Source organism: Phytohabitans flavus (assembly GCF_011764545.1).
GTDB classification, from domain to species: domain Bacteria; phylum Actinomycetota; class Actinomycetes; order Mycobacteriales; family Micromonosporaceae; genus Phytohabitans; species Phytohabitans flavus.
The window spans coordinates 571769-627218 of record NZ_AP022870.1; the positions used below are offsets into that span (position 1 = coordinate 571769).

General features: G+C 72.6%; 58 protein-coding genes, 3 pseudogenes and 2 riboswitches (2 of these 63 cut by a window edge). Of the genes and pseudogenes, 38 read left to right on the forward strand and 23 right to left on the reverse strand.

Annotation, left to right across the window (positions count from 1 at the left end; genetic code table 11):
- From iolC to Pflav_RS02545, 10 genes and pseudogenes are all read left to right on the forward strand, one after another.
- On the forward strand, positions 1-189 hold the final stretch of the coding sequence (gene iolC / locus Pflav_RS02510; protein ID WP_197937846.1) for a 5-dehydro-2-deoxygluconokinase. 738 nt of this gene lie to the left of the window's left edge; only the last 189 of its 927 coding nucleotides appear in the window; the start codon falls outside the window, past its left edge; it ends in the stop codon at positions 187-189.
- Positions 179-1042, forward strand: a complete 864-nt coding sequence (locus Pflav_RS02515) for a Cgl0159 family (beta/alpha)8-fold protein (protein ID WP_173033428.1) — start codon at positions 179-181, stop codon at positions 1040-1042. The genes iolC and Pflav_RS02515 overlap by 11 nt, the downstream gene beginning before the upstream one ends.
- Entirely contained in the window at positions 1039-1827 is a 789-nt protein-coding gene (gene iolB / locus Pflav_RS02520; RefSeq protein WP_173033430.1) for a 5-deoxy-glucuronate isomerase, read from the forward strand. Before Pflav_RS02515 ends, iolB begins: the two co-directional genes overlap by 4 nt.
- A complete protein-coding gene (iolD, locus tag Pflav_RS02525) occupies positions 1824-3698 on the forward strand; it encodes a 3D-(3,5/4)-trihydroxycyclohexane-1,2-dione acylhydrolase (decyclizing) (RefSeq protein ID WP_173033432.1) in 1875 nt (624 codons plus the stop codon). Before iolB ends, iolD begins: the two co-directional genes overlap by 4 nt.
- On the forward strand, positions 3695-4702 hold the full coding sequence (locus Pflav_RS02530) for a Gfo/Idh/MocA family oxidoreductase (RefSeq protein WP_173033434.1): 1008 nt from the start codon (positions 3695-3697) through the stop codon (positions 4700-4702). Before iolD ends, Pflav_RS02530 begins: the two co-directional genes overlap by 4 nt.
- 5 nt (positions 4703-4707) lie before the next feature.
- Positions 4708-5442, forward strand: coding sequence for a GntR family transcriptional regulator (locus Pflav_RS02535; RefSeq protein ID WP_173033437.1), 735 nt, complete (start codon positions 4708-4710; stop codon positions 5440-5442).
- A gap of 35 nt (positions 5443-5477) precedes the next feature.
- A pseudogene (locus Pflav_RS47800) lies at positions 5478-5770 on the forward strand (Gfo/Idh/MocA family protein); the annotation flags it as partial.
- Positions 5771-5851: 81 nt separating this feature from the next.
- Positions 5852-6439, forward strand: coding sequence for a Gfo/Idh/MocA family protein (locus Pflav_RS02540; RefSeq protein WP_332107851.1), 588 nt, complete (start codon positions 5852-5854; stop codon positions 6437-6439).
- A complete protein-coding gene (locus tag Pflav_RS44675) occupies positions 6421-6582 on the forward strand; it encodes a hypothetical protein (protein ID WP_232070943.1) in 162 nt (53 codons plus the stop codon). Before Pflav_RS02540 ends, Pflav_RS44675 begins: the two co-directional genes overlap by 19 nt.
- A gap of 615 nt (positions 6583-7197) precedes the next feature.
- Positions 7198-8454: an HNH endonuclease signature motif containing protein gene (locus tag Pflav_RS02545; RefSeq protein ID WP_173033439.1), complete on the forward strand. Its 1257-nt coding sequence runs from the start codon at positions 7198-7200 to the stop codon at positions 8452-8454.
- A gap of 80 nt (positions 8455-8534) precedes the next feature.
- Here the strand turns inward: Pflav_RS02545 and Pflav_RS02550 are convergent, their stop codons facing one another.
- Positions 8535-11975, reverse strand: a complete 3441-nt coding sequence (locus Pflav_RS02550) for an ATP-binding protein (protein ID WP_173033441.1) — start codon at positions 11973-11975, stop codon at positions 8535-8537.
- Positions 11976-12125: 150 nt separating this feature from the next.
- On the opposite strand from Pflav_RS02550, the gene Pflav_RS02555 reads away from it, so the two are divergent.
- From Pflav_RS02555 to Pflav_RS43080, 6 genes are all read left to right on the forward strand, one after another.
- The gene (locus Pflav_RS02555; protein ID WP_173033443.1) at positions 12126-12278 is read left to right on the forward strand and encodes a hypothetical protein; all 153 of its coding nucleotides are present in this window, start codon (positions 12126-12128) and stop codon (positions 12276-12278) included.
- A 184-nt stretch (positions 12279-12462) separates the two neighbouring features.
- A complete protein-coding gene (locus Pflav_RS02560; protein WP_173033444.1) occupies positions 12463-14007 on the forward strand; it encodes an LPXTG cell wall anchor domain-containing protein in 1545 nt (514 codons plus the stop codon).
- 78 nt (positions 14008-14085) lie between these two features.
- Positions 14086-14967, forward strand: a complete 882-nt coding sequence (locus tag Pflav_RS02565) for an AAA family ATPase (protein WP_232070944.1) — start codon at positions 14086-14088, stop codon at positions 14965-14967.
- Positions 14968-15220: 253 nt separating this feature from the next.
- Positions 15221-16054, forward strand: coding sequence for a vWA domain-containing protein (locus tag Pflav_RS02570; RefSeq protein ID WP_197937848.1), 834 nt, complete (start codon positions 15221-15223; stop codon positions 16052-16054).
- A 53-nt stretch (positions 16055-16107) separates the two neighbouring features.
- A complete protein-coding gene (locus Pflav_RS43075) occupies positions 16108-16443 on the forward strand; it encodes an SRPBCC domain-containing protein (RefSeq protein ID WP_197937850.1) in 336 nt (111 codons plus the stop codon).
- Positions 16428-16742, forward strand: a complete 315-nt coding sequence (locus tag Pflav_RS43080) for an SRPBCC family protein (protein ID WP_197937852.1) — start codon at positions 16428-16430, stop codon at positions 16740-16742. Before Pflav_RS43075 ends, Pflav_RS43080 begins: the two co-directional genes overlap by 16 nt.
- Here Pflav_RS43080 and Pflav_RS02580 read toward each other — a convergent pair.
- Genes Pflav_RS02580 through Pflav_RS02590 form a run of 3 tightly spaced genes read right to left on the reverse strand, consistent with a single transcriptional unit; the run spans position 16739 to position 17933 of the window.
- Positions 16739-17140, reverse strand: a complete 402-nt coding sequence (locus tag Pflav_RS02580; protein WP_173033446.1) for a DUF3224 domain-containing protein — start codon at positions 17138-17140, stop codon at positions 16739-16741. The genes Pflav_RS43080 and Pflav_RS02580 overlap by 4 nt on opposite strands.
- Positions 17141-17176: 36 nt before the next feature.
- Positions 17177-17521, reverse strand: coding sequence for an MmcQ/YjbR family DNA-binding protein (locus Pflav_RS02585; RefSeq protein ID WP_173033448.1), 345 nt, complete (start codon positions 17519-17521; stop codon positions 17177-17179).
- Between the two features lie 4 nt (positions 17522-17525).
- Positions 17526-17933 carry a hypothetical protein gene (locus tag Pflav_RS02590; RefSeq protein ID WP_173033450.1) on the reverse strand — a complete coding sequence of 136 codons (408 nt, stop codon included), beginning with the start codon at positions 17931-17933 and terminating at the stop codon, positions 17526-17528.
- Positions 17934-18011: 78 nt separating this feature from the next.
- On the opposite strand from Pflav_RS02590, the gene Pflav_RS02595 reads away from it, so the two are divergent.
- Positions 18012-18359, forward strand: a complete 348-nt coding sequence (locus Pflav_RS02595) for an MmcQ/YjbR family DNA-binding protein (RefSeq protein ID WP_173033452.1) — start codon at positions 18012-18014, stop codon at positions 18357-18359.
- A gap of 31 nt (positions 18360-18390) precedes the next feature.
- Here Pflav_RS02595 and Pflav_RS02600 read toward each other — a convergent pair whose 3' ends face one another.
- Complete coding sequence (locus Pflav_RS02600; protein ID WP_173033454.1) at positions 18391-19122, reverse strand: CbtA family protein; 732 nt, start codon at positions 19120-19122, stop codon at positions 18391-18393.
- Between the two features lie 4 nt (positions 19123-19126).
- Complete coding sequence (locus tag Pflav_RS02605) at positions 19127-19315, reverse strand: CbtB domain-containing protein (protein ID WP_173033456.1); 189 nt, start codon at positions 19313-19315, stop codon at positions 19127-19129.
- A 34-nt stretch (positions 19316-19349) separates the two neighbouring features.
- A riboswitch (cobalamin riboswitch) is annotated at positions 19350-19522 on the reverse strand.
- A gap of 51 nt (positions 19523-19573) precedes the next feature.
- Here Pflav_RS02605 and Pflav_RS02610 point away from each other — a divergent pair.
- The 4 genes from Pflav_RS02610 to Pflav_RS02625 all read left to right on the forward strand — a co-directional run bounded on the left by Pflav_RS02610 (position 19574) and on the right by Pflav_RS02625 (position 23692).
- Positions 19574-21442: a VWA domain-containing protein gene (locus Pflav_RS02610; RefSeq protein WP_173033458.1), complete on the forward strand. Its 1869-nt coding sequence runs from the start codon at positions 19574-19576 to the stop codon at positions 21440-21442.
- Positions 21442-22044 carry a cob(I)yrinic acid a,c-diamide adenosyltransferase gene (gene cobO, locus Pflav_RS02615; protein ID WP_173033460.1) on the forward strand — a complete coding sequence of 201 codons (603 nt, stop codon included), beginning with the start codon at positions 21442-21444 and terminating at the stop codon, positions 22042-22044. Before Pflav_RS02610 ends, cobO begins: the two co-directional genes overlap by 1 nt.
- 10 nt (positions 22045-22054) lie before the next feature.
- Positions 22055-23413, forward strand: a complete 1359-nt coding sequence (locus Pflav_RS02620; RefSeq protein ID WP_173033462.1) for a cobyrinate a,c-diamide synthase — start codon at positions 22055-22057, stop codon at positions 23411-23413.
- Between the two features lie 99 nt (positions 23414-23512).
- Positions 23513-23692 (forward strand): hypothetical protein, encoded by a 180-nt coding sequence (locus Pflav_RS02625; RefSeq protein WP_173033464.1) that lies wholly within the window; start codon positions 23513-23515, stop codon positions 23690-23692.
- Here Pflav_RS02625 and Pflav_RS02630 read toward each other — a convergent pair.
- Positions 23689-27207: a cobaltochelatase subunit CobN gene (locus Pflav_RS02630; RefSeq protein ID WP_173033466.1), complete on the reverse strand. Its 3519-nt coding sequence runs from the start codon at positions 27205-27207 to the stop codon at positions 23689-23691. The two genes, Pflav_RS02625 and Pflav_RS02630, sit on opposite strands and share 4 nt — an antisense overlap.
- 44 nt (positions 27208-27251) lie before the next feature.
- Positions 27252-27376: riboswitch (cobalamin riboswitch) on the reverse strand.
- A 9-nt stretch (positions 27377-27385) separates the two neighbouring features.
- On the opposite strand from Pflav_RS02630, the gene cobG reads away from it, so the two are divergent.
- From cobG to Pflav_RS02645, 3 genes and pseudogenes are all read left to right on the forward strand, one after another.
- Positions 27386-28495, forward strand: coding sequence for a precorrin-3B synthase (gene cobG / locus Pflav_RS02635; RefSeq protein WP_232070945.1), 1110 nt, complete (start codon positions 27386-27388; stop codon positions 28493-28495).
- Positions 28492-29121, forward strand: coding sequence for a precorrin-8X methylmutase (locus Pflav_RS02640; RefSeq protein ID WP_173033470.1), 630 nt, complete (start codon positions 28492-28494; stop codon positions 29119-29121). The genes cobG and Pflav_RS02640 overlap by 4 nt, the downstream gene beginning before the upstream one ends.
- A pseudogene (locus tag Pflav_RS02645) lies at positions 29121-30451 on the forward strand (precorrin-2 C(20)-methyltransferase); the annotation flags it as partial. The gene Pflav_RS02640 and the pseudogene Pflav_RS02645, both read left to right, overlap by 1 nt.
- Here the strand turns inward: Pflav_RS02645 and Pflav_RS43085 are convergent.
- The 10 genes and pseudogenes from Pflav_RS43085 to Pflav_RS02695 form a co-directional block, all read right to left on the reverse strand.
- Complete coding sequence (locus tag Pflav_RS43085) at positions 30361-31323, reverse strand: cobalt-precorrin-6A reductase (protein ID WP_232070946.1); 963 nt, start codon at positions 31321-31323, stop codon at positions 30361-30363. The pseudogene Pflav_RS02645 and the gene Pflav_RS43085 overlap by 91 nt on opposite strands.
- Before the next feature lie 66 nt (positions 31324-31389).
- Entirely contained in the window at positions 31390-31755 is a 366-nt protein-coding gene (locus Pflav_RS02655) for a VOC family protein (protein WP_173033474.1), read from the reverse strand.
- Positions 31756-31809: 54 nt separating this feature from the next.
- Positions 31810-32430 carry a G5 domain-containing protein gene (locus tag Pflav_RS42775; RefSeq protein ID WP_232070947.1) on the reverse strand — a complete coding sequence of 207 codons (621 nt, stop codon included), beginning with the start codon at positions 32428-32430 and terminating at the stop codon, positions 31810-31812.
- A 215-nt stretch (positions 32431-32645) separates the two neighbouring features.
- Positions 32646-33386 carry a precorrin-4 C(11)-methyltransferase gene (gene cobM, locus Pflav_RS02665; protein ID WP_173033476.1) on the reverse strand — a complete coding sequence of 247 codons (741 nt, stop codon included), beginning with the start codon at positions 33384-33386 and terminating at the stop codon, positions 32646-32648.
- The gene (gene cbiE / locus Pflav_RS02670) at positions 33383-34588 is read right to left on the reverse strand and encodes a precorrin-6y C5,15-methyltransferase (decarboxylating) subunit CbiE (protein WP_173033478.1); all 1206 of its coding nucleotides are present in this window, start codon (positions 34586-34588) and stop codon (positions 33383-33385) included. Before cbiE ends, cobM begins: the two co-directional genes overlap by 4 nt.
- Positions 34581-34963, reverse strand: a pseudogene (locus Pflav_RS02675) (PPOX class F420-dependent oxidoreductase). Before Pflav_RS02675 ends, cbiE begins: the two are co-directional and overlap by 8 nt.
- 2 nt (positions 34964-34965) lie before the next feature.
- Positions 34966-35469 (reverse strand): hypothetical protein, encoded by a 504-nt coding sequence (locus Pflav_RS02680; RefSeq protein ID WP_173033480.1) that lies wholly within the window; start codon positions 35467-35469, stop codon positions 34966-34968.
- 67 nt (positions 35470-35536) lie between these two features.
- The gene (locus tag Pflav_RS02685; protein ID WP_173033482.1) at positions 35537-37171 is read right to left on the reverse strand and encodes a RecQ family ATP-dependent DNA helicase; all 1635 of its coding nucleotides are present in this window, start codon (positions 37169-37171) and stop codon (positions 35537-35539) included.
- Between the two features lie 48 nt (positions 37172-37219).
- The gene (locus Pflav_RS02690) at positions 37220-37834 is read right to left on the reverse strand and encodes a MarR family winged helix-turn-helix transcriptional regulator (RefSeq protein WP_173033484.1); all 615 of its coding nucleotides are present in this window, start codon (positions 37832-37834) and stop codon (positions 37220-37222) included.
- Positions 37835-37873: 39 nt separating this feature from the next.
- A complete protein-coding gene (locus Pflav_RS02695) occupies positions 37874-38023 on the reverse strand; it encodes a hypothetical protein (RefSeq protein ID WP_173033486.1) in 150 nt (49 codons plus the stop codon).
- A gap of 195 nt (positions 38024-38218) precedes the next feature.
- Between Pflav_RS02695 and Pflav_RS02700 the strand changes: the two genes are divergently transcribed.
- From Pflav_RS02700 to Pflav_RS02735, 8 genes are all read left to right on the forward strand, one after another.
- Complete coding sequence (locus Pflav_RS02700; RefSeq protein WP_173033488.1) at positions 38219-39712, forward strand: glycoside hydrolase family 3 protein; 1494 nt, start codon at positions 38219-38221, stop codon at positions 39710-39712.
- Positions 39713-39752: 40 nt separating this feature from the next.
- Positions 39753-40517 (forward strand): DUF6042 family protein, encoded by a 765-nt coding sequence (locus Pflav_RS02705; RefSeq protein WP_173033490.1) that lies wholly within the window; start codon positions 39753-39755, stop codon positions 40515-40517.
- Positions 40518-40561: 44 nt separating this feature from the next.
- Positions 40562-40897: a hypothetical protein gene (locus Pflav_RS02710; RefSeq protein WP_173042191.1), complete on the forward strand. Its 336-nt coding sequence runs from the start codon at positions 40562-40564 to the stop codon at positions 40895-40897.
- A gap of 67 nt (positions 40898-40964) precedes the next feature.
- On the forward strand, positions 40965-42176 hold the full coding sequence (locus Pflav_RS02715) for a mechanosensitive ion channel family protein (protein WP_173033491.1): 1212 nt from the start codon (positions 40965-40967) through the stop codon (positions 42174-42176).
- Between the two features lie 64 nt (positions 42177-42240).
- Positions 42241-42690, forward strand: a complete 450-nt coding sequence (locus Pflav_RS02720) for a phage holin family protein (RefSeq protein ID WP_173033493.1) — start codon at positions 42241-42243, stop codon at positions 42688-42690.
- On the forward strand, positions 42690-42962 hold the full coding sequence (locus Pflav_RS02725) for a DUF3618 domain-containing protein (protein ID WP_173042192.1): 273 nt from the start codon (positions 42690-42692) through the stop codon (positions 42960-42962). Before Pflav_RS02720 ends, Pflav_RS02725 begins: the two co-directional genes overlap by 1 nt.
- Before the next feature lie 47 nt (positions 42963-43009).
- Positions 43010-43270: a DUF4235 domain-containing protein gene (locus tag Pflav_RS02730; protein ID WP_377310869.1), complete on the forward strand. Its 261-nt coding sequence runs from the start codon at positions 43010-43012 to the stop codon at positions 43268-43270.
- A 219-nt stretch (positions 43271-43489) separates the two neighbouring features.
- On the forward strand, positions 43490-43693 hold the full coding sequence (locus Pflav_RS02735; RefSeq protein ID WP_173033499.1) for a cold-shock protein: 204 nt from the start codon (positions 43490-43492) through the stop codon (positions 43691-43693).
- 56 nt (positions 43694-43749) lie between these two features.
- Here the strand turns inward: Pflav_RS02735 and Pflav_RS02740 are convergent, their stop codons facing one another.
- On the reverse strand, positions 43750-43947 hold the full coding sequence (locus Pflav_RS02740; RefSeq protein ID WP_232072600.1) for a hypothetical protein: 198 nt from the start codon (positions 43945-43947) through the stop codon (positions 43750-43752).
- Positions 43948-43990: 43 nt separating this feature from the next.
- Positions 43991-44932 carry an aldo/keto reductase gene (locus Pflav_RS02745; RefSeq protein ID WP_232072602.1) on the reverse strand — a complete coding sequence of 314 codons (942 nt, stop codon included), beginning with the start codon at positions 44930-44932 and terminating at the stop codon, positions 43991-43993.
- Positions 44933-45097: 165 nt separating this feature from the next.
- Here Pflav_RS02745 and Pflav_RS02750 point away from each other — a divergent pair, with 165 nt between their 5' ends.
- Together Pflav_RS02750 and Pflav_RS02755 are read left to right on the forward strand one after the other, a co-directional pair.
- The gene (locus Pflav_RS02750) at positions 45098-45865 is read left to right on the forward strand and encodes a trans-aconitate 2-methyltransferase (protein ID WP_173033503.1); all 768 of its coding nucleotides are present in this window, start codon (positions 45098-45100) and stop codon (positions 45863-45865) included.
- Complete coding sequence (locus Pflav_RS02755) at positions 45865-46890, forward strand: adenosine deaminase (RefSeq protein ID WP_173033505.1); 1026 nt, start codon at positions 45865-45867, stop codon at positions 46888-46890. Before Pflav_RS02750 ends, Pflav_RS02755 begins: the two co-directional genes overlap by 1 nt.
- On the opposite strand, the gene Pflav_RS02760 is transcribed toward Pflav_RS02755, so the two are convergent.
- The 3 genes from Pflav_RS02760 to Pflav_RS02770 all read right to left on the reverse strand — a co-directional run bounded on the left by Pflav_RS02760 (position 46878) and on the right by Pflav_RS02770 (position 49386).
- Positions 46878-47060 (reverse strand): hypothetical protein, encoded by a 183-nt coding sequence (locus tag Pflav_RS02760; protein ID WP_173032605.1) that lies wholly within the window; start codon positions 47058-47060, stop codon positions 46878-46880. The two genes, Pflav_RS02755 and Pflav_RS02760, sit on opposite strands and share 13 nt — an antisense overlap.
- A gap of 227 nt (positions 47061-47287) precedes the next feature.
- Positions 47288-48640: a HAMP domain-containing sensor histidine kinase gene (locus tag Pflav_RS02765; RefSeq protein WP_173033507.1), complete on the reverse strand. Its 1353-nt coding sequence runs from the start codon at positions 48638-48640 to the stop codon at positions 47288-47290.
- A 56-nt stretch (positions 48641-48696) separates the two neighbouring features.
- Positions 48697-49386, reverse strand: coding sequence for a response regulator transcription factor (locus tag Pflav_RS02770; RefSeq protein ID WP_173033509.1), 690 nt, complete (start codon positions 49384-49386; stop codon positions 48697-48699).
- A 127-nt stretch (positions 49387-49513) separates the two neighbouring features.
- On the opposite strand from Pflav_RS02770, the gene Pflav_RS02775 reads away from it, so the two are divergent.
- Positions 49514-50869, forward strand: coding sequence for an MGH1-like glycoside hydrolase domain-containing protein (locus Pflav_RS02775; RefSeq protein ID WP_232070949.1), 1356 nt, complete (start codon positions 49514-49516; stop codon positions 50867-50869).
- A 45-nt stretch (positions 50870-50914) separates the two neighbouring features.
- On the opposite strand, the gene Pflav_RS02780 is transcribed toward Pflav_RS02775, so the two are convergent.
- Positions 50915-52072 (reverse strand): class I SAM-dependent methyltransferase, encoded by a 1158-nt coding sequence (locus tag Pflav_RS02780; protein WP_173033511.1) that lies wholly within the window; start codon positions 52070-52072, stop codon positions 50915-50917.
- Between the two features lie 88 nt (positions 52073-52160).
- On the opposite strand from Pflav_RS02780, the gene thrS reads away from it, so the two are divergent.
- The 3 genes in view from thrS to Pflav_RS02795 are tightly spaced (at most 34 nt apart) and all read left to right on the forward strand, a layout consistent with a single transcriptional unit that may run on beyond the window.
- Positions 52161-54164 (forward strand): threonine--tRNA ligase, encoded by a 2004-nt coding sequence (gene thrS, locus Pflav_RS02785; protein ID WP_173042195.1) that lies wholly within the window; start codon positions 52161-52163, stop codon positions 54162-54164.
- A gap of 31 nt (positions 54165-54195) precedes the next feature.
- A complete protein-coding gene (locus tag Pflav_RS02790; protein WP_232070950.1) occupies positions 54196-54687 on the forward strand; it encodes an HIT family protein in 492 nt (163 codons plus the stop codon).
- A 34-nt stretch (positions 54688-54721) separates the two neighbouring features.
- Positions 54722-55450: the 5' portion of an aldo/keto reductase gene (locus tag Pflav_RS02795; RefSeq protein ID WP_173033513.1), read on the forward strand. The gene runs 252 nt beyond the window's last position; only the first 729 of its 981 coding nucleotides appear in the window; it begins with the start codon at positions 54722-54724; its stop codon lies beyond the right edge, outside the window.

Genomic DNA, 55450 nt, shown 5'->3' on the forward strand with positions numbered 1-55450 from the left:
GTCGAGGTGGTTAACGGGCTGGGCGCGGGCGACGCATTCGGCGGTGCGCTGTGCCACGGGCTGCTCGCTGGCTGGGAGACCGCCCGGGTCATGCGCTTCGCCAACGCGGCCGGTGCGATCGTCGCCGGCCGCCTGGCCTGTTCGGACGCGATGCCCACAGTGGACGAGGTCGAGGCATATGTTCGCTGAGCGGCTCGCGGCCGTCGTGGATGCCCGGACGCGGCACCCGCAGTCCATTTCGGAGACTGCGGCCAGGCGACCCCGCGGGTCCATCGGTGCGCGCCTCATGCTCCTGGCCGCCGACCACCCGGCACGCGGCTCGCTCGGCGCGGGGAGCCGGACGATGGCCATGGCCGACCGCGGCGACCTGCTCGAGCGGCTCTGCGTCGCGCTCGCCCGCCCCGGCGTCGACGGCGTCCTCGGTACCGCCGACGTGCTGGAGGACCTGCTCCTGCTCGGCGCGCTCGACGGCAAGGTCGTGGTGGGCTCGATGAACCGGGGCGGCCTCGCCGGCACCGCCTTCGAGATCGACGACCGGTTCACTGGGTACGGCGCGGAGGCGGTCGCCGCGATGCGCTTCGACGGCGGCAAGATGCTGCTCCGCATAGACCCCGACGACCCCGCCACGGTGTCCACGATGGAGGCGTGCGCGCGGGCCGTCGACGCGCTCGCCGCACGGCGGCTGATGGCGATGGTGGAGCCGTTCGTCAGCCACCGCGTCGACGGGCGGGTGACCAACGAGCTGACGCCGGACGCGATGGTGCGGGCCATCTCGGTCGCGTCGGGGCTGGGCGGGACCTCCGCGTACACCTGGCTGAAGGTGCCGGTCGTGCCCGAGATGGAGCGGGTGATGGCCGCCTCGACACTGCCCGCGCTGCTGCTCGGCGGCGAGGTGCCGGCCGACCCCGACGCCGCGTTTGAGGGCTGGCAGAAGGCGCTGCGGCTGCCCACCGTCAAGGGAATCGTCGCCGGCCGTTCGCTGCTCTACCCAGCCGACGACGACGTGGCCGGCGCGGTCGACACGGCGGTGAGCCTGCTGTGAAGACGGTGACGCCGGAAGCCGCCGGCTGGACCTACTCGGGTCTGCGGGTGCTGGACCTGGTCGGAACGCACGAGTTTCAGACGGGCGACGACGAGGTGCTTGTGCTGCCGCTCGCCGGTTCGTGCACTGTGGAGTGCGACGGTGAGACGTTCACATTGGACGGTCGGGCGGACGTCTTCGCCGGGGTGACCGACTTCGCGTACGCGCCGCGCGACGCCACCGTCACGGTCACCGGCGAAGGGCGGTTCGCGATACCCACCGCGCGGGCTTCCCGGCGCCTGGCGCCCCGGTACGGACCCGCCGAGAAGGTGCCCGTCGAGCTGCGCGGGGCGGGCAGTTGCTCGCGGCAGGTCAACAACTTCTGCACCCCGGACGTCTTCGCCGCCGACCGGCTGATCGCCTGCGAGGTGCTGACGCCGGGCGGCAACTGGTCGTCGTACCCGCCGCACAAGCACGACGAGGACCGGCCCGGCGAGTCGGTGCTGGAGGAGATCTACTACTTCGAGGTGCGGGGCGCGGACGGCATGGCGTACCAGCGTGTCTACGGCCCCGACACCGACATGCTCGCGGAGGTCCGCAGCGGCGACGTGGTGCTGATCCCGCGCGGCTGGCACGGTCCGTCGATGGCCGCGCCCGGCTACGACCTCTACTACCTCAACGTGATGGCCGGCCCACGGCGGGCCTGGGAGATCTGCGACGACCCGGCGCACGCCTGGATCCGCGACACCTGGGCCGCGCAGGAGGTCGACCCTCGGCTGCCGTTCGGACGAGGAGTGACCACATGAGACTGACCGTCGCGCAGGCGCTCGTCCGCTTCCTCGCCGCCCAGCGCAGCGAGCGGGACGGCGTGGAGCACAAGCTCTTCGCCGGCTGCTTCGGCATCTTCGGCCACGGCAACGTCGCCGGGATCGGGCAGGCGCTCTACGAGGCGGAGCTGCGCGAGCCGGGCGCGCTCCCGTACCACCAGGCCCGCAACGAGCAGGCGATGGTGCACGCGGCCGCCGCGTACGCGCGGATGCGCAACCGGCTCAGCACGCTCGCCTGTACCTCGTCGATCGGGCCGGGCGCGACGAACATGGTGACCGGTGCCGCGCTCGCCACCATCAACCGGCTGCCGGTCCTGCTGCTGCCCGGCGACGTCTTCGCCACCCGGGTCGCCGACCCGGTGCTACAGCAGCTGGAGGACCCGCGCGCCGCCGATGTCTCGGTCAACGACGCGTTCCGGTCGGTGTCCCGCTTTTTCGACCGGGTGTGGCGGCCCGAGCAGCTGCCGTCCGCGCTGCTCGGCGCGATGCGGGTGCTGACCGACCCGGCGGAGACCGGCGCGGTCACGCTCGCGCTCCCGCAGGACGTGCAGGCCGAGGCGTTCGACTGGCCGGAGGAGCTGTTCGCGCCGCGGGTGTGGCACGTGCCGAGGCCGGTGCCCGAGCCGGCGGCGCTCGCCCGCGCGGTCGCGGCGATCCGCGGCGCCCGCCACCCGCTGCTGGTCGCCGGTGGCGGGGTCGGCTACTCCGACGCGACCGAGGCGCTGCGCCGCTTCGCCGAGGCCACCGGCATCCCGGTCGCGGAGACCCAGGCCGGCAAGGGCTCGCTGCCGTACGACCATCCGCTCGCCCTCGGCGCGGCCGGGGCGACCGGCACCACCGCGGCCGTCCACATGGCCCGCGAGGCCGACGTGGTGATCGGCGTCGGCACCCGGTACAGCGACTTCACCACCGCCTCGCGGACCGCTTTTGGCGACGCGGTGTTCGTCAACGTCAACGTGGCCGCCTTCGACGCCGCCAAGCACGCCGGCGTCCAGGTGGTGGCCGACGCGCGGGAAGGGCTGCGGGCGCTCGCCGACGCGCTGACCGGCTGGTCAGTCAGCGACGGGTACCGGGAGGAGGCCCGCCGCCTCGCCGCGCAGTGGGACGAGACGGTGGAGCGGGCGTACCACCTCGGCCACAGCCCGCTGCCCGCCCAGTCCGAGGTGATCGGCGCGGTCAACGACGTCTCCGAGCCCCGCGACGTGGTGTTGTGCGCGGCCGGCTCGATGCCGGGGGAGCTGCATAAGCTGTGGCGCACCCGGGACCCGAAGGGCTACCACGTCGAGTACGGGTACTCCTGCATGGGCTACGAGATCGCCGGCGGCCTGGGCGCGAAGATGGCCGCCCCGGATCGCGACGTATTCGTGCTCGTCGGCGACGGCTCGTACCTGATGATGTCGTCCGAGCTGGTGACCGCCGTGCAGGAGGGCGTCAAGCTTATCGTGGTCCTCGTGCAGAACCACGGCTTCGCCTCCATCGGTGCGCTGTCGGAGGCGGTCGGCGCGCCCCGCTTCGGGACCCGCTACCGGTACCGCCACCCGGACAGCGGCCGCCTCGACGGCGACGTGCTCCCCGTCGACCTCGCGGCGAACGCGGCGAGCCTCGGCGTGCGCGTGCTCCGCGCCACGACCGTCGAGGAGCTCCGCGCCCACCTGCGCGACGCGAAGGCGCACGACGGCACCACGCTCGTACACGTCGAGACCGACCCGCTCGTGCCCGCGCCGGACGGTGGAGCGTGGTGGGACGTGCCGGTCGCCGAGGTGTCCACACTGGACGCGACGCGCCAGGCCCGGAAGTCGTACGAGGCCGCGAAGGTCAACCAGCGCCCATACCTGGGGGGTACCGGATGAACGTTGGCGTTATCGGCACCGGCGCGATCGGCACCGACCACATCCGCCGCCTCACCGGGCGGGTGGCGGGTGCGCGGGTGACCGCCGTGTTCGATGTGGACACCGCCCGAGCCGCCACGGTCGCTGCCATGGCCGGTGCGGCGAGCCACCGTGAGGCGGACGACGTCATCGACGACCCAGCCGTGGAGGCGGTGCTGGTCGCATCGCCCGGTGACACGCACGCGGACCTCGTGCTCGCCTGCATCGCGGCCGGCAAGCCGGTGCTGTGTGAGAAGCCGCTGGCCAGCACGAGCGACGCCGCGCTGAAGGTGGTCGAGGCCGAGGTGACGTACGGGCGGCGGCTGGTCCAGGTGGGTTTCATGCGCCGGTACGACGGCGGCTACCTGGGCGTGAAGACCGCGCTCGCGGCCGGGCGGATCGGCGAGCCGCTGCTCGTCCACTGTGTACATCGCAACGTGAGCGTGCCACCCAGCTTCACCGGCGACATGTCGCTCACCGACTCGCTGGTGCACGAGGTCGACGCCTGCCGCTGGCTGCTCGACCAGGAGATCGTCGCCGCCACCGTCGTCGACGTGCCGCACAGCCCGCTTGCCCTCCCGCAGCTACGCGACCCGCGGCTGGTCCTGCTGGAGACCGAGCGCGGGATCGTCATCGACGCGGAGGTCTTCGTCAACGCCCGCTACGGGTACGACGTGCGCTGTGAGGTCGTCGGCACCACCGGCACCGTCGCGCTCGACGCGCCCAGCACCGGCGTGGTCGCGCTGGAGGGCGGGCGGGTGCAGGCGCTGCCGATGGACTGGGAGGCCCGCTTCGGCCAGGCGTACGTGGACGAGCTTCAGGCCTGGGTCGACGCCGCGAGCCAGGGGACCGCGGATGGGCCGAGCGCCTGGGACGGGTACGCGGCCACCGCCGTCGCCGAGGCCGCCGTCGCCTCCCGAGGCGCCCGGACGAAAGTGGACCTGGCCGAGCGCCCGGGCCTCTACAGTGGAGAATCCTTACCGTGACACCGGTGTCCGAGCTGATCCGGATCGACAGGTCCAGCCCCGTGCCGCTGTACTTCCAGGTCGCGCGAGGGCTGGAAGAGCTGATCGCCACCGGCCGGCTGACCCCCGGGACGAGGCTGGAAAACGAGGTCGCGCTCGCCGACCAGCTCGGCCTGTCCCGCCCGACGATGCGGCAGGCGATCCAGTACCTCGTCGACAAGGGCCTGCTGGTGCGCAAGCGCGGGGTGGGTACCCAGGTCGTGCACGCCCGGGTCCGGCGCACGGTCGAGCTGACCAGCCTGTACGAGGACCTGGATCGCACACACCAGCAGCCGCGCACCGACGTGCTCTCGTTCGGTCCGGCCACCGCGCCCGACGAGGTGGCGGTCGCGCTCGCCCTGCCCAGCGGCACGCTCGTGCTGGCGATCGAGCGGCTGCGGTACGCGCAGGGCGAGCCGCTCGCGCTGATGCGCAACTACCTGCCCGCCGGCCTGTTGCGGGTCACCGCCGACGACCTGCGCGAGCGTGGGCTGTACCAGCTGATGCGCGCCGCCGGTGTCAACCTCCGCCTCGCCGACCAGACCATCGGCGCCCGCCGCGCCACCGCGGCCGAGGCCAAGGTGCTGGGCGAGACGCGTGGGGCGCCGCTGCTGACGATGGCGCGCATCGCGTACGACGACGCCGGCCGCGCTGTCGAGTTTGGACAGCACGCGTACCGCGCCTCGCTGTACTCCTTCGAGCTGACCCTGGTGGCACGGTGAGCACGATCGGCGTGGGCGTCATCGGCCTGGGCTGGATGGGCCGGGTGCACTCGCAGGCGTACCTCCGTGTGCCCCACCATTTCCCGGACCTGAAACCGGCGCCGCGGCTGGTGACCGCCGCGGACCCGGTCGCCGAGCTACGCGACGACGCCACGCGCCGGTACGGCTTCGCCCGCACCGCCGCGAGCTGGGCCGAGGTGCTCGCCGACCCGGAAGTCGCGGCGGTCAGCGTCACGACCCCACGGACCTGCATGCCGAGGTGGGCGTCGCCGCGGCGAAGGCCGGCAAGCACATCTGGATCGAGAAGCCGGTCGGCCGCGATGCGGGTGAGGCCGCCGCCGTCGCGGACGCCGCCACGGCAGCGGGTGTGCAGAGCACCGTCGGCTTCAACTACCGCAACGCCCCCGCGGTGGCCCGCGCCCGCGAGCTGATCGCCGCCGGCCACATCGGCGCGGTCACGCACGCCCGCTTCAGGTTCCTGGGCGACTACGCCGCTCACCCGATGGGCGCACTGTCGTGGCGCTTCACCCGCGCCCGCAGCGGCTCGGGCGTGCTCGGCGACCTCATGTCGCACGCCGCCGACCTGGCCCGCCATCTTGTCGGCCCGCTGACGGCGGTGGTCGCCGACCAGGCCACCTTCATCGCCGAACGCCCCACGCCCGCCGGCGCCACCAGCCACTACGCGACGGCCACCGGAGCGCTGGCCCCGGTGGAAAACGAGGACTGGGCCGCGTGCCTGGTCCGCTTCGCCTCCGGCGCGCGGGGCTCGCTGGAGGCCAGCCGCGTCAGCGTCGCCGACCAGAACAACTACGGCTTCGAGATCCACGGCACGAAGGGCGCGGTCGCCTGGGACTTTCGCCGGATGGGCGAGCTGCGCGTGTCCACAGGGGACGGTTACCAGAACGTCGCGCTGGCCACCGAGTACGTCGGCCCCGGGTGGGGGAGTACGCCGCATTTCAGCCCGGCGCCGGCATCGCGATGGGCTACGACGACCTGAAAGTCATCGAGGCGGCGAACTTTCTCCGCTCCATCTCGGACGGCGCACCGCACGGCCCCACACTGGACGACGCCGTCCACGCCGCCCGCGCCACCGCCGCCATGTCCGAGTCCTTCCACACCGGCACCTGGGTCACCCTCTAGCGACGCGGAGCCGGGTTCATCGGGTCCGTCCACAATGGCCGCATTTCAGGACCGAAACTTGAGCTACCGCGATGTCCGCGGTGGTCCGGACCGCTGCTCCCGCGGCCTCGCCCTCCGCGGCTCACAACCCAAACCCCCGGCTGGTCCGGCGTGCGGCAGGGCCGCGGCCCTAGCGCCCGCGATGCTAAGAGCTGGCGAACCTGGACCGTTTGTCCCCTCGATCGCTGCGTGCTCCAACCTCCTCGCACCGATCAGGGCGATGGTCATGGATGCCCGGCACTGTCGAAAAGGGGGTGGCCTTGATCGGTGGGCGCTCTGGTCGTCCGTGGCGATTCATTTCCCCTCCAGCGGCAACTTTTCACCACGGACGCAGGCGGCCCGGCGGTGCTTGCGCCGATCAAGGAAAGTCCGCGGCTATGGCCTCGTCGCTGGCTGTGCCGGCCGGATGGGTTGTGAATCGCGGAGGGTGAGGCCGCGGGAGCAGCGGTCTGGACCACCGCGGACGTCGCGGTAGCTCACGTCTTTTGTTTTTGGAACAGAGGTCCTGGACAGTCACCAAGGAGCGTCTACTGTGGACGCTGCGGGCTTGGGGTGGGTTGGATCAGAATCGGACACGTGTTCGAGGGTGGGGTGGTCGTTGCTGAGCTGGCCCAGGTGCCGCCGGGTGCCGGGTTGGCCGCGATGCTCGCGCGCCTCGATCGGTCGGTGTTGAGCGGGTTTGAGCTGGTGGAGGTGGCCAAGGCCATCGCTCGCCAGGTCGCGCACTATCAGGCGGAGTTGTTGGCGACCGTGTTGGAGTCGGCCTACTGCCCGCCTGACGACGAAGGCAGCCCGCCGGAGCGCACCGACCGTCCGGAGGAGTATGCGGCGGAGGAGATCCGGTTCGCGTTGACGCTGACGCGGCGAGCCGCGGACGCGTTGATGGGCACGGCTTATGCGCTGGTCGAGCGCCTGCCGGACGTGCACGAGGCGTTGCTGTCGGGCCGGATCGATCTGGCCAAGGCTCGCGTGTTGGACGAGGAGTCCGCCGCCCTGCCGATCCCGGTGGCGCGGCGGGTGACCGGTCTTGTGCTGCCGGTCGCTGGTGGTTTGACCACTGGGCAGTTGCGCGCGCGGTTGCGGAAGGTGGTCATCGCCGCCGATCCCGACGCGGCGGCTTCTCGGCAGCGGGAGGCGCTGACCCGGCGCCGGGTCGAGCACGGCCTGGACACCGACGGCACCGCCACGCTCGCGGGCCACCACCTTCCGCCGGATCGGGCCGCGACCGCCGCGGCGCGGATCGACGCGCTGGCTCGGGCGGCGAAGCGGGCCGGGGACGCCCGGAGCTTGGATGAGCTGCGCGCGGATGTGTATCTGGACATTCTCAACGGTGACCGCACCCTGACCGGGCTTCTCGCGACGGCTGGTGGGGTGGAGCTGGTTGTTCCGTTGGGCGCGCTGACCGGCTCGTCCCGGGAGCCTGGCGAGATCAAGGGCTGGGGACCGGTCCTCGCCGAGATCGCCGCCAAGGTCGCCGACCAGCAGCGTGGCCGGCCGTGGCGCTACACGGTGGTCGACGGCAGCGGCGCGGTCACGGCTCACGGTCCGCTGCGTCGGCGTCCCGCGGCTGCTGTCGCCGCGTTTGTCAGGGCCCGGGACCGCACCTGCCGTGCACCCGGCTGCCGGGCGCCCGCGCACCGGGCTGACCTGGACCACACCCGCGCCTGGGAGACGGGCGGAGCCACCACATCGTCCAACCTTGGCGTGCTGTGCCGGCACTGCCACGGCTACAAACACAGTCGGGGAGTCCGCCTGACCCAGCCGGCGCCTGGCACGTTCGTCTGGCGCACCCGCCTCGGCCACACCTACACCACGGGGCCCGCACCACCCTGACTTTGCGATCACGCGACACTTTCGTGACGGCCTCATCGCGAGGTCAGCCATGCCGCCAGGACGGTGGCGATCGCGGCGGCTCAACGGGTGAGGGTGATGAGGGCGTTGGCTTGGTTGCGGGTGGCGAAGGTGTGGACGCGGTCCAGATGTGCATCGACATCACGAATCCCGTCGGCCGAGCCGCGGGCGGCCCAGGCGGCGGCTAGCGCGGCGTCGCTGGCGCAGCCGATCTCGTCGTAGAGCGTCACCGCCGCCGCCGGGTCGCCCGCCACCAGGGCCTCGGCCGCGACCACCCAGCGTGTGCGGCGCAGGCTCGTGCGGACCACCTCGGCCATCGCGGGAACCGCCGCCGGGGTCAGGACCGTCGCGTGGGCTGCGGCCGACAGCCACTCCAGCGTCAGCGCGGTCGGGACCTCGCGCCACAGCGCGGCCAGGTCCGCCAGCAGCGTTGCCGCACCGTCCACATTGCCGGAAAGGGCGTGGGCCAGCGCGCCGTGGGCGTAGGCGTTGTAGCGCAGGCGGACGAAGCCGGAGCGGTGGGCGACGTCCAGGCTGCGCGCGATGTCCTCGCCGTCGGGGCGGCCGCAGAGGGCGCCGATCCAGGCGCGGCGGCCGCGGAGCTGGAGGTCCCAGTCGGTGGTGCCGGCGCCCTCGTCCTCGTGGTCGAGGTATTCGTCGGCGGCGCGCAGCAGAGCCACCCAGTCGCCGTTGAAGTAGGCCAGCTCGGCCTCCTCCGAGTGGCTGAGCACCAGGCTCAACTGTCCACCGTGGACGCCGCGGCTCTCCCGTTCCAGCTCGGTGGCGCCGGACAGGTCGCCCTCCTCCTGGCGGAAGGTGGCCAGGTTGTGCAGCGCCCGGCGCAGCGTTGGCAGGCCCTGCGCGCGGCAGGTCTCGATCACGTCCGCCAGGTCGTCGAGGGCGGCGAGGTCGCCGGCCACGTACTGGGTGGCGTGCTCCGTGACCAGCGCGTGCACCTCGGCGTCGGCCAGGCCCAGGCGGTGGGCGAGGTCGCGGGCGGCGCGGGCCGCGGGCAGGGCCGGGCCGGTCTGGAACTCCAGCAGGTGCAGGCGGGCCAGCTCCGCGTACGCCTCGGCCTTGGCGGCGTCGTCGGGCAGGTCGTGGAAGAGGGCGATGGCGTGGTCGAGGTGCTCGCGGGCCTTGTCGCGTTCGGCGCGCATGAACTCGGCCTGCCCCAGCAACGTCTCCGCCCGCGCCTCGCCGGCCCGGTCGCCGGCCTCCCGCATGCGGTCGGCGAGGCGGGCGACCTCCTTGACCCCGTCGCGGTAGAAGCGGTCGGCGTCGTCCAGGAACTGGAGCCGGTGGTGCAACAGCTCGGCGCCCCGCCGCGCATCCGGCTCGTGCTCGGCCGGCCAGGCGTTGAGCGCGCCCTCCGTGTAGCCGAGCGCGGACTCCACCGCGTACACGGTGAAGGCGGCCTCGGCCGCGGCGAGCAGTGCGGTGCGCGCGGCCTCGGTGTCCGCGGCCGTGTCCTCGCCGAGGCTCAGGGTGAGGTCGAGGGCCTGGATGCGGTGGCGCGCGACGGCGGTCGCGAGGTCGTTGCGGCCGTCGATGGAAACCCGCTCCAGCCAGGTCGCCGAGCGCCGGTGCAGCGCCGCGCGGGTCGCTCTGGGGAGGCGGCGGTACGCCACGTCGCGCACAAGCTGGTGCTGGAACGCAAGCTCCGCCTCACCAGCCACAGTGGACACCGGGCCGGCGACGAGGAGGTCGCGGCGCTGGAGGCGGTGCAGCACGCCGGCCACGCCTACCGTGTCGAGCGCGAGCATGTCGGCGATCGCGCCCGGCCAGAGGCGGTCGCCGAGGACGGCGGCGGCGTTGAGGACGGTGCGCTCCGCGTTGTCGAGCAGGTCGATGCGGTTGGCGATGACGCCGTGCACGCTGTCCGGGACGTCCAGGTCACCTTCGGCGTCCAGGGCACTGCCGCGCTCGCCGACCATCCGCACGTATTCGACCGCGTACATCGGGTTGCCGGCGGTGAGCCGGGTCAGGCGGTCGGCGTGGTCGGTGGGCAGGCCCTGCTGGGTGAGCAATGTGGACAGTAGTGCGCGCACCTCCGCGTTGCGCAGCCGGGCCAGCGAGACGGTGAGCATCCCGGGCAGCGCGGACGGCCAGGTGGGCTGCTCGTCGAGCAGTTCGGGGCGGTAGGTGCAGAGCACGAGCAGGGGCACGTCGCCGCCGGCCTCGACAAGGTCGGCGAGGAAGCGGAGCATGGCCGGGTCCGCGAAGTGCAGGTCTTCGATCACCAGCACGGTGGGGATGTGCCGGGCCAGGGCGAGCAACGCGTCCCGCCAGGCGGCCTCGATCTCGCCCGGGCGCACCGCGCGACCGGGCAGGCCGGCGAGCGGGCCCAGCAGCCCGACCAGGCGGTCCACCTCGGGCGACGGCAGCACCTCGGCGAGCGTGGCGGTGAGCCGCTCGCGGGTGGTGGCCGGGTCGTCGGTGTCGAGTACATCGGCCTCGGCCTTGACGATCTCGGCGAGCGCGTCGTAGGTGCCGCCCGCCCCGTACGGCAGGCAGCGGCCGACCCGCCACCGCACCAGCAGGTCGCCGTCGTCGTGGATGCGGCGGTACAGCTCGCGTACCAGCCGGCTCTTGCCCATCCCGTGCACGCCGACCACCGACACCAGGTGGGCGCGGCGCTCGGACACGCACCGCCGCACCGCCGCCGTGAGCAGGTCGAGCTCGGCGGCCCGCCCGACCAGCGGGGTGCCTTCGTCGTCGATGACCGGCGGGCGCCGTACCGACGCCTGGGCCAGCCAGGCCTCGACGGAGCGCGACTTGCCGGCGAGCGCCAGGTGCAGAGGCTCGTCCGCGTAGCGGATCGAGCCGGCGGTGGCGCGGTGGGTCGCGGCCGAGACAAGCACGCCGCCTTCCGGCGCATGGGTTTGTAGCCGCGCAGCGGTGGCCACCACGTCACCGGAGAGCAGCGCCTCGCCGCCGTTGCGGGCGGCGGCCAGGTCGACCAGCGCCTCACCGGTGGCGATGCCCACCCGGGCCCGCATCGGGTAGCGCCCGGCGAGCGGCTTGCCGTCCAGCGCCCGCTGCATGTCCAGGCCGGCGAGCACCGCCCGGTACCCGTCGTGCTCGGTCTCCACCGGCACGCCGAAGACGGCCATGACCGCGTCGCCGATGTACTTCTCCACGACCCCGCCGTACCGCCGGATCACCTCGCGCGCGGTGTTGAAGTAGTCCATCTGTAGGCGGCGCAGGTCTTCGGGGTCGAGCCGCTCCGCCATCGAGGTGAAGCCCTTGAGGTCGGCGAAGAGCACGTTGACCGTGCGCCGCTCCTCGCGGGACGGGCTGCCGCTGTGCAGCTCGCGGGTGAGCGGGCTGCCGCAGCTGGTGCAGAACGTGAACTCGGGCGCGACGATCGAGAGGCAGGAGCCGCACCGGCTGTGCAGCGGAGCGCCGCACCGGCCGCAGAAGTGGTGGGTGGGGTCGGCGACCGCGTCACACTTCAGACACACGCGCTGTGTGCCGTGTGGCGCCGGTTCGTCGACCATCCCGCGACCATCCTCGCAGCTCGTGCCCGCTGGGCCAAGGGTGAGTCAGTCACACGGTAACGTTGCCTGTCCAAAGAATGACAGCTCGACAGCTACTTTGGACACTAAGGTCCGAAGAGCTGCTTTCCCGTCCACAAAGGGGGATCCACCATGACCGACTCGACCGAGGCCGGCACGCAGGGCAAGGGTGTCAGCTCCGACCCCAACGGCAAGGGTGTCAGCTCGACCACGCAGGGCAAGGGCGTGAGCGTGCCGGAGAAGGGCAAGGGCGTCAGCGCGCCCCCGGCCGACGAGCACGAGTAGCGCGTACCGGGCGGGGATCCATGCCGATCGGTATGGGTCCCCGTCCATGCGTACGAATGTTTCCGACAACTGAGACTAATAGCAGGTCGTGCGCGGTGTGGGGTCGCGTACACCCGCTGGGCTGCCCTATCCTCCGCTGGTTTTGTCCAGTCCAGCTTTCCGCACGGGGAAGGGTTACCCCCACATGCACGCCAGGAGCGCTCTGCGTCTGTTCGCGGGGCTCGGGGTCGCGGCCACGCTCGTCGCGACCACCGCCATACCGGCCGCCGCACGGGCGGCCGCGGAGATCAGTGTCTTCTACGGCGACCTAACGGTCGCGGCGGACGGCCCAGGCAAGATCCAGGCCGCCTCGATCTACGCCTCCGAGTCGGTGGTGCTCGACAAGCCGACCATGCGCTTCGACGCGACCGACCTCGCCGGGGTGGTGACGCTCTCCGAGGAAGTGAGCAGCGACTGCGCGGAGGAGTCCGCGGGGATCTTCGTCTGCCAGTCCCCGTTCGATATCGAGTTGGACGAGTTCGGCATCGGCGGGCTCTTCGACGTCGTCATCACCGCCGCCCAGGGCGCGACCGAGGGCGCCGAGGGCACCCTCAAGCTCACACTCAGCGCGCCCGGAATCGAGCCCGTCAGCACGCAGGCGCGGGTCCGGGTCGGCGAGGGCGTCGACCTCGCGACCGACGAAGAGCCGGCGGAGGTCTCCAGCGCGCCGGGCGCGAACTTCGACGCGCCGCTGCGGCTGCGCAACGCGGGTGAGACGGCGGCCGAGGGCGTGGCAGCCGTGTTCTTCGGCGGCTACGGCATCGAGTCCCGCACCCGCCACAGCAACTGCACGTACGAGGGCGACTACCTCAGGACCTGCACGTTTGAGCAGGACCTTGCGCCCGGTTCCACGCACACCGCGTCGGTGGCCGCCCGGCTGCGCCCCGACACGTACGCGCCGGGCCACCAGGCGCTTGAGAACATCTGGATGACGCCGGCCGAGTTCGAGGACTTCGCCAAGTTCATCGAGGCCAATGGGTTCGACATCGGCAAGCCCGGCGACGGGCCGGCGCTGGCGCTTACCGAGGAAAGCGGGATCCAGGCGCGCAAGGCGCAGGCGGACAAGGACCCGCTGAACAACGGGACCTACGTTGACGTCACCGTCACCGGCGAAAACGGGGCGGACCTGGAGGCGATCGGCACGGCGTTCGACGGCGCCGCCGGGAGCATCCACGAGACCAAGCTCGGCGTGGTCAACCACGGGCCGGCGGCGCTCGACAGCAGCCGTAGCGGCGAGACGATCACCCGCGTGATCGTGGACGTCCCGGCCGGTACGACGGCCGTCAAGGTGTCCGCCGACTGCCTCCCGTTCGCCGGTGAAAACCCGGACTGGGAGCAGCCGGGCAAGCCGGGCGCCCGCAAGTACCTGTGCAACCCCGGCTTCTTCCTGGCTCCGGGTGACGGGCTTGTGTTCCCGTTCTCCTTCCGGATCGACGAAGTGATCGCGGACGCCGCGGGCACGCTCACGGTGAACGCGCCGTGCGAGTGCTCGGGGGTCTTCACCCGGGACACCAACAAGTCCAACGACGTCGCGAAGATCCTGGTCAACGGCACCGGTGGGGGCGGTGGCGGGCTCCCCGTCACCGGCACCTCCACCGGTATCGTCGCCGGGGCCGGCGCGCTCCTGCTGGTCGCGGGCGCTGTCGGGTTCGTGATCGCCCGGCGTCGCCGGATGCGCTTCGTAGCCTGATCAAACTCAGCGGCGGCTGCTGCTCGATCGCGTCGGGTAGCAGCCGCTGCGGGGTGCCGCGGTGGCATAGTGGATCGGGTGATCCCCGCCACTCCCGCCGCGCTGGCCGAGGCGCTCGCCGGCGTGGGTTACCTGGCCGACGACGGCCTCGCCATCGCCGGTCACCTGGCGCTCAAGCTGGGCCGCCCGCTCTTCCTGGAGGGCGACGCGGGGGTGGGCAAGACCGCGTTCGCGCAGGCCCTGGCATCGGCGACCGGGGCGCATTTCGTGCGGTTGCAGTGCTACGAGGGACTCGACGCGGCGCAGGCGCTCTACGACTGGGACTTTCCGCGGCAGATCCTGCACCTGCGTACCGTCGAGGCGGCGGCCGCCGCGGCCGGGGACAAACCTGACACGGCCGCGCTGGAGGCGAGCCTCTACGACCGGCGATTCCTCGTCGCCCGCCCGCTGCTCCAGGCGCTCGAGCTGAGCCCGTGCGTGCTGCTCGTCGACGAGATCGACCGGGCCGACGACGAGTTCGAGGCGTTCCTGCTGGAGATCCTCGCGGACGCCGCGATCACAATCCCCGAGCTTGGCCGGATCGCCGCCAAGACGCCGCCGCTGACCGTGCTGACCAGCAACCGCACCCGCGAGGTGCACGACGCCCTCAAGCGCCGCTGCCTGTACCACTGGGTCGAGCATCCCAGCTTCGCCCAGGAGGTGGCGATCATCCGCTCGCGGCTTCCCGAGGTGACCGAGCGCCTGGCCGCGGACGTGGCAGGCGCGGTGCAGCGGATGCGCCGGCTCGACCTGATCAAGGCGCCCGGTGTCGCCGAGGCCCTCGACTGGACCAGCGCGCTCGCCGCGCTCGGCGCCCGTGAGCTCGACCCCGACCTGGCCGCGGCGACGCTCGGCGCGGTGCTCAAGTACCGCGAGGACGGCGAGCGCGTGAAAGCGGCCCAGCCGTGGCTGGCGACCTGACCTCGATCCTCGTCGGCTTCGCCCGCACCCTGCGCAACGCGGGCGTACAGGCGACCGGGGAGCGGGTCGAGGCGATGGTCGCCGCCGTCGACGCGCTGGACGTCACCCGGCCCGAGGACGCGTACTGGGCGGGCCGTCTCACGCTCTGCGGCGAGCCCGACGACCTGCCGGTCTACGACGCGGCGTTCGCCGCCTACTTCGGCGGACGCGCGCCCGCGAAGCCGCCGGCGCCGGTCCCGACCAGGCGGCGGGGGTGGCGCTCTTCGCCCAGCACCACCCGGACGGGGGTACCGCCGGCTCCCGGGACGACGACCTGGCGGTCGCGGCCAGCCCCGCCGAGGTCCTGCGCCGCCGCGACCTCGCCCTTCTCTCCACCGCCGAGCGCGAGGAGGTACGCCGCCTCGTGGCCCTGCTCGCCCCGGCCACCGCCGCCCGCCCGAGCCGCCGCCATCGCCCGGCCGCCGGTGGTGCGGTCGATCCGCCTCGCACGGTCCGGCGGATGCTCCGCCACCTGGGCGAACCGGCCCGGCTGGCCCGGCGGGAGCGGCGGGACAAGCCGCGCCGGCTGGTACTGCTGCTCGACGTCTCCGGTTCGATGGCGCCGTACGCGGACTCGCTTCTGCGCTTCGCGCACGCCGCGGTCCGCAGGCGGCCGACGCTGACCGAGGCGTTCACGCTCGGCACGCGGCTGACCCGGGTGAGCCGGGCGTTGCGCCACCGCGACCCGGACGGTGCCCTGCGCGCGGCCGGCGAGGCGATCCCGGACTGGCACGGCGGTACCCGGCTGGCCGACTCACTGAAAGCCTTCCTGGACCGGTGGGGCCAGCGCGGCACGGCGCGCGGCGCGGTGGTGGTGCTCTTCAGCGACGGCTGGGAGCGGGGTGACCCGGCGCTGCTCGCCGCCCAGATGGCTCGCCTTTCCCGGCTGGCCCACCGGCTGGTGTGGGTCAACCCGCACCGTGGCAAGCCGGGGTACGAGCCGCTCGTCGCGGGCATGGCGGCCGCCCTGCCCTACCTGGACGACTTCGTCGCCGGGCACAGCCTCGCCGCGCTCGAGGACCTCGTCCGCGTCATCAGTCGATCATGATGTTTCCGGCGCGTGACTGAGGGTAGGTTCCCGCCCGAGACGGGAGGTATCGCATGAAGCTCGACCACTCCTTCAGCGTGCCGGTGCCGATGAAGGAGGCGTGGAGTGTGCTGCTGGACGTGCCACGGGTCGCGCCGTGCATGCCGGGCGCCACGCTAAGCGACTTCGACGGCCAGGAGTTCACCGGCACGGTCAGGGTGAAGGCCGGGCCGATGGTGCTCATATACGCCGGGAAGGGCCGCTTCGTCGAGCGTGACGAGGCGGCCCGCCGCATGGTGATGGAGGTTTCCGGCCAGGACACCCGCGGGTCCGGCACCGCCGCCGCGACGGTCACCGCCACGCTCGCCCCGACGGTGACTCGACGAGGGTCGAGGTGTCGACGGACCTGACGGTGACCGGCAAGCCGGCGCAGCTTGACCGAGGGGTGATCGCGGACGTGGGCGGGCGCCTGACCAGCCAGTTTGCCGACCGCTTGGCGGCGGAGCTGGTGGCGCCCGCGCCGACGGTCGCGCTACTGGTGCAGGACGAGCCGGCGGCTCCGGAGACCCAGCCGGAGACCGAGGTCGAGCCGATCGACATGCTCAAGCTGTCGGTCGGTACGGCCGCGGCCCGATACGCCGGGCTGATCGCGATCAGCGCCGGCGCCGTGGTCCTCACCTGGCTCGTGATCCGGGCCCTGCGTCGCTAATCGAAGCTGTACTCCAGTGTGTACGCGTGGCCGCCAGCCCCGTCCACGATGATCTGGCCGGCGCCGCGGATCGTGCGCAGGTCGCCGGTGCCGGAGTCGGGCACGATCGCCCAGTAGAGCGCCTGCCCGTCTGCGGCGTCGGCGGTGGCGTTGTGGTGCAGCACGAACGTGCCGGCCCGCCCGCCGACAGTGCCGCTGAACCGCTCGAACCCCACGTATGCGGAGGAGGTCTCCACCTGCGTCAGGCACATCAGGATGCGGGTGCTGCTCGTGCCGGTCAGGTCACCGGTGAACGTCTTCGTCACCTTCGCCTGCGACAGCGCCGCTCCCTCCGCCTCGTCGAAGGTCTCCTGGTCCCAGCCTTCTATGGTGAACGCGCCCTTGGCGTACTCGGTCATGGCCGACAGCATGCCGCACCTACCTGACAACCTGTGTCAGGTAGGCCGCTCCCGCTTCGGGAGCTTGCTGACCACCGCCTCATAGGAGCCGTCGATCGCCTCGCGGAGCTCCTCGTCGGGGATCTTGCCGCCGGTGCGGAGCGAGTTCCACCCCGAGCGCCCGATGTACGGCATGACTGACGCGTCTTCCGGGTAGCGGGCCAGCCACTCGTCGGCCATCTCGCGGTTGGGCCCGCACTTGACGCCGACACCCGGCCCGCCGGACCCCAGGAAGGCGAAGATCTTGCTGCCGACCTTCACCACGACGTCGCCCTCCCAGGGCTCGTCCTGCCACGCGCCGGGCTTGGCCAGGCAGTACGCCAGCAGCTCATCCCACGTCATCGCATCAGGCTACGAGAAGGCCGACGCCGAGCGTGAGCGTGCCGGCGGCGAGGGCGGCGGCGCCCAGCCAGAGGATCCAGATGAAACGGTTGGGCTGGGTGAGGCCGCGTCCCGCGGACGAGGCGAAGAAACCGCCGGACATGAGGATCGCGGCCGCCGGCACGCCGAGCCGCGCGACCGAGTCGGCGACCCCGGTGAGGGTGGCCGAGTCGGCCAGGACCTGGCAGATCAGGCCGAGCGTGACGAGCACCCCGGCGTGGGCGTGGCCGGCCCGGGCGAACGCCTTCTGGAAGTCGGTCATGGGCACCTGGCCGCGCACGATCCTGGTCATGAACCAGCCGCCGAACTCGATCGTCACGATGGTCAGCAGCATCACGCCGGCGACGTACCGGCTCTCGTCGCTCAGCAGCATTGTGTTGCCTTCCTTCAATCTAGGCAGTGTCTAGTTACGGGCCGACCATAACACGAGGGGCAGCGGTACGGTAGGTCGATGGTGACCGCCGATGACATCCGGCGGGTGGCGCTGTCCCTCCCGCGGGCCTACGAGGCGCTCGTGCGCGACCGGGTGAAGTTCCGGGTCGGCCAGATCGTGTTCGCGGCGCTCTCCCGGGACGAGACCGAGATGGGCTTCGGCTACCCGAAAGAGGAGCGCGTCGCGCTGATCGCGGCCGAGCCGGACAAGTTCTTCATGCCGATCAAGTCGGACGAGCGCTACAACTGGGTGCGGGTGTGGCTCGCGAAGATCGACGAGGACGAGATGCGCGAGCTCGTCGTCGACGCGTGGCGGATGTGCGTGCCCAAGAAGGTCATCGCCGAGTACGAGGCGTCACTGCGCTGACCCAGCTCCTGAGCGCTGGAGCTGGTGGCGCTCAGGCCGCCACGGCCACCGGGACCCGGCGAGGCGTCAGCAGCAGGCCGAAGCTCAGCCCGAACACCGTCCACAGTGCCGCCAGCTCGGCCAGCGAGGCCAGCCGGAAGTCCCACAGCAGGGCGGCCGGGATGTCCGCCGGCACGCTGTCGGGGGTGGCCGGCCAGGTCATGAGCAGCGCGGTGTACCCGACGGCCGCGACCGCGACGCCGATCGCCGCGCGGTAGGCCGGCGGCCACGGGCGTGCGGCCAGCCGGTCGTGCACGAGGAACGCGAGCCAGGTGATCGCGACCGCCGCCGCGATGAGCGTCAGGTACTGCACCGTACGCGCGGTGACCGTCTCCGGGTCGCCGACGCCGGGCGGGTTGGCGGGGTACTTGAGCCCGGGCAGCAACGCGAGCGTCGTGAAGCCGAGGAACGCCAGCAGCGCCGCGCGGCCGAAGTCGGTGGCGGCCGGCAGCCGGTGCCGCACACGGGCGAAAACCACGCCGACGACGAGCGCGAGGCAGACCGCGACGGCGATGGCCGCGATCATGCCGCCGACGACCTGCGTGGAACGGCCGAACACCGGGTCTTCGTGCGTACTGCCAGCGGATCGGGCCTCTTCGATGACGAGCGCGTTGTCGATCTGCGGCTCGACGACGGCCAGGGCGACGATCGAGGCGGCCACGCCGGCGAATAGCCCAGCGAGAGCCGCCCGGCGCAGCACGGCGCCGAGGGTGAGGGAAGTCATGGCGCTAGTGGCAGGGAACGCCGAGCGCGTGCCGCCCGTCGTGCGTGAACTCGTGGATCTGCTCGGCGAACGCCGTGCTGTTGAGCTGTAGCAACACGAATACCGCGAGCAGGGCGAAGGCGACGATCAGCCAGGCGGCGACGGGCACGTGAATCCGCGTGGCGGTGGACGCCTCGGCGGTGGGTGCGGCCATATCGGGTGTTCCTCTCGTCCATGCCTCGTGGCGATGCGGTACAGCTGCCACGGCCGGTCTCCTGGCTCCCGGATCGACACGCTCCCTCGACCTTCCCAGACCGTCGCCGGTCCAGTGGCGTTGCGGGGGAGCACTCCCCGGTCACAGTGGCGAGGACCACGCCGGAATTTCACCGGCTTCCCGAGCACCGTGGCTTCGGCAGCGTAACTCCGAACGCGTGTTTGACGCCAGACCCGCGGCTGGGTCAGCATGGCCGGCATGCCCGCCGCCTACCCGTTCTCCGCCGTCGTCGGCCTGGCCGACCTGCGGCTCGCGCTCCTGCTCACCGCCGTCAACCCGGCGATCGGCGGGGTGCTCGTGCGAGGTGAGAAGGGCACCGCCAAATCGACGGTCGTGCGCGCGCTCGCCACCCTCCTGCCCGAGCTGGACGTGGTCCGCGGGTGCCGCTTCGGCTGTGACCCGGCCGCGCCCGACCCGGAGTGTCCGGACGGCCCGCACGTCGGCGCCGCGCCGGTGGTGCGCCGCCGAGCGTCCCTTGTGGAGCTTCCGGTCGGCGCGACCGAGGACCGCGTGGTCGGTACGCTCGACATCCAGCGGGCGCTCGCCGAGGGCGTAAAGGCTTACGAGCCAGGGCTTCTGGCCACCGCCCATCGTGGACTGCTCTATGTGGACGAGGTAAACCTGCTCCCGGACCACCTCGTCGACCTGTTGCTCGACGCGGCGGCGATGGGCCGGGCGCACGTCGAGCGGGACGGGGTGTCGGTCAAGCACGCCGCCCGCTTCCTGCTCGTCGGCACGATGAACCCGGAGGAGGGCGAGCCGAGGCCGCAGCTCGTCGACCGCTTCGGGCTCGTCGTGTCGGTGACGTCGCCGGACGAGCCCGGCCCTCGCGCCGAGGTGGTGCGGCGGCGCCTGGCGTACGACGCCGACCCGGACGGGTTCGCCGCGCGCTGGGCCGCCGAGGACGCGGCCCTGGCCGAGCGGATCGCGGCGGCGCGGGAGCGGTTGGCGTCGGTGGAGCTGCCGGACGGGGAGCTCGACCGGATCGCGCGTATCTGCCTGGCGTACGGGGTGGACGGGTTGCGCGCCGACATCGTGGTGGCGCGGGCAGCGCTGACCCTCGCCGCGTGGCAGGGGCGCGGCGCGGTGACGGTGGAGGACGTACGGGACGCGGCTCGGCTCGCGCTGCCGCACCGGCGCCGGCGCGATCCGCTCGACCCGCCTGGAACGGACGAGGAGCGGCTCGAGGAAACACTGTCCAATGAGGACCCAAGCCCGGAGCCCGATCCCGATCCTGAACCACCGAACGGTGGGCCCTCCGGGGAAGGGGCGCCGTCCGATGAGGACGGTGGGTCGGCCGAGCAGCCGGCGGCCGCACCTGGTCAGCCGTACCGGCCGCGGGTGCTGACGCTGCCGAAGACCGGGGAGCGGGCGCACGCCGGCCGCCGCTCGCTGGCCTACGCGCGGCGCGGTCGGGTGGTCGGTGCCCGCCTGCCGCAGGGTGCCGGCGCACCGCACCTGCCGGCCACGCTCCGGGCCGCGGCCGCCCGGGGGAGCCGTACCGTCGCCCCGGCCGACCTGCGCGAGGCGGTACACGTCGGGCGGGAGGCCAACCTCGTGCTCTTCGTCGTGGACGCGTCCGGCTCGATGGCCGCCCGCCAGCGGATGTCCACGGTGAAGGCGGCGGTGCTGTCGCTGCTGCGCGACGCGTACCAGCGGCGGGACCGGGTGGGCATGATCACATTCCGGGGTACGGCGGCGGACGAGGTGCTCCCGCCGACCTCCAGCCACGAGGTCGGCGTCCAGCGGCTGGCCCGGCTCCGCACCGGTGGCCGTACGCCGCTCGCGGCCGGGCTGGAGGCCGCCGTCCGTACGCTGCGCACCGAGCGCCGCCGCGACCCGCGCCGCCGCCCGCTGCTCGTGCTCGTCACCGACGGCCGCAACACGGCGGGCGCCGACCCGCTGACCGTGGTGCCGTCGCTGTCGGGTACCGCCGCGGTGGTCGTCGACTGCGAGGGCGGCCCGGTGCGGCTGGGACTCGCCCGGCGGCTGGCGGTCGCGCTGGACGCGCCGTGCGTGCCGCTCGCCCAGCTCTCCGCCACCAACGCTCTGGGAAGGGTCGCCTGATGCCGCAGGGCAAGCCGGAGACGGTACCGGACGACGGGCTCACCACCCGCGAGCGGCGGCGCCAGCCCGTGCTCGCCGTCCACACCGGACAGGGGAAGGGCAAGTCCACCGCGGCGTTCGGGATGGCGCTGCGCGCGTGGAGCGCCGGATGGTCCATCGTGGTCTACCAGTTCGTGAAGAGTCCGAAGTGGAAGGTGGGCGAGGAGGCGGCCCTGCGCGCGCTCGGTGAGACCGGCAAGGGCGGCGCGGTCACCTGGCACAAGATGGGTGAGGGCTGGTCGTGGATCCAGCGCCCCGGCACCGAGCGCGACCACGCCGCGGAGGCCGCCGAGGGCTGGGCGCAGGTCAAGCGCGACCTGGCCGCGGAAGCCTACCGGTTCTACGTGCTCGATGAGTTCACGTACCCGATGAAATGGGGTTGGGTCGACGTCGCGGACGTCGTCGCGACGCTGCGCGACCGGCCCGGCTCGCAGCACGTGGTCATCACCGGGCGCGAGGCGCACGACGACCTGGTCGGCGCGGCCGACCTGGTCACGGACATGACGAAGGTCAAGCACCCGATGGACGCGGGACGCAAGGGGCAGCAGGGCATCGAATGGTGACAGGCTCGGCGTGGTAGGCATCCCGCGCCTGGTGATCGCGGCGCCGGCGTCGGGGCACGGCAAGACGACGGTCGCGACCGGGCTGCTGGCCGCGTTCGCCGCGCGGGGCACACGGGTCGCCGGCTTCAAGGTGGGGCCGGACTACATCGACCCGGGCTACCACGCGCTCGCCGCGGGGCGCCCAGGCCGCAACCTCGACCCCGTCCTGGTGGGCGAGGAGCGGATCGGCCCGCTCTTCGCGTACGGGAGCGCCGGCGCCGACCTCGCCGTGGTCGAGGGCGTGATGGGCCTGTACGACGGCCGGGTGGGCGCCGGCGACTTCGGCTCCACCGCGCACGTGGCCGCACTGCTCGCCGCGCCGGTCGTGCTCGTGGTCGACGCGTCCGCGCAGGGGCGTTCGGTGGCGGCGCTGGTGCACGGGTTCCGGTCGTTCGGCAGCGTGCGGCTGGCCGGCGTCATCCTCAACCGGATCGGCTCGGACCGGCACGAGGCGCTGCTGCGCGACGCGTGTGAGGAGGTCGGCACGCCGGTACTCGGCGCGCTGCGCCGCCAACCGGCGGTGGCCACGCCCTCGCGCCACCTGGGCCTGGTGCCGGTGGTCGAGCGTTCGGCGGAAGCGGCGCAGTCCGTGGCCGCGCTCGCCGCGCTGGTGGCCGGCGGCGTCGACCTGGACGCGGTGCTCGCGCTGGCCCGGACCGCCCCGCCGCTGGCGGCCGAGGCGTGGACACCGTCCGTTGTGGACGCACCGCATCCGCCGTACGCGCGCCGTCCGGTCGTCGCGGTCGCGGGTGGGCCGGCGTTCAGCTTCGGGTACCCCGAGACGGTCGAGCTGCTACGCGCGGCCGGCGCCGACGTGTCCACTGTGGATCCGTTGCGCGACGAGGCACTGCCGGCCGGCACGCGGGCCCTCGTGGTGGGCGGCGGCTTCCCGGAGGTGTACGCGGACCGCCTGGCAGCCAACGCCCCGCTCCGCGCCGCCGTGGCCGCCCTCGCCGCGCGCGGCGCCCCGATCGTGGCCGAGTGCGCGGGACTGCTGTGGCTCTGCCGCACCCTGGACGGCGCCGAGATGTGCGGCGTGCTCGACGCCGACGCCAGGATGACCGACCGCCTGACGCTCGGCTACCGCGACGCGGTCGCGCTGACCGACAGCCCGGTCGCGCCGGTCGGCGCCCGGGTCACCGGCCACGAGTTCCACCGCACCGACGTCACCCCGCGGTCGGGCGCGGCACCGGCGTGGGCCTGGCACGGCGCCGCGCCGGAGGGCTTCGTCGCGGGCGGGGTACACGCGTCGTACCTCCATCTGCACTGGGCTGGCCGCCCGGAGATCGCGAGCCGCCTCGTCGCGGCGGCATCCAGGGTCGCCGACTGACGCTAGCGATCGTTGGGGTCCTTGTACCAACCTGTGCCGCGCGGGAGACTTCTCGCGTTGGTCATATTGCGACAAGGGCCTATCGAGGAGGACAACTTCGTGAACGATCTTCCGGACCCGCTACCCGACGTCGCCATCTCGGTGGGTGCGGTCGCGGTGGCGCGGCGCGCCCACGAGCTTGGCCTTACACTGACGCCGGTCCAGTGTGACGAGCTAGCCCGCGCGGCGCTGGAGGCGGGCACACAGTACTTGGACGTTGAGACCGAGAGCGAGGGCTAGCGCCCCTCGAGGTCGCCCTCCGTGCTCAGGTACGCCTCGCGGAGGCCTTCCAGCACCGCCGGATCGGGGTACTCCCACATCTTGCGGTCGGCGGCCTCCAGCAGGCGCTCGGCGATCGCGTGCAGGGCCCACGGGTTCGACTGTTCGAGGAAGGCGCGGTTTTCCGGGTCCAGGACGTAGGTCTCGCCGAGCTTGTCGTACATCCAGTCGGCGACGACCCCGGCCGTCGCGTCGTACCCGAACAGATAGTCCACTGTGGCCGCCAGCTCGAAGGCGCCCTTGTACCCGTGCCGGCGCATCGCCTCCAGCCACCGCGGGTTGACCACGCGGGCGCGGAACACGCGCGCGGTCTCCTCGTGCAGGCTGCGGGTCCGCACGGCCTCGGGCTGGGTGCTGTCGCCGATGTACGCGGCGGGCGCGGTGCCGGTGAGCGCGCGCACGGTGGCGATCATCCCGCCGTGGTACTGGAAGTAGTCGTCGGAGTCGGCGATGTCGTGCTCGCGGGTGTCCACGTTCTTCGCGGCGACGGCGATCCGGCGGTACGCGGTCTCCATGTCGGTGCGGGCCGGCACGCCGTCGAGGTCGCGTCCGTACGCGAAGCCGCCCCAGGCCGCGTACACCTCGGCGAGGTCGGCGTCGTCCCGCCAGTTTCGGCTGTCGATGAGCGGGAGGAGGCCCGCGCCGTACGCACCGGGCTTGGAGCCGAACACCCGCGCGGTGGCCCGCCGCTTGTCGCCGTGCGCCGCCAGGTCCTCCTGGACGTGGGCGCGCACGAAGTTCTGCTCAGCGGGCTCGTCCAGCGCGGCGACCAACCGCACGGCGTCGTCGAGCATCACGACGACATGGGGGAACGCGTCGCGGAAGAACCCGCTGATCCGTACCGTCACGTCGATCCGGGGCCGGCCGAGCTCGGCGAGCGGGATCGGCGCCAGGCCGTTCACCCGGCGGGACGCCTCGTCCCACTGTGGACGGACGCCGAGCAGCGCGAGCACCTCGGCCACGTCGTCGCCGGCCGTACGCATCGCGCTCGTACCCCATACCGACAGTCCCACCGAGCGGGGCCAGTCGCCGGTATCCGCGCGGTACCGGGTCAGCAGCGAGTCGGCCATCGCCTGCCCGGTCTCCCAGGCCAGCCGGCTCGGCACCGCCTTCGGGTCGACGGAGTAGAAGTTGCGGCCGGTCGGCAGCACGTTGACGAGGCCGCGCAGGGGCGAGCCGCTCGGCCCGGCCGGGATGTACCGGCCGTCCAGCGCGCGGAGCACGTTGGTCAGCTCGTCGGTGGTCCGCGCCAGGCGGGGCACGATCTCGGTGGCGGCGAAGCGCAGCACCTCGGCGGCGGGGCCGTCCGGGACGGCGGCCGGATCCCAGCCCGCGGCCTCCATCTCGCTGACGAGCGCGCGGGCCGCCTCCTCCACCCTGTCGACCTCGGCGAGCGGGGCGTCCGGGGTCAGGCCCAGCGCTTCGCGCAGGCCGGGCAGCGCCGCCACCCGGCCGCCCCACATCTGCCGCGCGCGCAGCATGGCGAGCACCAGGTTGACCCGGGCCTCACCCGTCGGGGGTACGCCGAGCACGTGCAGGCCGTCGCGGATCTGCGCGTCCTTGACCTCGCACAGCCACCCGTCGACGTGCAGCAGGAAGTCGTCGAACTCGGCGTCGTGCGGCCGGTCGTCCACCCCCAGGTCGTGGTCGAGCCGGGCGGCCTGGACGAGCGTCCAGATCTGCGCCCGGATCGCCGGCAGCTTGGCCGGGTCGAGCGCGGCGATGGTGGCGTGCTCGTCCAGCAGCTGCTCCAGGCGGGCGATGTCGCCGTACGTCTCGGCGCGCGCCATCGGCGGTACCAGGTGGTCGATCAGCGTGGCGTGCGCCCGCCGCTTGGCCTGCGTGCCCTCGCCGGGGTCGTTGACCAGGAACGGGTACACCAGCGGCAGGTCGCCGAGCGCCGCGTCCGGCCCGCACGCCGCCGACATGCCCACCGTCTTGCCGGGCAGCCACTCCAGGTTGCCGTGCTTTCCGATGTGGACGATCGCGTGCGCGCCGAACGTGCCCGCCACCCACCGGTACGCGGCCAGGTAGTGGTGGCTGGGCGGGAGGTCCGGGTCGTGGTAGATGGCAATGGGGTTGGCGCCGAAACCGCGCGGCGGCTGGACCATCACGACCACGTTGGCGGCGCGCAGGGCGGCGAGCACGATGGCGCCGTCCGAGTCGACGTAGAGCTCGCCCGGCGGCGGACCCCAGTGCCGCTCGATCTCCTCGCGCAGCTGCGCCGGGAGCGTGCCGTAGTACGCGAGGTAGTCGGCCGCCGGGATGCGTACCGGATTGCCCTCGATCTGCTCCTCGGTGAGCCAGTCGGGATCCTGCCCGCCGGCCGCGATGAGCGCGTGCATGAGCGCGTCGCCGTCGTCCGGTAGGTCCCCCACCTCGTACCCGCGCTCGCGCAGCGCGTCCAGCAGGCGCACGGTGCTCGCCGGGGTGTCGAGGCCGACCGCGTTGCCGATGCGGGAGTGCTTTGTGGGGTACGCGGACAGCATCAGCGCCACCCGCTTCTCCGCCGCCGGCACGTGGCGGAGGCGGGCGTGCGCGACCGCGATACCGGCGACCCGGGCGGCGCGCTCGGGGTCGGCCACGTACACGGTGAGGCCGTCCGGGTCGATCTCCTTGAAGGAGAACGGGACCGTGATGATGCGCCCGTCGAACTCCGGGATCGCGACCTGCGTCGCGGCGTCCAATGGGGACAGTCCGTCGTCGCCGGTGGCCCACGCCTCGCGGCTGCTGGTGAGGCAGAGCCCTTGCAGGATCGGTACGTCGAGCGCGGCGAGCGCGCCCACGTCCCAGGCCTCGTCGTCGCCGCCCGCGCCCACCTCGGCCGGGCGCGTGCCGCCGGCCGCGAGCACCGTCACCACGAGCGCGTCAGCCTGCCCGAGCGCGGCCAGCAGGTCGCGGTCGGGGGTGCGCAGCGACGCGCAGTACACAGGCAGGGGCCGCCCGCCCGCTCCGGCTATCGCGTCGCACAACGTCTCGACGAACGCCGTGTTGCCGGCCATGTGGTGCGCCCGGTAGTAGAGCACCGCGACCACCGGCCCGTCGCCGCTCGGCAGCTCGCCGGCACCCCACACGGGGGTCGGCTCGGGTGGCGCGAAGCCGTGCCCGGTCAGCAGCACGGTGTCCGACAGGAACCGGTGCAGCTGGGCCAGGTTGCCGGGTCCGCCGTGCGCCAGGTAGGCGTGGGCCTCCGCGGCCACCCCGCTCGGCACCGTCGAGAGGCGCATCAGCTCCGCGTCGGGGGCCTGCTCGCCGCCGAGCACCACGACCGGCCGAGGACCGGCGAGCAGGGCGTCGAGCCCTTCCTCCCAGGCGCGGCGCCCGCCGAGGAGGCGGACGACCACGAGGTCCGCGCCATCGACGAGGTCGGGAAGGTCGGCCACCGCGGTGCGCGCCGGGTTTGCCAGCCGGTACGGCGCGCCGCTCGCCCGCGCGCTCAACAGGTCGGTGTCGGACGTCGACAGGAGCACGAACACGGGCCACAGCCTCCCTCGGGATCCGCGTCCCGGGTCGAAGGTCGCGGCGACCGGAGTGTCTGGCTCCTGAGCTGTCGCTCAGTAACAGTGGCGGGACCGCGCCGGACTCACACCGGGCTTCCTCCGCATGTCGCCGCGGGTTGCGGAGACCAGCCTAGCTGCCCGTAGTATCCGGCGGGTGTCCGACTCCTTACCTCGCACCGGCCCGGACGCCTGCCCGGGCGCGATCCAGGTGCACCAGGCCCTCGACGGCGGCCTGGCCCGCATCCGCGTGCCCGGCGGCGCCCTGACGGCGGCGCAGTGGCGCACGGTGACGGAGGCGTCGGCCGAGTTCGGCGACGGCGGGCTGGAGCTGACCTCGCGGGGCAACCTCCAGGTCCGCGGTCTGGCGACCGGCGCGGAGGTGTCGCTCGCCGAGCGACTGTCGGTGGCTGGCCTGCTGCCGTCGGTCACCCATGACCGGGTACGGAACATCGTCGCCTCGCCGCTCAGCGGGCGGGACGGCCGAGGGGTCGTCGACGTACGCCCGCTCGTGGCCGCGCTCGACGCCGCCCTGTGCGCCGACCCGGCGCTCGCCGACCTGCCGGGCCGCTTCCTCTTCGCGCTCGACGACGGGCGGGGCGACGTGGCCGGGCTCGGCGCGGACGTGGGGCTCCGCGGCCGTACCGTGCTGCTCGCCGGCCGGGACAGCGGGCTGCGGGTGGCGCCCGACGAGGCCGTGGCGGCGCTGCTGGCGGCCGCGCACGCGTTCCTCGCCGAGCGCACCGTCCAATGGCGACTGTCCGAACTGGACGACGGGGTGGCGCGGGTCGCCGCGCGGCTCGGCGCGACGCCTCCCGGGCTGCCGGCCGCGCGACCCGTCTCGTGGGGCCCGATCGGCCCGGTGCCCCAAGTGGACGGCCGGGTCGCGGTCGCGGCGGCGGTACCGCTCGGGCGACTTTCGCCTGACCAGGCGCGGCTCCTGCGCGACGCACCGTCCGTCATCCTCACGCCGTGGCGCGAGGTCGTGCTGCCCGACCTGCCCGACGAGGGCTTCCTGGCCCGGCTCGACGAGGCCGGCTTCGCCACCGATCCCGACTCACCCTGGGTCGGGGTGACCGCCTGTGTCGGCGCGCCGGGATGCGCCCGCGCGCACGCCGACGTACGGGCCGACGCGCTCGAACACCACAGCGGAAACCCGTCGCACGGGCTGCCGGTGCACTGGGTCGGCTGCGCGCGCGCCTGCGGCAGCCCGGCCGGCGAGCACCTGCGGATGGAGGCGACCGCGGACGGATACGTAACAGCATGACTGAGCACGCCGAGTACATAAAGGACGGTGCGGAGATCTACCGGCGGTCGTTCGCGACGATCTGCGCGGAGGCCGACCTGTCCGGGCTGCCGGACGACGTGGCGCGGGTGGCCGTTCGCATGATCCACTCGTGCGGCATGATCGACCTCGTGACGGACCTCGCCTGGTCGGCCGGAGCGGTCGCGGCCGGTCGAGCTGCCCTGCGCGGCGGCGCGCCGATCCTTTGCGACGCCGGGATGGTGGCCGCCGGGGTGACCCGCCGCCGGCTCCCCGCCGACAACGAGGTGGTGTGCACCCTCGGCGACCCCCGCGTGCCCGCGCTCGCCGAGCGGCTCGGCACCACCCGCAGCGCCGCCGCGCTGGAGCTGTGGCGCGACCGCCTCGACGGCGCGCTCGTCGCCGTGGGCAACGCGCCGACCGCCCTCTTCCGCCTGCTGGAGCTTGTCGCCGAGGGTGCCGGCCGCCCCGCCGCGGTGCTCGGCATCCCGGTCGGCTTCATCGGCGCGGCCGAGTCGAAGCGGGCCCTCGCCGCCAGCGACCTCGAACACCTTGTGGTGCACGGCCGCCGCGGCGGCAGCGCGATGACGGCGGCGGCCATCAACGCCATCGCCAGCGAGGAGGAGTGATGGGTGCGGGGCGGCTGTACGGCGTGGGGCTCGGGCCGGGCGATCCGGAACTGGTGACCGTCAAGGCCGCCCGGCTTGTCGAGCGGGCGGACGTGATCGCGTACCACAGCGCCCGCCACGGCCGCAGCATCGCCCGCTCGGTCGCCGAGCCGTACCTGCGCGCGGGGCAGATCGAAGAGGCGCTCGTCTACCCGGTGACGACGGAGACGACCGAGCACCCGGGCGGCTACCGAGGCGCGCTCGACGAGTTCTACGCGGAATGCGCCGCACGCCTGGCCGCCCACCTCGACGCCGGCCGGGACGTGGTGGTGCTGTGCGAGGGCGACCCGTTCTTCTACGGCTCGTACATGCACATCCACAAGCGACTGTCGCACCGGTACACCACCGAGGTCGTACCCGGCGTCACCTCGGTCAGCGGTGCCGCGGCGGTGCTGGGCCGCCCGCTGGTGGAGCGGGACGAGGTGCTCACCGTGCTGCCGGGCACGCTGCCCCCGGACGAGCTGGCCCGCCACCTCGAGGGCGCCGACCCCGCGGCGGTCCTCAAGCTGGGCCGCACCTTTGGCGCCGTGCGCGAGGCGCTCGACTCGGCGGGCCGGCTGGACGAGGCGTGGTACGTCGAGCGCGCCACCACCGACCGCCAGCGCGTCGTGCCGCTGTCCGAAGTGGATCCCGAGTCGGTGCCCTACTTCGCGCTCGCGGTTCTGCCCAGCCGGGTGGCCGCCGTGCCCCCACCCTCGGTCGCTGCCACCCGACAGGACGGCCATGGCGAGGTCGCGGTCGTGGGGCTCGGCCCGGCCGGGCGGGAGTGGACGACGCCGGAGGCCCAGGCGGTGCTGGCCGAGGCGGACGACCTGGTGGGCTACGGGCCGTACCTCGACCGGGTGCCGCCCAACCCCCGCCAGCGGCGCCACCCGTCCGACAACACCGAGGAGGCGGCGCGGGCCGCGTACGCGCTCGACCTGGCCGCCGCCGGCTCGCGGGTCGCCGTCGTCTCCTCGGGGACCCGGGTGTGTTCGCGATGGCGAGCGCGGTGCTGGAGGTGGCCGCCCAGCCCCGGTACGCGGACCTGCCGGTGCGTGTGGTGCCCGGGCTCACCGCCGCCCAGGCCGTGGCGAGCCGGGTCGGTGCGCCGCTGGGGCACGACTACTGCGTGCTGTCCCTTTCGGACCGGCTCAAGCCGTGGGACGTCATCGCCGAGCGGCTCACCGCCGCCGCCCGCGCCGACCTGGTCATCGCCATCTACAACCCGGCCTCGCGCGCCCGGACCTGGCAGGTGGAGAAGGCCCGCGACCTGCTTCTCGAACACCGGGCGCCGGACACGCCGGTGGTCGTCGGGCGGGACGTAGGCGGGCCAGCGGAGGAGGTACGGGTGGTGCGCCTCGCCGACCTCGATCCGTCCACTGTGGACATGCGGTGCCTGCTGATCGTCGGCTCCTCGACGACGCGGCAGGGAGCGGGGGAGCCGTGTTCACCCTCGGCGATACCCCTGAGCCAGCCGACCGCTTCGTCCACGGTGGACGCCGCCCGGACGCCCTCGGGCATCGGCGGCCGGTCGACCATGACGACCGGGATGCCCCGCTGGCGGGCCGCGACGAGCTTGGCGGCCGTCATGGTGCCGCCACTGTCCTTTGTGACGAGGGTGTCGATCGCGTGCTCCCGCATGAGCGCCAGCTCGCCGTCCACCGTGTACGGCCCCCGGTCCAGGATCAGGTGATGGCTGGCCGGGAGCGGGGACGACGGCGGGTCGACGGTGCGTACGAGGAAGAAGAGATCGAGACCGGCGAAGGCGGCGAGGCTCTGCCGTCCCGTGGTGAGCATGACGCGCCCGCCCAGCGTGGTAAGTACCTCGGCGGCCGCCTCGACGCTCGGCACCCGCCGCCAGTCGTCGCCGGGCTCTTCGGTCCAGCCGGGGCGGTGCAGGGCGAGCAGCGGTACGCCGGTGGCGCGCGCGGCGGCCACGGCCGAGGCGCTGATCCGGCTTGCGAACGGGTGCGTGGCGTCGACAACCGCGCGGACCCGCTCGCGTACCAGCCACGCCGCGAGCCCTTCCGGCCCGCCGAAGCCGCCGACCCGCACCTCACCCTCGGGGAGGCGCGGGTCACGTACCCGGCCGGCGAGCGAGGTCACCACGTGCCAGCCGGCCGCGTGGGCCGCCAGCGCGCGGGCCTCGCCCGTGCCACCGAGGATGAGCAGTGTTCGCACGGCTCAAGTCTCCCGACCCTGGTCAGCCGCCGTCACCGAGGGTGGGGCTAGGCGGTGGACCGCCGCCTAGCGCGGTAGGCAGATGCAGAACGGGTGGCCGGCCGGATCGATGAGCACCCGCCACCGGTCGCCGCCGGGCTGGAACTCCGGCTTGGTGGCGCCGGCGGAGAGGCACAGCTCCTCGGCCTTGTCGAGGTCCTCCACGCGAAGGTCGAAGTGGAACTGCTTGGTGCCACCCGGGTTCGGCCAGGCCGGCGCCTGGTAGTCGTCGACCCGCCCGAACCCGACCGACGCCGTCCCGTCGCTGATCATCGCGTACTCGGCCTCGCTGTGCGTAATCTCCCAGCCCAACACCCTGCGGTAGAACTCCGCGAGGGCGGCGGGGTCGGGGCTGTCGATGTTGACCATGATGAGGTTAGCTATTCCTGTCATGCCTGCCACCCTGCCCGTGGGTGGGTGACATCTCCTGTCAGGATCTTCGACGGTTTAGTCACAGGCGGTGCCGTCGCCGTCCCGGTCCAGGTCGTAGATGTCGCTGCCGATCACCCGGACGGGCCCGCTGACGTACGCCGGCCCGTTGCCGCTGCCACCGGCGCAGTCCACGTCGCTGGCGATCGGTACGCACCCGCTGTAGTTGGGGTCGCATTGCCGGGTCGGCGCGCTCTTCTTCGTCCCGACGGCGGTCACCTCGGTCACCGGCTGCTTCGTGACGGCCTGGCTCAGCAGCTTGCGCCCCGTCTCCTTCCCGCCGGTGTACGTCACCTCGTAGGTCAGCGTCTTCACGCCGGCGACGCCCTTGGTCCGCACCTTCCGCGTGCCCTCGGCGAGGGTGGAGTCCTTGACGGTGGTCCGCTTGAACGGGATCTTCTGCGTGGCGGTCACCGTCTTGACCTCCACGGCCGGCGTCGGCGACGGCGTGGGCGTCGGTTCGGCACTCGGCGTCGCCTCGACGTCGGCCGCCTCCGTCTCGGCCGGCGTGGCCAACGACTCGGCGGCGACGTCGGCGGTGTCCGGTGATCGTTCCGGCTCGGCCGAGGCGCATGCGACCAACATGCCCGCGACACTGATGGCCACGGCGACGCGGAGCAGTACCTTTCGCACCCTCATGTTCCGACCCTCCATAGATGTGAGGGCCCGTACGGTACAGCCGGTTCGGCGTTGATCACCGTCGGTCGTTGATCTGGTCAAGGCGCGCCTTTGGCCACGCTCCCACCGCGAATGTTCCTCCGGTGTGGCTCCCTCGCCGTCTTGGCATCCGCCGATCAAGGACCACCGGAGCCCAGACAGCCCACCGATTCCGCCCAGGTCCGTACCTGGGCGGGTCAGCGGGTGCGGGCGGCGGAGTAGAGGTGGCTGTCGGGGAACTCGGTGGCCGTCAGGGTGCGGCCGACCACGATGACGGCCGTGCGCTTGACGGCGGCCTCGGCTACCTGGGTGGCGATGGTGGCCAGGGTGCCGCGGAGGACGACCTCGTCATCGCGGGAGGCGTAGGCGACCACCGCGGCCGGGCAGTCGGCGCCGTAGAACGGGGTGAGGGCGGCCGCCACGTCGTCGATGCGCTGTACGGCCAGGTGCAGCACCAGCACCGCGCGGCTCGCGGCCAGCGTGGCCAGGTCCTCGCCGGCGGGCATCGGGGTGGCCTGGCCGGTCACGCGGGTGAGGATCAGGGTCTGGCCGACGCCGGGGACGGTGAGCTCGCGGCCCAGCGAGGCGGCGGCCGCGGCGAAGGCGGGGACGCCGGGGGTGACGTCGTACGGGACGCCGGCCGCGTCCAGGCGGCGCATCTGCTCGGCCATCGCGCTGAAGATGGACGGGTCGCCGGAGTGAAGGCGGGCGACGTCGTGGCCGGCCTCGTGCGCGGCGACCAGCTCGGCGACGATCTCGTCGAGCGTGAGGCTGGCGGTGTCGACCTTGCGGGCACCGGGTGGGCAGGCGTCCAGCAGGGCGGCGGGGACGAGGCTTCCCGCGTACAGGCAGACCGGGCTCGCCGCTATCAGGTCACGTCCGCGGACGGTGATCAGGTCCGCGGCGCCGGGGCCCGCGCCGATGAAATGCACGGTCACAGGGCTGCCCCTGGGAACGGCCGGACCACCGACCACTGGACCACCGGCAGCGCCGGGCGCCACGCGGTGAAGCCGCCCACCGCGCCGGCGCGGCTCACCTCGACGCGGGTCAGGTCGCCGCCCACCTTGGCGTGCCAGCCGGCCAGCACTGCCTCGGACTCCAGCGTCACCGCGTTGGCGACCAGGCGGCCGCCGGGGGAGAGGGCGGCCCAGCAGGCTTCCACCAGGCCGGGCTCGGTCACGCCGCCGCCGACGAAGATGGCTTCCGGCTCGGGGAGGCCGGCCAGCGCGGCGGGCGCCCGGCCTTCCACGGTGATCAGGTCGGGTACGCCGAGCGCGAGGCAGTTGGCGCGGATGCGGGCGGCGCGGGCCGGGTCGGACTCGACGGCGACCGCGCGGCAGGAGCGGTGGGTGCGCATCCACTCGATGGCGATGCTGCCCGCGCCGGCGCCGACGTCCCACAGCAGCTGCCCGGGTGCCGGGGCGAGGCGGGCGAGCGTGATGGCGCGTACCTCGCGCTTGGTCAGCTGTCCATCGTGGAGGTACGCGTCGTCGGGCAGGCCGGGGACCGCGGGCAGCACCGAGGTACCGGCGCACTCCACGGCCACGATCGTCAGTGGGTCGGCTGCGGGCCACGGGGACGCGGCGGAGCCGCTCACGATCCGCTCGCCGGGGCCACCCAACTGTTCGAGAACGGTCAACTGACTGTCCCCGTACCCCCGGCTGGAAAGGATGCCCGCGACGGTGGCCGCGCCCGCCCCCAGGATCAGCAGGCGGCGGCCCGGGGTGATGTAGGGGTGTAGCAGCTCGACCGGGCGGCCGACCAGGCCGACCACCTCGACCTCCTCCATGGCCCAGCCGAGGCGGGCACAGGCGAGCGACATCGAGGAGGCGGCCGGGAGCACGGTGACCCGGTCGGGGCCGAGGATGCGCAGGATGGCGGCGCCGATGCCGTGGTGCATGGGATCGCCGCTGGCCAGGACGCACACCCGCCGGCCCCGGTGCGCGTCGAGCAGGCCGGGGAGGGCAGGCATCAGCGGCGAAGGCCACGGGAGGCGCTCGCCCGCGAACGAAGCCGGGACCAGCGAGAGCTGGCGGCGGCTGCCGAAGAGCACCTCCGCGGCGTGGACCGCGGCCTGGGCATTTTCGGACAGGCCGGCCCAGCCGTCGGCGCCGATGCCGACCACGTGCACGTCAGGCATTGCCGAGCACCCGGGTCACGGTGATCTCGATGACGACGCGGCTGGGGTTGGCGCGGGGACGCGGTAGCGCTCGGCGTAGCGGCGTTCGGCCTCGGCGACGGCGGCCGGGTCGTCGCGGACCACCGCGCGGCCCTCCAGAGTGGACCAGCGGCGGCCGTCGATCTGGCAGACCGCCACACGGCCTGTGGCGGCGGCGTTGCGGGCCTTGCGGGAGTCGCGCGAGGTGATCACCCGGGCGATGCCGGCCGCCGGGTCGAGGGTCACGCCGACCGGGGTGACGTGCGGCGAGCCGTCCGGACGCAGCGTGGTGAGCGTGCAGAGATGCCGCTCGCGCCAGAACGTCAGGAACGACTCACCCGCCAACTCCATCCCCATCGTCAGTCGTTGAAGACCTTGGCGAGCGCGTCGCGGAAGCGGCGCTCGGGCTCGGTGACGACGTCGCCGCCGATGCCGAGAATCCCGCCCGAGGGTGCCGCGGTGACCACGTGCTCGGCGATGCCGACCAGCCAGTGCGAGTACGCGCCGGCCTCGCCCTCGTCGACCTTGCCGCGCAGCAGTGCGGCCGCCTCGCCGGCCCGGCCGAGCACGTCCGCGATGTACGCATCCGGGTCGCCCGGGTGGATCGGCGGCAGCTCCTCGCCGGTCTCCGGGTCGCCGGCCCGCGACACGACCTCCTGCGCGACCGCGGCGACCAGCGGGCTCGCGCTCTCACGTCCGGCGGCGGCGGCCTCCAGCCCGGCCGCGCCCTCGGCGAGCGTGCGGCGGGTGCCGTCCGACTCGGCCGCGCTGGCGGCGGTGAGTACCGCGAGCGGCAGGCCGCTGAGCAGGCCCCACTCCTGGTCGGAGAAGCCGAAGGTCGAGTACACCGGTTGTTCGGTCACGGGGGAAGCCTTCCTTCTGTTGGACCGGCGGCTTCGAAGGAGCGCCGGGACCTCGGCACAGGTTAGATCAGCCCGCCTCCGCGACCAGCAACCCCTGGTCGCGGACGACCGGCACGGACAGCGTCTTGTACCCGACGTCGTCGAACAGAACCGTCATCCGGTCCGACTCGTAGGAAAGCACCATGCCCAGGCCCCACTCGGCGTGCCGCACGGTGCTGTGCAGCGGGAACGGGCCGCGCTCGGCCTTCTTCATCGGCCGGGTGTGGCCGGCGGCGCAGTTGTCGCAGTGCCCGCAGGGGTGGGCGAGGTGCTCACCGAAGTACGCGAGCAGCGCCCGCCCTCGGCACGAGCCGCTCTCGGCGAAGGCGCGCATCATGTCGGTACGCGACCGCTGCACCGCCTGCTGCCGCCCAGCTTCGGCGCGGGCGGCGCGAGCCGCGTCGACCGGCTCGGGGGCGTACCGGGGCGCGGTCAGCTTCTGCCCGACCGCGGTGGCGGCGCCCACCTGCTCCAGCAGGCCGACCAGCTGGCCCAGCTTGCGGGTGCCGAGGCCGGTGCGCTCGCGCAGTGCGGTGCGGGTCAGCTCGCCGGTACGCAGCACGGCGGCCAGGTCGCGCAGCTCGGTCTCGTCCGGCGCGCCTCCGGTGAAGAAGCGCTGCAACCCGACGTCTTCGGCCCGCCACAGCAACAGCGCCCGGGCCGGTGCCCCGTCCCGCCCGGCGCGGCCGATCTCCTGCTGGTAGCTGTCCGGCGAGTCCGGCAGCGCCACGTGCGCCACCCAGCGGATGTCCGGCTTGTCGATGCCCATGCCGAACGCGGAGGTCGCCACCATCACCGGTATCCGCCCGGCGAGGAAGTCCTCGTGCCGCCGCTCGCGTACGCCCGCGGCCATCCCGCCGTGGTAGGCCGCCGCGGCGAACCCAGCCGACGACAGCCGCTCGCCCAGCTCCTCGGCGGCGCGGCGGGTCGGCACGTACACGATGCCGGGCCGCTCGTCCTCCCGCAGCAGCGCGAGCAGGCGGCGCCACCGGTACTCCTCGTCGGGGCAGTGGGTCACCTCGAGGAAGAGGTTGGGCCGGTCCAGCCCGGAGACGACGACGAGCGGGTCGCGCAGCCGGAGCCGCTCGATGATGTCGTCGCGTACCGGCGGCGAGGCGGTGGCGGTCAGCGCGACGACCGGCGGCCGGCCGATGCCCTCGATCATGCGGCCGAGCGCGAGGTAGTCGGGGCGGAAGTCGTACCCCCACGCGGAGATGCAGTGTGCCTCGTCGACCGCGACAAGGGCCGGGCGGAGCGCCTTCACCTCGGCGAGCCGCTCGGGGTCGGTGAGCTGCTCGGGCGTGATGAAGAGGAAGCGGGCCAGCCCCTTGCGGACCGCCTCCAGCGCCGCCGACCGCTGCCCGGGCGTCTCGGCCGAGCTGACCCGGACGGCGGAGATCCCCGCGCGGTTGTTGAGGGCGTTGATCTGGTCCTGCTGGAGGGCGAGCAGCGGCGAGATCACCACGGTCGGCCCGGTCAGCATCAGCGCCGGGACCTGGTACACGGCCGACTTGCCGCCGCCGGTCGGCAGCACGACGAGCGCGTCCCGGCCACGCAGCAGCGCGCGCATCGGTGCGAGCTGCCCGGGGCGCAGGCGGCGCCAGCCGAAATGGGTGCGGGCGGCACGGCGCAGCCGCCGGGAGAGGAGGAAAGGAAGTCTCATGGCGCCGCCATCGTGCCCCACGCACCCCAGCGGCAAACAGCAGATTCTCTAGGCCGGCTCGTCCGGCCGGACCGGGCCCTCGCCGGGCTGGCCCTCGGGGCAGCGCAGGCGCAGGTACTGGTGGCCGAACGGCTTGTCGATCAGCCAGCAGTGGTGCGGCTCCTCGGTGCCGGGATGCGCGTACCCGTCGAAGAAGCGGCACGTGACGCACATCTTCGTGACCGGGATCTGGCCCTCGCGCTGCATCCTCCGGATCTGGCCGGCCACCACCCCGAGCAGCCGGTGCTGCTCCTCCTTGTCGATGTTGTGCAGCTCGGCGAGCAGGTCGGCGGCCCAGTTGAGCAGCTCGGGCGACTGCGCGCGGCCCTGCTCGGTCAGCGCGATCCGCACCGCGTGCGGCGCGTACGACGGCGAGGGGTCAACGCTTACCAGACCCTCGCGGGCCAGCGTGGCGATCGCCGACATCGTCGCGTGGCTGGTCATGTTGAGGTCGGCCGAGAGCTCGGACAGCGGGTACACCTCGCTGCGGCGGCTCAGCAGGAGCAGCACCTGCTGCTGCGCGATGGTCCGCTCCAGGTATCCCGGGCTTTCCGCCGCCTGGACGGCCACGGCTACACGAGTCAGGCCGGTGGCGAGCTGGCGGGTAGAGGTTTCCAGGTCCACGCCTATCTATCCCTGGGTTGGCGACGCTTCGAGGGAGCCTTATTTCCCCTGGCCTTTGCCGAACATCGACCGGATGGCGGCCAGCAGCAGGAGCGCGCCGAGGATCGACCCGACGACGCGGACGGCCGGAATGTCGAACCAGCTCCGGTCCTCGGCGGCGAGGGTGGCGGCCGAGAGCAACACGTCCATCCCAGCACTCTTTCACGATGTGGCAACAGCGCGCAGCGCCTGGTCCGCGCCGGTACCAGGCATACCGCCACAAAGGCCTGCCCGTCTAGTGAGACTTAATAGAAAGGTTTATTGACTATTTCTGGGATCCGGTGTGACCATGGCATCTACCCGCCGGACCGGCGGGGACTGTCCACTATGGAGTACGGGGGCCACATGTCGGAGACCAGCCGAGATCTGCTTCGCCTCGCCAGCGCGGTGTTGCAGCCGGGTTTCGAGGGGACGCTCCCACCGACCTGGGTGCGCCGGTGGCTGGGCGAGGGACTCGGCGGCGTGGCCCTCTTCGGCCGCAACATCGCCAGCCCCGCTCAGGTCGCCGAGCTCACCGCCGCGCTGCGCGCCGAGCGGCCCGACGTGGTCGTCGCGGTCGACGAGGAGGCCGGTGACGTCACCCGCTTCGAGACCTGGCAGGGCAGCTCGCGCCCGGGCAACCTCGCCCTCGGCGCGGTCGACGACGTGGCGCTGACCGAGGCGGTCGCCCGCGACCTGGGCCACGACCTGGCCGAGGCGGGGATCACGCTCGACTATGCGCCGGACGCGGACGTCAACAACAACCCGGACAACCCGGTCATCGGCGTGCGGGCCTTCGGCGCCGATTCCGACCTCGTCGCGCGCCACACCGCCGCTTGGATCACCGGCCTCCAGTCGGCCGGCGTCGCGGCCTGCGCCAAGCACTTTCCGGGACACGGCGACACAAGCGTGGACTCGCACGTGGACGTGCCGCGGATCGGGTCGTCCCGGTCCGAGCTGGACGAGCGGGAGCTGCCGCCGTTCCGGGCCGCGATCGCGGCTGGGGTACAGGCCGTGATGACCGGCCACCTGCTCGTCCCGGCCGTCGACCCGGACCGCCCGGCGACGCTGAGCCGGCTGGTGCTCACCGACCTGCTCCGCGACGAGCTGGGCTTCGCCGGCACGGTGATCACCGACGGCATCGAGATGAAGGCGCTGCGTACGCGGTACGGGCTCGAAGGTTCCGCCGTGCAGGCCCTCGCCGCCGGCGTGGACGCGATCTGCGTGGGCGGCGACCACGCCGACGAGGCGACCGCCGTCCGCCTGCGGAACGCGATCGTCGCGGCTGTCGCCTCGGGCGAGCTGCCCGAGGAGCGGCTCGCCGAGGCGGCCAAGCGGGTCGAGCAGCTGGCCGCGTGGACGGCCCAGGCTCGGGCCGCGGCGGTGTCCGACCGGGCGGGTGGGGTCCCGGTCGGGCTCGCCGGTGCCCGCCGCGCGGTCCGCGTCACCGGCGTCGCGTCCGCGCTGCCGCTGGCCGCCGCGCCGCACGTGGTGGAGTTCGAGCCGCCGCGCAACTTCGCGATCGGTCCCGAGACGCCGTGGGGCGTGGCGGTACCGCTGGCGGCCCTGCTGCCCGGCACGACCGCGGCGCGGCTCTCCGCCTCGGCGGCCGACAGCGACTTCCTCGCCGCGGCGACGGAGCGGCCGCTCGTGCTCGTCGTCCGCGACATCCACCGGAACGAGTGGATGGCGCGCACCGTGGCCACAGCGCTCACGGTCCGGCCGGACGCGATCGTGGTGGAGATGGGCGTACCGGCGTCGGTGGTGGGCGCGACGCACGTAGCCACGTACGGTGCTACGCGGGCGAATGGCGAGGCCGCCGCGGAGGTTCTCGCCGGCCGTTCTGTCCACAGCGGATAGTGCCCCCACGGATACGCGCGGTGGCGCTATCGTCGCTTCCGTGACCGAGCGGTGGCAGCGCGCATTGATGGTGCCGTCGTGGATCCGTTGGCTGCCCTGCTCGTTCGCGTATCTCACGGTCGTGCCCGACCAGCACCGCTTCTCCCGCGAGGCGTGGTCGATGCTGCCGTGGGACAAGGCGGTCTGGTGCGACCCGGGCTCGGTCGACGACTGGGTCGCCCAGGCACAGCGCCACCACCCGCGCCGCGAGGCCGACCACGCCGAGCTGCACGCCCGCGAGCACTACGACCGGGTGGTGCGGGTGCGGGCCGCGCGGGTCGAGCAGTTCACCGAGATGTGCCGCCGCCGCGCGCTGCCCGTACCGCACACGTTGGAGGAGTTGCTTTACTGCCTCGCGAGGTTCGGACTGTTCGAGATGGACGGTGAGTGGGTGACGCCCCGCCTGGAGCAAAACCCGATCGAGGTGCTGCCGCTCACCGGCGACGAGATCGTCAACGAGGAGCGGGCCCAGCAGGACGACCGCGCGGTGCTCGTCGCGATCACCGTGCGGGCACTGGCCGAGCGCACCCGCCCGCGCTGGCGGCGCCGGCAGGTCAACGCCGACCTGAGCGGGTTCGCGGCCGCACTGCGGATGCCGGAGGCCGAGGTGCGGCGGGCGCTCACCCGCCTCGGCGAGATCGCCGGGCTCCAGGTCAACCCACCGCCGGCCGTGGCCCGCGACCGGGTGCGGATCACGGTCGCCTGGCCGTCGTTCGCCCGCCGTTTCCCCTTCGACGACCTGCCCGCGCCGGAGCACGCGGTCTGACTCCGGCCCGCCGCCGGCTTGGCGGGGAGCGTGGGCCACGTACTCTGGTCCGCGTGACGAAGCGACTGACCGCCCGCGTGGCGATCGGCCTGGCAATCGCCGCCGCCGTGTTGACCGGGTGCAGCTCCGAGGGTGCCGACACGAGTTGTGGGCTCGACCAGTGCACGGTGACATTCGATCGAGGTGTTGAGGCCCAGGCCAGCGTGCTGGGCGTCGACGCGAAGCTGGTGAGCGCCCAGGGCGACCAGGTGACCGTCGAGATCGCCGGTGAGCAGCTGACGCTGACCGTGGGCCAGGGCGGCACGGAGGTCGCCGGCCTCAACGTGACGCTGGAGAGCGTCACCGACAGCAACGTCGTGGTGAAGATCGCCAGACCGTAGGCGGTTGGTCCCTGTTTGATCGGGCAACGTAGTTTTCTCGCCCGATTCGAAGGGGATAAAGCCGGACGTGAACACACCTCTGTGGGCGGTCCTGTCGACGCTCGGCGCCGCGGTGGTCGCCCTCGCGGTGGTGGAGGTGGTGCACCAGGTCCTGCTCCGGCTCGGCCGGCGCTACGTCCTGTTGCGGGAGCTGGCCGACCACGCGTACCGCCCTGCCCAGGCCTCGATGGCGATCTTCGCGATCGAGGGCGGGGTGCGGGCCACCGCCGGCACCTTCGCCGGCCGCGACCTCGTGGTGCACCTGCTCACGCTCGCGGTGATCGCCGGGTTCGCGTGGCTGACCGCCGCGCTCGCGCTCGTCGTCGAGGACGTGGCGCTCCAGACGTTCCGTACCGACGTGCCGGACAACCTGCGCGCCCGCAAGCGCCAGACACAGGTGCGGGTCCTGCGCCGGGTGACGGTCGCGGCGGTCGTGGTGGTCACGGTCGGCGTCATGCTGACGACGTTTCCCCATATCCGGGCGGTCGGCGCCAGCCTGCTCGCCTCGGCCGGCATCATCGGCGTCGTGGCGGCGCTCGCCGCGCAGAGCACGCTGGGCAACATCTTCGCCGGGCTCCAGCTCACGTTCAGTAACGCGCTCCGCCTCGACGACGTCGTCGTGGTGGAGGACGAATGGGGCCGGATCGAGGAGATCACGCTGACCACCGTCATCGTGCAGATCTGGGACGACCGGCGGCTGGTCATGCCGACCACCTACTTCACCACGCGGCCGTTCGAAAACTGGACCCGTACCGGCTCGGCCGTCCTCGGCACCGCCGAGTTCGACCTGGACTGGTCGGTGCCGGTGCAGGAGATGCGCGAGGAACTGCGCACCCTGATGGAGGGGAGCCACCTGTGGGACGGCCGGGTGTGCGTCCTCCAGGTGATCGACGCGGTGGGCGGCACGATCAAGGTGCGCGCGCTTATCAGCGCCGGCGACGCGCCGACGCTGTGGGATTTGCGCTGCCTGGTCCGCGAGCACTTCGTCGGCTGGATCCGGGACCGCCAGCCCACCTCGCTGCCCCGGGTGCGGGCCGAGGTCGGCGACGGCGCCAACCGGCTGGCCTGGCAGTGGGTGCGCCCCTCGGCCGCGCACGACGTCCGGCCCGGCCGCCGCAACATCCCGATGGAGCCGGACGACGACGCCCGGATCTTCGGCGGCGACCCGGAGGGCGAGGCCCGCGCGGCCGAGTTCGAAGGTCCGCCCGACCCGGCCCGCCCCGGCGGGACCCGAACCTGAGGCCGCGCGGTTGGCATCCTCCTAAGCTGGGCATTGTCCCTGACAGAGGGTGAAGGAGGACACCATGGCCGATGTTCTCGAACGCGGTCCGGCCCGCCCGCTGAGCGAGCAGTCCACCGCCGAGCTGGTGCAACGCGCCAGCGAACAGATCTCCTTGCTGGTCCGCGACGAGCTGGCGCTCGCCAAGGCCGAGCTGGCCGAGAAGGGCAAGCATGCCGGTCTCGGCATCGGCCTCTTCGGCGGCGCGGCCGCGTTCGCCTTCTACGGGGTCGGTGCGATGACCGCCACCGGCATACTCCTGCTTGCTCTTGTCCTGCCGGCGTGGCTCGCCGCGCTGGTCGTGACCGTCGCGGTGTTCCTCTGCGCTGCGATAATGGCCCTCGTCGGCAAGCGACAGCTGAGCCGGGCCGTGCCGCCCGTACCGGAGGCGGCCGCGTCCGGGCTGAAGGCCGACGTGGACACGGTCAAGGGGGCCGTGCGGGCGCGGGCCAATGGCCATGGCGAGGGGGCGTGATGGTTTCGACGAACGGCAGGGTCTCCGCCAACGGCAAAGTGGACACCGAAGCACTGCGGGCAGAAATCCGGCAGACGCGGGCAGAGCTGGGCGAGACGGTACAGGCATTGGCGGCCAAGGCCGATGTCAAGGCGCGGGTACGCCGCTCGGCCGCGCATACCGCCGAGCGGGCCAGGGAAAACCGGGTGCAGTTGGCGGCCGCCGCGACGGCGGTTACCGGTGTGCTGGCGGCGATCGTGGTGTTGATGGTGCTGCGGAAGCGTTCCCGTTGAGCCGCGGGCTCCGGGACGGATGAGGAGGGGCCACTTTGGCCAAGGTCGTGAACAAGGTGGCGTACAAGCCGGTCGGCATCCTGCTGGGCATCGGCGCGGGCATCGTGGCTGGAGCGATCTTCAAGGAGGTCTGGAAAATCGCGTCCGGTGACAACGAAGCGCCCAGCGCCACCGACGAGGACCGTGGCTGGGGCGAGATTCTCGCCGCCGCCGCCCTACAGGGAGCGATATTCGCCGTGGTCAGAGCGGCTGTCGACCGTGGCGGGGCGACCGGCGTGCGCCGCCTGACCGGTCGCTGGCCGTCCTGAAACGGACTCGCCTATCCCCTTCTTAACGGCGGATCAGGTCACATGTCGGAGAATTTCCTCCGGTAGACTGTGCGAAGTTTTTGCGTACGTGGTTTGCTGTTCCACGCTGTTCTAGAGATGGCGTGGTTGGGAAGACTCCTTCACGGCGCCAGTGCTCGAAAACGGCCAACCGGCCGCCGCACCGGGTGCTCGGCCGCCAGTTTCAGAAGGAGATACAGCATGGCGCAGGGAACCGTGAAGTGGTTCAACGCAGACAAGGGCTTCGGCTTCATCACCGTTGACGGCGGGGGTTCCGACGTCTTCGTCCACTTCTCGGCGATCCAGACCAGCGGTTACCGGACGCTGGAGGAAAACCAGCGGGTGGAGTTCGAGATCGCCCAAGGCCAGAAGGGCCCGCAGGCCGAGCAGGTCCGCCCCATCTGATCGAGCCTCGACAGCGTCGAGCCCCCGCGTCCACCAACGGGCGCGGGGGCTCGGTGCTATCGGTCTCCGGCCGTTCCTTGGTTTTCCGGCGCCTGCCGGCGGCGCAGGCGTAAGCCGACGCCGACCAGGACGATGCCGAACACTGCCACGATCGGGCCGACCACCGCCCACAAGCGATCGTCGGTCATCACGCTGCCAGACAGATAGCCCAGCCCTTGCAGCGTCCAAACGGCGCCCACCACTACGGCGAGCATCCCCAGCGCGAGTGGTAACCACGCCTTCACGGACGTGCCTCCCTTACCAGCGGTCGTGGACCAGGGGGCGGATGAGTTCGTCGTACACCTCGGCGACGGCGGCATGCGCCTCAGGGGTCAAGCGTGCCAGGTCAGCGGCCGCGGCGTTGGCCCTTGCCTGCTCCGGGCCACGGGCACCCGGGATCACCACGGTCACGCCCGGCAGGTCGGCGATCCACCGCAGCGCCCACTGAGCCATCGTCGCGCCCGGCGGGACCAGCGGCTTCAGGCGGCGGACGGCTTCCAGGCCCACCTCGTACGGCACGCCGGAAAACGTCTCACCCACGTCGAACGAGTCGCCGTGCCGGTTGTAGTTGCGGTGGTCGTCGGCGCCGAACGTGGTGTGCTCGTCGTACCGCCCGGAGAGCATCCCGCTGGCCAGCGGCACCCGGGCGATGATGCCCACCCCGGCGGCGGAGGCGGCCGGCAGCACGGCCTCGATGGGCTTGTGGCGCAACGCGTTCAGGATGATCTGCACGCTCGCCACACCTGGGCGGGCGATCGCGGTGAGCGCCTCCTCGACCCGCTCGACGCTCACGCCGTACGCCCCGATGCGCTTCTCCTGGACGAGCGTGTCGAGCGCGTCGAAAACCGCGTCTGTCGAGTACACCGGCGTGGGCGGGCAGTGCAGTTGCACAAGGTCGAGCGTGTCGACGCCGAGGTTGGCGCGGGATCGGTCATTCCACGCGCGGAAGTTGTCGATGTTGTACGCGGACGGCTCCTGCGGCACGCGCCGCCCCATTTTGGTCGCCACGGTCAGGCTGGGGCCGGCGGGGTGCTGGCGCAGGAAGCGGCCGATGATCTGCTCGCTGCGGCCGTCGCCATACACATCCGCGGTGTCCAGGAACGTGACGCCGGCGTCGACCGCGGCGCCGAGCGTCGCGAACGCCGCGTCCTCGCTCACCTCGCCCCAGTCCGCGCCGAGCTGCCAGGCACCGAGTCCGATTACTCCAACATCACGGCCTAATCCTGCTGCGTCCGCCTGCGCGGCGCTTGCGCCCGATGGCGCTACGGGCGCGGCTGCGGACAGCCGCGCGAAGCTGCGCTTCTCCACGGGCACACACTAGCGCTAGAGTAAGCAAGACGTACGTACGGTTTGGAGGGCGGCGCGATGTGGGATCCGGCCAGTTACCTGCGGTTCGGCGGTGAGCGGGCGCGGCCGTTCTTCGACCTTGTCGCCCGGATCGGCGCGGAGCGGCCGCGCGCCGTCGCCGACCTCGGTTGCGGTCCAGGCAACCTCACGGCGGTCCTCGCCGAGCGCTGGCCGGGCGCGCGGGTCCGCGGCCTCGACTCGTCGGCCGAGATGATCGGGCAGGCGCGCGTCGGGTCGTACCCGGTGGATTTCGAAGTGGGCGACCTGCGCGACTGGACCCCGGAGGCCGACCTCGACGTTGTCGTCTCCAACGCGGCGCTCCAGTGGGTGCCCGGCCACGAGGCGCTGCTGCCGCGGTGGGTGGCGGCGCTGCCGCCCGGTGCGTGGCTGGCCGTCCAGGTGCCGGGCAACTTCGACGCCCCCTCCCACCTCGCGCTGCGAGCGCTGAGCGTCGAGGCCGGGCTGGGCGACTTCGTCCGTGACGCGCCGGTGCTCGACCCGGCGGGCTATGCCGACCTGTTGGCCGGCGCCGGGTGCGCGGTGGACGCGTGGGAGACCACGTACCTGCACCGGCTGCCCGTGGTGCCCGGCGCCGAGCACCCGGTCCTGACCTGGATGGAGGGGACTGCGCTGCGGCCGGTGCGGGCGGCCCTCGACCACGAGCGGTGGGAGGTGTTCCGGGACACGCTAGGAAAACGCCTCGCAAAGGTTTATCCGGTGCGCGGTACGGTCGTGTCCTTCCCGTTTCGAAGGATCTTCGTCGTCGCGCGTACACAGGGGGACTGATGCTGGAGTCGTTCATCGCCGGACTGCCCAAGGTGGAGTTGCACGTCCACCACGTCGGCTCGGCGGCACCCCGGATCGTGGCCGAGCTGGCCGCTCGCCACGAGGGGCGCACGCCGGTGCCGGCCGACCCGGCGGCGGTGGCGAAGTACTTCGAGTTCCGCGACTTCGCCCACTTCATCGAGATCTACCTGAGCGTGGTCGACCTCATCCGCGATCCCGAGGACGTGCGCATCCTGACCTACGAGGTGGCCCGCGAGCTGGCCCGCCAGCAGGTGCGGTACGCCGAGCTGACCGTCACGCCGTACTCGCACGTGTCGCGGGGCATCCCGGCGGAGGCGTTCTGCGCGGCGATCGAGGACGCGCGGGTGCGGGCCGAGGCCGAGATGGGCATCGTGCTGCGCTGGTGCTTCGACATCCCGGGCGAGGCGGGGCTGCCGGCGGCCGAGGAGACGCTCGAGATCGCGCTCGACCACCGGCCGGACGGGCTGGTCAGCTTCGGGCTCGGCGGGCCGGAGGTGGGGGTGCCGCGGCCGATGTTCAAGCCGTACTTCGACAAGGCTCGGGCGGCCGGGCTGCGCTCGGCGCCGCACGCGGGCGAGACCACCGGGCCGGAGACGATCTGGGACGCGATCCGCGAGCTGGGCGCCGAGCGGATCGGCCACGGGATCTCGGCGGTCCAGGACGAGCGGCTGATGGCGTACCTGGCCGAGCACCGCATCCCGCTCGAGGTCTGCCCGACGTCCAATGTGTGCACCCGCGCGGTCGCCTCGATCGAGGAGCACCCACTGTCGGCGCTGCGCGCGGCGGGCGTACCGGTCACGATCAACTCGGACGACCCGCCGATGTTCGGCACCACGCTCAACGACGAGTACGCGGTGGCCGCGCGCCTGCTCGACCTCGACGAGGCGGGCCTGGGGGAGCTGGCGAAGGACGCGGTGGACGCGTCGTTCCTCCCCGACGGCGAGAAGCGCAAGATCAAGGAAGAGATCGACGCGTACGTCGCAACGGCACCTCAGAGCGCGTAGAGCGGGTCCTGCCAGCAGGCCAGTACGGCCAGGATGACGCCGCTGCCGATGGCCACCCAGCGGATCAGGCGGCGGCGCGACCGGGTGGGCTCCTGGCCCTCCGGCTCCGCCACCGCCGCTCCGGGTTGGCGCCACGGTGAGGGCGTCGCCGCGCGGCTGTGCTCGGTCACGTGCCCTCCTTAGGTGGGCGCGCGGCGGGAGCAGGGTTGGGGGACCATTTCCCGCCGCGCGCGCAAAAGGTCCCACCGGACCGCTGTGGGTGGACAAACTGCGGGTGGTGGCCCGGAGGAACCAGGATGGGATCGCGGTCGATGCTGCCATCCGGCCGCCGTACCAATGGTCCGGTTAACCCAGACCTAAGGAGAACTTGCCGGTCTCCTGCCCTTCCGGCGCCCCGTCAGTCGCGGTTGGGGCGCTGGCGGGGCCAGCGGCGGGCGCCGGGCTCGCGGGCCAGCCGGCCCACCAGGCCGAAGCGGCTCACCTGCTTGGGTACCGCCTCGGCGTCGGCGAGCAGCATGACCACACTGGCACCGCCGAGCCGTGCGCGGTCGATGCTCACCGAGCCGCGCGCCTGCTGGGCCGCCCGGCGCGCGATGTCGAGGCCCAGGCCGGTGGAGCCTCGGTCGCTGGTGCCGCGGCGCAGCGCGCGGTCCGGGTTGGCGATGCCCGGTCCGGCGTCGTCCACACGTACCGCCACGTAGCCGTCCCGCCGGGAGATCGCGACCTCGAACGCGGTGCCCTGCGGCGTGTACCGGAAGACGTTGCCGAGCACCGCGTCGAGTGCGGCAGCGAGCTCGGCCCGGGGCAGCGGCACCGGGATGTGCGAGTGCGCGCCGGTCACCTGGTTGGGTCGCTGCTGGTCGCTGGCGAGCGCGGACCAGAAGACCATGCGGTCACGGACCACCTCGGCGGCGTCGCAGATGCTCTCCTCGGGCTGCTCGGCCTGCTCGACCACCTTGCGGCTGGTCTTGATGAGCACGTCGACCTCGCCCTCCAGCGTCACGATCGCCTGGCGGATGCGGCGGATCGTGCGCCGCCGGTCGAGCTCGGCCGCGCTGAACTGCCCCACGCTCGTGTCGTCCGAGTCCAGCGCGTCCGCGTCCAGCCGGAGCACGGTCAGCGGCGTACGCAGCCGGTGGGACAGGTCGGCGACAAGCTCGCGCTCGTTGCTGCGGGCGGCGACGAGCTTGTCGGCCATGCGGTTGAACGCGTACCCCGCCTCGGCCAGCTCGCGCGGGCCGCTGGGCTGCACGCGTACGGCGAGGTCACCGTCACCGACCGCCATCGCGCCCTCGACAAGCGAGCGCGCCGAGTTGACCGCCACGGAAGCGAGCCGGTCGACCACGACCACCGACGCCGCGACGAGGCCGAGGGTGAGGCCGATCAGCAGCCACCAGTTGGCACCGCCGAACGCGCCGTCGGGCAGGAAGACCTCCACGACGGCGGTAGCACCTTCCATGGGTACCGACTGGAGGTAGACCTTGCCGCCGTCGGTGTCGGCGAGCACCGGCGCGGTACCGCCGGCCGCCCGGGTCACGTCCTCCGGCTTGGCGCGGGAGCCCTCGGCGGGCGCCTTGAGACCGTGCACCACGGCCGGGTCACCCTCGCCGGCGGCGAGCGCGGCGCGCTTTACCTGGTCGTCGTTGGCCGCGACGGTGAGCGCGCCGGCGACGGCGGCCGTACGCCGCTGGGCAGCCGCCACCGCCTCGTCGTGCGCGTCCGCCCGCTGCTCGAGGCCGAGCGGGATCATGAAGGCCAGGGCGGCGATGGTGGTGAGAGCGGCGGTGACGTAGGCGTGCGCCTGCCTCAGTCCGGTGCCACCAACCGGAATCCGACCCCCCGCACGGTGCGCAGGTAGCGGGGCTTCGCTGCGGACTCGCCCAGCTTGCGGCGTAGCCAGTACAGATGCACGTCGATGGTCTGGTCCTCGCCGACCGACGGTTGCCGCCATACCTCCTCCAACAGCTCCCGGCGGGACACCACGCGGCCCGGGCGGGCCGCCAGGTATGCCAGCAGGTCGAACTCCTTGCGGGTGAGCGCGAGCGGCACCCCGTCGAGGTGCGCGCTCCGCTCGCCGACGTCGACCTTGAGGCCGCCGACCTCGTGCACCGCGGGCTGGACCGCCCGGCTCGCCCGCCCGGCGCGACGCAGCACGCTCGTGATGCGCGCGTCGAGGTGGGCGCCGGTGAACGGCTTCACCATGTAGTCGTCGGCGCCGGCGCGCAGCAGTCGCACGATTGCCTGCTCGTCGTCACGGGCGGTGGCGATGATGATCGGTATGTCGGTTATGCCCCGCAGCATGCGCAGGGCGTCGGCGCCGTCGAGGTCGGGCAGGCCGAGGTCGAGCACCACCAAATCGGGCGTCTCGGAGGCGACCCGGCGCAGCGCGTCGAGCGCGGTGCCGACGGCGTGGACGGCGTGGCCCCGATCAGCCAGCGAACGCAGCATCGCGCCACGCACAACATGGTCGTCTTCGACCAGGAGGACGGTGGCCATGCGAAGACGGTACTGCCCTTGGCAAGCGGCGGACGATCCCGGTTTGCTGATCTGACGTCGTTCCGATAATCGAGACACGATCCGAATGCCCCTGCGTTACGACTAGTGACCTGCAAGGATGGATTGAGTGAGCGTCACGGACACACCCCTCGCGCCGGCCCCTGAGGCCGGCGCCGTCATGACCGAGGAAGAGCTGCGGGACCAGGCCATCGAGGTGCTGGACGCCAACTGGGAGCGGGACCACTCGGTGCCGTCGCGGGCCTTGTACCCGCACCAGTGGAGCTGGGACTCCGCGTTCACCGCCATCGGCCTCGCCCACCACCGGCCGGAGCGGGCCTGGCGCGACCTGCGCAGCCTGTTCTCCGCCCAGTGGTACGACGGGCGGGTACCGCACATCGTCTTCGACCCGGACGTGTCCGAGCGCGACTACTTCCCGGGTCCCGCATTCTGGGATGCGCCCGCGTCACCCGGGCGCCTGGGCGGGCTCACGACGGGCATCGTGCAGCCGCCGGTACATCCGGTCGCCGCCCGCGAGATCTTTCTGAACTGCCTGGACCGCGACGCCGCCCGGCTGGAGTTGGAGTGGCTGTACCCGCGGCTGGTGAAACAGCAGACGTACCTCTGCGAGGGTCGTGACGTGGGCGGCGACGGGCTGGTCAGCATCGTGCACCCGTGGGAGTCGGGCCTGGACAACAGCCCGTGCTGGGACGGCGCGCTAGAGGCCGTACCCGTCGACCTGTCGCTGCTGCGCCGCCACCGCCGCCAGGACACGAAGCGGGCGGTCCACGCGCACCGACCCACGGACACCGACTACGCGCGGTACATCCTGCTCGCCGCCAACTACCGCGACGGCGGCTACCTGGACGAGGGCCTGATCGAGCACCACCCGTTCATCGTGGAGTGCCCGTCCTTCAACTCGATCATGGCGCTCGCCGAGCTGGCCCTGGCCGACATCGCCGAGGCGATCGGCATCGACGCGGCGCCCCACCGCGACAAGGCGGAGCACATCACGAAAGTCCTGGTAGAACGGCTGTTCAGCCCGGAGACCGGCATGTTCCACCCCCGCGACGTGCGCACCGGCGAGCTGAGCACGGCCCGGTGCGTGGGCGGCTTGGTCCCGCTGATCCTGCCCGGCCTGCCCGAGGCGCAGCGGTTGTCGCTGCTGGAGGTGGGCCGCTCGGTGGGGTTCGGCCTGAACCGCGAGATCCCGCTCCCGTCCTACGACCGCACCGCGCCGGACTTCGACCGCCTCCGCTACTGGCGCGGCCCCGTCTGGATCAACGTCAACTGGCTGATCTGGCAGGGCCTGCGCTCCCACGGCCACGAGCGCGAGGCGGCCGACCTGCGCGCCGCCATGCTCGGCATCATCCGGCGCGGCGGCTGCCACGAGTACTTCGACCCGGTCGACGGCACCGGCATCGGCGCGGTCGCCTTCAGCTGGACGGCCGCGCTCGCGCTGGACCTGATGGCCGCCGTGCCCTAGGCGTCACCCTCGGGGCCACCCCGGCCGGGTGGCCCCGAGCCCGCCTTAAGCGGGCCGGGCCGGGAGTTGGAGGACCCAGCGGTACGCCTGCACGAGCCCGGTGTCGAAGCCGGCCGCCGAGCCCCACAGGAAGAGGCGGAAGCGGCGGTACAGCGGCTCGCCCCACCGCGCCACCACCTCGTCGCGCGCGGCGTCCAGGCGCTTGGCCCACTCGCGGCAGGTGAGGAAGTAGTTGTGGCGGTCGTCGGCGATCGAGAGCAGCTCGAACGGGGACCTCGCCACGTGCCCCAGGTACTGGTGGAGCAGCAGCGGGGCCGAGTTGCCGGGGTAGATGTACCGCTTCATGAACGTGGAGACGCCGTACTTGCGGCGCATCGCGAGCGCGTCCAGGTAGACCCGGCCGCCCGGGCGCAGGAGCTCGGCGTACTTGGCCAGCGTGGTGCGGTAGTCGGGCAGGTGCTCGGTCACGCCCATGTTGACGATCGCGTCGAAGCGGTCGGGGTTCTTGTACCCGAAGATGTGCTGGCGGACGACCTTGACCGGAAGCTTCTCCCGCTCGAAGAGGTCCAGCAGGTAGCGCTCGGACTCCTTCGCCAGCGTGGTGGTGGTGACGTCGATGCCCCGGCGGGCGGCGTGCTCGGAGAACGCGCCCCAGCCGCCGCCGACCTCCAGCACCCGGTCGCCCGGCTTGACGCCCAGCGCGTCGATCGCGAGGTCCATCTTGCGGGTCATCGCGTCCTCGAGCGGCTCGTCGTCGGCCGCGAAGACGCCCTCGGTGTAGCAGCGGTGCCGCTCGTCGAGGAACGTCAGGAAGAAGTCCGAGTCCTCGTCGTAGTGGTGCGAGATGGCCCGCCGGTCGTCCTCCTTGCGGCCGCGCCAGATGGCGGCCGGCGTGAAGCGGGAGAGGAACGCGATCGGGTGGAAGTCCTTGAAGAACGCGCGCATCTTCAGCGCCTCGGCGAGGTCGCCGTCGACGTCGAGCCAGCCCTTGAGGTAGGCCACGGCCACGCCGAACTGGTCGAGGCCGGCCAGGGCCTTGGCGCCGCGGTCGTCCCGCACCGTGATGGTGAACACGGGTTCGCCCGCGCCGAAGCGGTGGGCCGGCCCACCGGCGGTGGCCACCGCGAAGGGCACGGCCGTCCGGGCGGCGAAAAACTCCTGGTACCTACGCTGAAGCGCGCTGATCACATCCGAAGCTGCCACACCGGCAATCTACCGCCGCGCGGGCCGGACGGCGCGTTTCTATAGCATGGCAGCGGTTACTGCCGAGCACACCACTGAGGAGATCGCCGTGTCCGCACCCCGTACCCCCGCTGTGGCCGACCTCGTCGTCCCGGCCGGGACGACGGCGGCCGACGCGGTGTCCGCCGCCGGCCTTCCGGCCGCGGGCCCTTCGGCCATCGTCGTGGTACGTGACAGCGCCGGCCGCCTCCGCGACCTCGACTGGGCGCCGGAGGCGGACGAGACGGTGACCCCGGTGACGCTCAGCGAGCCGGACGGGCTCAACGTGCTGCGCCACTCCACCGCCCATGTGCTCGCCCAGGCGGTGCAGGACCTGTACCCGGAGGCGAAGCTCGGCATCGGGCCGCCGATCGACAACGGGTTCTACTACGACTTCGACGTGCCGCGGCCGTTCCAGCCGGACGACATCGAGAAGCTCGAAAAGCGCATGCAGGAGATCGTCAAGTCGGGGCAGCGCTTCCGCCGGCGGCGGTTCGAGAGCCTTGACGAGGCGAAGGCCGAGCTGGCCGACGAGCCGTACAAGCTGGAGCTCGTCGACGTCTCCGGCGCCGGCGGCTTCGACTCGGACGAGATCATGGAGGTGGGCGAGGGTGAGCTCACCATCTACGACAACGTCGACGCCTCCTCCGACAAGGTGTGCTGGTCGGACCTGTGCCGAGGGCCGCACCTGCCGAACACGCGGCTGATCGGGGCGTTCAAGCTGATGCGCAGCGCCGCGGCGTACTGGCGCGGCTCGGAAAAGAACCCCCAGCTCCAGCGGGTGTACGGGACGGCCTGGCCCACCCGCGACGCGCTCAAGGCGTACCTGCGGCTGTTGGAAGAGGCCGCCCGCCGCGACCACCGCAAGCTCGGCGCGGAGCTGGACCTCTTCTCCTTCCCGGACGAGATCGGCTCGGGCCTCGCGGTCTTCCACCCGAAGGGTGGGATCATCCGCCGCGAGATGGAGGCCTACTCGCGGCGGCGGCACGAGGAGTCGGGGTACGAGTTCGTCAACACGCCGCACATCACCAAGGCGCACCTCTTCGAGACCTCGGGGCACCTGCCGTACTACGCGGACACCATGTTCCCGCCGATGGAACTGGAGGGCGCGCAGTACTACCTCAAGGCCATGAACTGCCCGATGCACAACCTGGTCTTCCGGGCGCGTGGCCGGTCGTACCGGGAGCTGCCGCTGCGGCTGTTCGAGTTCGGCACGGTGTACCGGTACGAGAAGTCGGGCGTGGTGCACGGGCTCACCCGGGTGCGCGGCCTGACCATGGACGACTCGCACATCTACTGCACCCGCGAGCAGATGCCCGGCGAGCTGCGCAACCTGCTGGCGTTCGTGCTCGACCTGCTCAAGGACTACGGCCTGGAGGACTTCTACCTGGAGCTGTCGACGCGGGGCGACTCGGAGAAGTTCATCGGCTCGGACGAGGAGTGGGCCGAGGCGACCGAGATCCTGCGCCAGGCCGCCGAGGACTCCGGGCTCGAGCTGGTGCCGGACCCGGGCGGGGCGGCGTTCTACGGCCCGAAGATCTCGGTGCAGGCGCGCGACGCGATCGGCCGTACCTGGCAGATGTCGACCATCCAGCTCGACTTCAACCAGCCGAAGCGCTTCGGGCTGGAGTACCAGGCAGCCGATGGCACCCGCCAGCAGCCCATCATGATCCACCGGGCGCTCTTCGGGTCGATCGAGCGGTTCTTCGGCGTGCTGACCGAGCACTACGCGGGCGCGTTCCCGGCCTGGCTGGCGCCGGTGCAGGTGGTGGGCATCCCGATCCGCGACGACCACGCTTCGTACCTCGCGTCTTTTGTGGAGCTTCTGCGCGCGGAGGGCATTAGGGCCGAGGTGGACACTTCGGACGACCGGATGCAGAAGAAGATCCGTACGGCCCAGCAGCAGAAGATCCCGTTCATGGCCATCGCCGGGGACGCGGACGTCGAGGCGGGCACGGTCTCCTTCCGGTACCGGGACGGGTCACAGCGCAACGGCATGCCGCTGGCGGAGGCCGTGGCGCACGTGGTCGAGGTGGTCCGCTCGCGCACGAACGCGGGTCCGTCGGCCGCCTAGGGTCCGCTAGACAGACCCTAGGATTGCTTCCGTGACGGACGGGTTGGAGCGGCTGTGGGCGCCGCACCGGATGACGTACATCGCTGGGAAGGACCAGCCGCCCGGCTGTCCGTTCTGTGTGGCGCCCGGCATGGAGGACGGCAGCCTCGTCGTCGCGCGGGGCAAGTCCGTCTATGCCGTGCTCAACCTGTACCCGTACAACCCGGGGCACCTGCTCGTCTGTCCGTACCGCCACGTGGCCGACTACACCGAGATCGACGCGGACGAGACGGCTGAGCTCGCCGCGTTCACGCAGACCGCGATGCGGGTGGTACGGCAGGTGAGCGGCGCGCACGGGTTCAACATCGGGATGAACCAGGGCGGGGTGGCCGGCGCCGGTATCGCCGCGCACCTGCACCAGCACGTGGTGCCGAGGTGGGGTGGCGACGGCAACTTCATGCCGGTGATCGGCCAGACGAAGGTGCTGCCGCAGCTGCTGTCGGACACGCGGGACCTGCTGGCGTCGGCGTGGATCGAGGCTTGACTTCCAGTGCGCTCCAACTGTGAATGTGGAACGCATGAGACGGACTCTGGGACGTAGCGGCATCGAGGTCTCCGCGCTCGGCGTGGGTTGCTGGGCGATCGGCGGGCCTTTCTGGCAGGGTGCGCAGCCCCTCGGATGGGGCGAGGTCGACGACGAGGAGTCGGTGCGGGCGCTGCGCCGGGCGCTTGAGCTGGGCGTGACGTTTTACGACACCGCCGACGTGTACGGCACCGGCCACAGTGAGCGGATCCTCGGCCGCGCCTTCGCCGGGCACCGCGACGAGGTGGCGATCGCCACCAAGTGGGGCAACACGTTCGACGAGGCGACCCGCCAGGCGACCGGCAGCGACGCCACGCCGGAGTACCTGCGGTCGGCCGTGGAGGCCTCCCTGCGGCGGCTGGGCACCGACCGCATCGACCTGTACCAGCTGCACCTCAACGGCCTGCCGATCCCGACCGCGCTCGACCTGGTGGACACGCTGGAGGCGCTTGTCGCGGCGGGCAAGATCCGCGCGTACGGCTGGAGCACCGACTTCGCCGACCGTGCCTCGGCGATCGCGAGCGTGGGTCCGCACGTCACGGCGATCCAGCATTCGATGTCGGTACTGGAGGACTCGCCGGACGTGCTCGACGTGGTGGAGAAGCACGACCTGGCCAGCATCAACCGGGGCCCGCTGGCGATGGGCCTGCTGACCGGAAAGTTCACCCGCTCGTCGACGCTGGGCCCGGACGACGTGCGGGGGATCGCGCCGGACTGGCTGTCG

What these genes read in the sequence shown, in the direction of transcription:
- Pflav_RS02755 (WP_173033505.1), top strand. Translation starts at nt 45,865, where the DNA reads ATGCTGGAGTCGTTCATCGCCGGACTGCCCAAGGTGGAGTTGCACGTC.
- Pflav_RS02740 (WP_232072600.1), bottom strand. Translation starts at nt 43,947, where the DNA reads ATGCTCGCCGTAGTGGTGGGCGCCGTTTGGACGCTGCAAGGGCTGGGC.
- Pflav_RS02600 (WP_173033454.1), bottom strand. Translation starts at nt 19,122, where the DNA reads ATGACTTCCCTCACCCTCGGCGCCGTGCTGCGCCGGGCGGCTCTCGCT.
- Pflav_RS44675 (WP_232070943.1), top strand. Translation starts at nt 6,421, where the DNA reads ATGGGCTACGACGACCTGAAAGTCATCGAGGCGGCGAACTTTCTCCGC.
- Pflav_RS02595 (WP_173033452.1), top strand. Translation starts at nt 18,012, where the DNA reads ATGGTGACCGCCGATGACATCCGGCGGGTGGCGCTGTCCCTCCCGCGG.
- Pflav_RS02720 (WP_173033493.1), top strand. Translation starts at nt 42,241, where the DNA reads ATGGCCGATGTTCTCGAACGCGGTCCGGCCCGCCCGCTGAGCGAGCAG.
- iolD (WP_173033432.1), top strand. Translation starts at nt 1,824, where the DNA reads ATGAGACTGACCGTCGCGCAGGCGCTCGTCCGCTTCCTCGCCGCCCAG.
- Pflav_RS02725 (WP_173042192.1), top strand. Translation starts at nt 42,690, where the DNA reads ATGGTTTCGACGAACGGCAGGGTCTCCGCCAACGGCAAAGTGGACACC.
- Pflav_RS43075 (WP_197937850.1), top strand. Translation starts at nt 16,108, where the DNA reads ATGAAGCTCGACCACTCCTTCAGCGTGCCGGTGCCGATGAAGGAGGCG.
- Pflav_RS02555 (WP_173033443.1), top strand. Translation starts at nt 12,126, where the DNA reads ATGACCGACTCGACCGAGGCCGGCACGCAGGGCAAGGGTGTCAGCTCC.
- Pflav_RS02735 (WP_173033499.1), top strand. Translation starts at nt 43,490, where the DNA reads ATGGCGCAGGGAACCGTGAAGTGGTTCAACGCAGACAAGGGCTTCGGC.
- Pflav_RS42775 (WP_232070947.1), bottom strand. Translation starts at nt 32,430, where the DNA reads ATGAGGGTGCGAAAGGTACTGCTCCGCGTCGCCGTGGCCATCAGTGTC.
- Pflav_RS02700 (WP_173033488.1), top strand. Translation starts at nt 38,219, where the DNA reads ATGTCGGAGACCAGCCGAGATCTGCTTCGCCTCGCCAGCGCGGTGTTG.
- Pflav_RS02685 (WP_173033482.1), bottom strand. Translation starts at nt 37,171, where the DNA reads ATGAGACTTCCTTTCCTCCTCTCCCGGCGGCTGCGCCGTGCCGCCCGC.
- Pflav_RS02640 (WP_173033470.1), top strand. Translation starts at nt 28,492, where the DNA reads ATGACTGAGCACGCCGAGTACATAAAGGACGGTGCGGAGATCTACCGG.
- Pflav_RS02585 (WP_173033448.1), bottom strand. Translation starts at nt 17,521, where the DNA reads ATGACGTGGGATGAGCTGCTGGCGTACTGCCTGGCCAAGCCCGGCGCG.
- Pflav_RS02655 (WP_173033474.1), bottom strand. Translation starts at nt 31,755, where the DNA reads ATGACAGGAATAGCTAACCTCATCATGGTCAACATCGACAGCCCCGAC.
- Pflav_RS02550 (WP_173033441.1), bottom strand. Translation starts at nt 11,975, where the DNA reads ATGGTCGACGAACCGGCGCCACACGGCACACAGCGCGTGTGTCTGAAG.
- Pflav_RS02590 (WP_173033450.1), bottom strand. Translation starts at nt 17,933, where the DNA reads ATGCTGCTGAGCGACGAGAGCCGGTACGTCGCCGGCGTGATGCTGCTG.
- Pflav_RS02515 (WP_173033428.1), top strand. Translation starts at nt 179, where the DNA reads ATGTTCGCTGAGCGGCTCGCGGCCGTCGTGGATGCCCGGACGCGGCAC.
- Pflav_RS02605 (WP_173033456.1), bottom strand. Translation starts at nt 19,315, where the DNA reads ATGGCCGCACCCACCGCCGAGGCGTCCACCGCCACGCGGATTCACGTG.
- Pflav_RS02765 (WP_173033507.1), bottom strand. Translation starts at nt 48,640, where the DNA reads ATGATCCCGCTCGGCCTCGAGCAGCGGGCGGACGCGCACGACGAGGCG.
- cbiE (WP_173033478.1), bottom strand. Translation starts at nt 34,588, where the DNA reads ATGCCTGACGTGCACGTGGTCGGCATCGGCGCCGACGGCTGGGCCGGC.
- Pflav_RS02580 (WP_173033446.1), bottom strand. Translation starts at nt 17,140, where the DNA reads ATGACCGAGTACGCCAAGGGCGCGTTCACCATAGAAGGCTGGGACCAG.
- Pflav_RS02770 (WP_173033509.1), bottom strand. Translation starts at nt 49,386, where the DNA reads ATGGCCACCGTCCTCCTGGTCGAAGACGACCATGTTGTGCGTGGCGCG.
- cobO (WP_173033460.1), top strand. Translation starts at nt 21,442, where the DNA reads ATGCCGCAGGGCAAGCCGGAGACGGTACCGGACGACGGGCTCACCACC.
- Pflav_RS02750 (WP_173033503.1), top strand. Translation starts at nt 45,098, where the DNA reads ATGTGGGATCCGGCCAGTTACCTGCGGTTCGGCGGTGAGCGGGCGCGG.
- Pflav_RS02610 (WP_173033458.1), top strand. Translation starts at nt 19,574, where the DNA reads ATGCCCGCCGCCTACCCGTTCTCCGCCGTCGTCGGCCTGGCCGACCTG.
- Pflav_RS02560 (WP_173033444.1), top strand. Translation starts at nt 12,463, where the DNA reads ATGCACGCCAGGAGCGCTCTGCGTCTGTTCGCGGGGCTCGGGGTCGCG.
- Pflav_RS02530 (WP_173033434.1), top strand. Translation starts at nt 3,695, where the DNA reads ATGAACGTTGGCGTTATCGGCACCGGCGCGATCGGCACCGACCACATC.
- Pflav_RS02695 (WP_173033486.1), bottom strand. Translation starts at nt 38,023, where the DNA reads ATGGACGTGTTGCTCTCGGCCGCCACCCTCGCCGCCGAGGACCGGAGC.